This window comes from Spongiactinospora rosea, from assembly GCF_003315795.1.
GTDB lineage: Bacteria > Actinomycetota > Actinomycetes > Streptosporangiales > Streptosporangiaceae > Spongiactinospora > Spongiactinospora rosea.
In genome coordinates this window covers 111,644-167,416 of sequence record NZ_QMEY01000021.1, presented here as the reverse complement: position 1 = coordinate 167,416, position 55,773 = coordinate 111,644, and the positions used below count along the sequence as shown (strand labels likewise).

Annotated in this window: 58 protein-coding genes and 2 pseudogenes (1 of these 60 running past the window's edge); 28 read left to right on the top strand and 32 right to left on the bottom strand. The window is 69.4% G+C overall.

Translation table 11 applies throughout. From position 1 onward, the window contains the following. Together DP939_RS34430 and DP939_RS34425 are read left to right on the top strand one after the other, a co-directional pair. Window positions 1-312: part of an IS630 family transposase coding region (locus tag DP939_RS34430; RefSeq protein ID WP_113985015.1), annotated on the top strand (this coding region is incomplete at its 5' end). The annotated region extends 629 nt beyond the left edge of the window; the window shows 312 of its 941 annotated nt. A 763-nt stretch (window positions 313-1,075) separates the two neighbouring features. Next, the gene (locus tag DP939_RS34425; RefSeq protein ID WP_199565604.1) at window positions 1,076-1,681 is read left to right on the top strand and encodes a plasmid pRiA4b ORF-3 family protein; all 606 of its coding nucleotides are present in this window, start codon (window positions 1,076-1,078) and stop codon (window positions 1,679-1,681) included. Between the two features lie 194 nt (window positions 1,682-1,875). Here DP939_RS34425 and DP939_RS34420 read toward each other — a convergent pair whose 3' ends face one another. From DP939_RS34420 to DP939_RS47225, 8 genes and pseudogenes are all read right to left on the bottom strand, one after another. Next, window positions 1,876-2,922 carry a threonine aldolase family protein gene (locus DP939_RS34420; RefSeq protein ID WP_113985014.1) on the bottom strand — a complete coding sequence of 349 codons (1,047 nt, stop codon included), beginning with the start codon at window positions 2,920-2,922 and terminating at the stop codon, window positions 1,876-1,878. 63 nt (window positions 2,923-2,985) lie between these two features. Further along, entirely contained in the window at window positions 2,986-3,486 is a 501-nt protein-coding gene (locus DP939_RS34415) for a GNAT family N-acetyltransferase (protein WP_113985013.1), read from the bottom strand. Window positions 3,487-3,571: 85 nt separating this feature from the next. Beyond that, the gene (locus DP939_RS34410) at window positions 3,572-4,240 is read right to left on the bottom strand and encodes an IS3 family transposase (RefSeq protein WP_225878679.1); all 669 of its coding nucleotides are present in this window, start codon (window positions 4,238-4,240) and stop codon (window positions 3,572-3,574) included. Then, window positions 4,224-4,457, bottom strand: coding sequence for a hypothetical protein (locus DP939_RS48200; RefSeq protein WP_225878680.1), 234 nt, complete (start codon window positions 4,455-4,457; stop codon window positions 4,224-4,226). Before DP939_RS48200 ends, DP939_RS34410 begins: the two co-directional genes overlap by 17 nt. Next, a complete protein-coding gene (locus DP939_RS34405; protein WP_113985011.1) occupies window positions 4,454-4,747 on the bottom strand; it encodes a transposase in 294 nt (97 codons plus the stop codon). Before DP939_RS34405 ends, DP939_RS48200 begins: the two co-directional genes overlap by 4 nt. Window positions 4,748-4,888: 141 nt before the next feature. Then, window positions 4,889-5,113, bottom strand: a pseudogene (locus DP939_RS49440) (ATP-binding protein); the annotation flags it as partial. A gap of 462 nt (window positions 5,114-5,575) precedes the next feature. After that, window positions 5,576-6,247 (bottom strand): IS630 family transposase, encoded by a 672-nt coding sequence (locus DP939_RS47230; RefSeq protein WP_199565603.1) that lies wholly within the window; start codon window positions 6,245-6,247, stop codon window positions 5,576-5,578. A gap of 15 nt (window positions 6,248-6,262) precedes the next feature. Continuing rightward, window positions 6,263-6,574 (bottom strand): helix-turn-helix domain-containing protein, encoded by a 312-nt coding sequence (locus DP939_RS47225; protein WP_199565602.1) that lies wholly within the window; start codon window positions 6,572-6,574, stop codon window positions 6,263-6,265. 1,140 nt (window positions 6,575-7,714) lie between these two features. Between DP939_RS47225 and DP939_RS47220 the strand changes: the two genes are divergently transcribed. Together DP939_RS47220 and DP939_RS34380 are read left to right on the top strand one after the other, a co-directional pair. Then, window positions 7,715-7,975: a hypothetical protein gene (locus DP939_RS47220; RefSeq protein ID WP_199565601.1), complete on the top strand. Its 261-nt coding sequence runs from the start codon at window positions 7,715-7,717 to the stop codon at window positions 7,973-7,975. A 319-nt stretch (window positions 7,976-8,294) separates the two neighbouring features. Next, complete coding sequence (locus DP939_RS34380) at window positions 8,295-8,621, top strand: hypothetical protein (protein ID WP_147268243.1); 327 nt, start codon at window positions 8,295-8,297, stop codon at window positions 8,619-8,621. On the opposite strand, the gene DP939_RS45630 is transcribed toward DP939_RS34380, so the two are convergent. The 4 genes and pseudogenes from DP939_RS45630 to DP939_RS34365 form a co-directional block, all read right to left on the bottom strand. Next, window positions 8,618-8,797: a hypothetical protein gene (locus DP939_RS45630; protein WP_147268242.1), complete on the bottom strand. Its 180-nt coding sequence runs from the start codon at window positions 8,795-8,797 to the stop codon at window positions 8,618-8,620. The genes DP939_RS34380 and DP939_RS45630 overlap by 4 nt on opposite strands. Window positions 8,798-9,265: 468 nt before the next feature. Next, window positions 9,266-10,033 (bottom strand): annotated as a pseudogene (locus tag DP939_RS49435) (IS5 family transposase); the annotation flags it as partial. Window positions 10,034-10,128: 95 nt separating this feature from the next. After that, on the bottom strand, window positions 10,129-11,079 hold the full coding sequence (locus DP939_RS34370; protein WP_113985008.1) for a D-alanine--D-alanine ligase family protein: 951 nt from the start codon (window positions 11,077-11,079) through the stop codon (window positions 10,129-10,131). Between the two features lie 260 nt (window positions 11,080-11,339). Continuing rightward, complete coding sequence (locus tag DP939_RS34365) at window positions 11,340-12,572, bottom strand: aminotransferase-like domain-containing protein (RefSeq protein ID WP_113985007.1); 1,233 nt, start codon at window positions 12,570-12,572, stop codon at window positions 11,340-11,342. 359 nt (window positions 12,573-12,931) lie between these two features. Here DP939_RS34365 and DP939_RS34360 point away from each other — a divergent pair, with 359 nt between their 5' ends. After that, complete coding sequence (locus tag DP939_RS34360; protein WP_225878676.1) at window positions 12,932-13,480, top strand: GNAT family N-acetyltransferase; 549 nt, start codon at window positions 12,932-12,934, stop codon at window positions 13,478-13,480. A gap of 215 nt (window positions 13,481-13,695) precedes the next feature. Here the strand turns inward: DP939_RS34360 and trxA are convergent, their stop codons facing one another. The 8 genes from trxA to DP939_RS34320 form a co-directional block, all read right to left on the bottom strand. After that, entirely contained in the window at window positions 13,696-14,019 is a 324-nt protein-coding gene (gene trxA, locus DP939_RS34355; RefSeq protein ID WP_113985005.1) for a thioredoxin, read from the bottom strand. A 14-nt stretch (window positions 14,020-14,033) separates the two neighbouring features. Further along, on the bottom strand, window positions 14,034-14,966 hold the full coding sequence (gene trxB, locus DP939_RS34350; RefSeq protein ID WP_113985004.1) for a thioredoxin-disulfide reductase: 933 nt from the start codon (window positions 14,964-14,966) through the stop codon (window positions 14,034-14,036). 195 nt (window positions 14,967-15,161) lie between these two features. After that, on the bottom strand, window positions 15,162-16,073 hold the full coding sequence (locus DP939_RS34345) for an anti-sigma factor family protein (RefSeq protein WP_113985003.1): 912 nt from the start codon (window positions 16,071-16,073) through the stop codon (window positions 15,162-15,164). Next, window positions 16,063-16,707, bottom strand: coding sequence for an RNA polymerase sigma factor SigM (gene sigM / locus DP939_RS34340; RefSeq protein ID WP_113985002.1), 645 nt, complete (start codon window positions 16,705-16,707; stop codon window positions 16,063-16,065). Before sigM ends, DP939_RS34345 begins: the two co-directional genes overlap by 11 nt. A gap of 13 nt (window positions 16,708-16,720) precedes the next feature. Further along, window positions 16,721-18,298, bottom strand: a complete 1,578-nt coding sequence (locus tag DP939_RS34335) for a protein kinase family protein (RefSeq protein ID WP_113985001.1) — start codon at window positions 18,296-18,298, stop codon at window positions 16,721-16,723. Window positions 18,299-18,675: 377 nt separating this feature from the next. After that, window positions 18,676-20,277 (bottom strand): murein biosynthesis integral membrane protein MurJ, encoded by a 1,602-nt coding sequence (murJ, locus tag DP939_RS34330; protein WP_113985000.1) that lies wholly within the window; start codon window positions 20,275-20,277, stop codon window positions 18,676-18,678. 25 nt (window positions 20,278-20,302) lie between these two features. Beyond that, entirely contained in the window at window positions 20,303-22,570 is a 2,268-nt protein-coding gene (locus tag DP939_RS34325; RefSeq protein WP_113984999.1) for a DUF6049 family protein, read from the bottom strand. A gap of 105 nt (window positions 22,571-22,675) precedes the next feature. Continuing rightward, the gene (locus tag DP939_RS34320) at window positions 22,676-23,218 is read right to left on the bottom strand and encodes a YbaK/EbsC family protein (protein ID WP_113984998.1); all 543 of its coding nucleotides are present in this window, start codon (window positions 23,216-23,218) and stop codon (window positions 22,676-22,678) included. A 143-nt stretch (window positions 23,219-23,361) separates the two neighbouring features. Between DP939_RS34320 and DP939_RS34315 the strand changes: the two genes are divergently transcribed. Beyond that, a complete protein-coding gene (locus DP939_RS34315) occupies window positions 23,362-24,798 on the top strand; it encodes a CCA tRNA nucleotidyltransferase (protein ID WP_113984997.1) in 1,437 nt (478 codons plus the stop codon). Window positions 24,799-24,818: 20 nt separating this feature from the next. On the opposite strand, the gene DP939_RS34310 is transcribed toward DP939_RS34315, so the two are convergent. Next, window positions 24,819-26,123: an MFS transporter gene (locus tag DP939_RS34310; RefSeq protein ID WP_113985030.1), complete on the bottom strand. Its 1,305-nt coding sequence runs from the start codon at window positions 26,121-26,123 to the stop codon at window positions 24,819-24,821. 103 nt (window positions 26,124-26,226) lie between these two features. Here DP939_RS34310 and idi point away from each other — a divergent pair, with 103 nt between their 5' ends. Continuing rightward, window positions 26,227-26,808 carry an isopentenyl-diphosphate Delta-isomerase gene (gene idi, locus DP939_RS34305; RefSeq protein WP_113984996.1) on the top strand — a complete coding sequence of 194 codons (582 nt, stop codon included), beginning with the start codon at window positions 26,227-26,229 and terminating at the stop codon, window positions 26,806-26,808. 106 nt (window positions 26,809-26,914) lie between these two features. Here idi and DP939_RS34300 read toward each other — a convergent pair whose 3' ends face one another. Further along, window positions 26,915-27,994 (bottom strand): inositol-3-phosphate synthase, encoded by a 1,080-nt coding sequence (locus DP939_RS34300; protein WP_113984995.1) that lies wholly within the window; start codon window positions 27,992-27,994, stop codon window positions 26,915-26,917. Window positions 27,995-28,011: 17 nt separating this feature from the next. Continuing rightward, window positions 28,012-28,731, bottom strand: coding sequence for a PadR family transcriptional regulator (locus DP939_RS34295; RefSeq protein ID WP_113985029.1), 720 nt, complete (start codon window positions 28,729-28,731; stop codon window positions 28,012-28,014). Window positions 28,732-28,879: 148 nt separating this feature from the next. Here DP939_RS34295 and DP939_RS34290 point away from each other — a divergent pair, with 148 nt between their 5' ends. The 4 genes from DP939_RS34290 to DP939_RS34275 all read left to right on the top strand — a co-directional run bounded on the left by DP939_RS34290 (window position 28,880) and on the right by DP939_RS34275 (window position 34,921). Further along, entirely contained in the window at window positions 28,880-29,260 is a 381-nt protein-coding gene (locus DP939_RS34290) for a DUF5318 family protein (RefSeq protein WP_113984994.1), read from the top strand. A 540-nt stretch (window positions 29,261-29,800) separates the two neighbouring features. Beyond that, complete coding sequence (locus tag DP939_RS34285; RefSeq protein ID WP_113984993.1) at window positions 29,801-32,260, top strand: transglycosylase domain-containing protein; 2,460 nt, start codon at window positions 29,801-29,803, stop codon at window positions 32,258-32,260. Then, entirely contained in the window at window positions 32,257-33,714 is a 1,458-nt protein-coding gene (locus tag DP939_RS34280) for a glycosyltransferase family 87 protein (protein WP_113984992.1), read from the top strand. Before DP939_RS34285 ends, DP939_RS34280 begins: the two co-directional genes overlap by 4 nt. A gap of 1 nt (window position 33,715) precedes the next feature. Beyond that, window positions 33,716-34,921 carry a mannosyltransferase family protein gene (locus DP939_RS34275; protein ID WP_225878675.1) on the top strand — a complete coding sequence of 402 codons (1,206 nt, stop codon included), beginning with the start codon at window positions 33,716-33,718 and terminating at the stop codon, window positions 34,919-34,921. A 146-nt stretch (window positions 34,922-35,067) separates the two neighbouring features. Here DP939_RS34275 and DP939_RS34270 read toward each other — a convergent pair whose 3' ends face one another. Further along, window positions 35,068-35,823 (bottom strand): deoxyribonuclease IV, encoded by a 756-nt coding sequence (locus DP939_RS34270; protein ID WP_199565599.1) that lies wholly within the window; start codon window positions 35,821-35,823, stop codon window positions 35,068-35,070. 118 nt (window positions 35,824-35,941) lie between these two features. On the opposite strand from DP939_RS34270, the gene DP939_RS34265 reads away from it, so the two are divergent. Continuing rightward, entirely contained in the window at window positions 35,942-36,121 is a 180-nt protein-coding gene (locus DP939_RS34265; RefSeq protein WP_113984991.1) for a hypothetical protein, read from the top strand. A gap of 26 nt (window positions 36,122-36,147) precedes the next feature. Here the strand turns inward: DP939_RS34265 and DP939_RS34260 are convergent, their stop codons facing one another. Continuing rightward, window positions 36,148-36,459 (bottom strand): hypothetical protein, encoded by a 312-nt coding sequence (locus DP939_RS34260; protein WP_113984990.1) that lies wholly within the window; start codon window positions 36,457-36,459, stop codon window positions 36,148-36,150. A 281-nt stretch (window positions 36,460-36,740) separates the two neighbouring features. Between DP939_RS34260 and rpsF the strand changes: the two genes are divergently transcribed. The 8 genes from rpsF (at window position 36,741) to DP939_RS34220 (ending at window position 41,987) form a co-directional block, all read left to right on the top strand. After that, complete coding sequence (gene rpsF, locus DP939_RS34255; RefSeq protein WP_113984989.1) at window positions 36,741-37,031, top strand: 30S ribosomal protein S6; 291 nt, start codon at window positions 36,741-36,743, stop codon at window positions 37,029-37,031. A gap of 107 nt (window positions 37,032-37,138) precedes the next feature. Further along, window positions 37,139-37,699 carry a single-stranded DNA-binding protein gene (locus DP939_RS34250; RefSeq protein WP_113984988.1) on the top strand — a complete coding sequence of 187 codons (561 nt, stop codon included), beginning with the start codon at window positions 37,139-37,141 and terminating at the stop codon, window positions 37,697-37,699. Window positions 37,700-37,775: 76 nt separating this feature from the next. Further along, window positions 37,776-38,012, top strand: coding sequence for a 30S ribosomal protein S18 (gene rpsR / locus DP939_RS34245; protein WP_061256131.1), 237 nt, complete (start codon window positions 37,776-37,778; stop codon window positions 38,010-38,012). A 14-nt stretch (window positions 38,013-38,026) separates the two neighbouring features. Continuing rightward, entirely contained in the window at window positions 38,027-38,473 is a 447-nt protein-coding gene (rplI, locus tag DP939_RS34240; RefSeq protein ID WP_113984987.1) for a 50S ribosomal protein L9, read from the top strand. Window positions 38,474-38,601: 128 nt separating this feature from the next. Next, window positions 38,602-39,426: an SAM hydrolase/SAM-dependent halogenase family protein gene (locus DP939_RS34235; RefSeq protein WP_225878674.1), complete on the top strand. Its 825-nt coding sequence runs from the start codon at window positions 38,602-38,604 to the stop codon at window positions 39,424-39,426. Between the two features lie 112 nt (window positions 39,427-39,538). Continuing rightward, window positions 39,539-40,423 (top strand): ABC transporter substrate-binding protein, encoded by an 885-nt coding sequence (locus DP939_RS34230; RefSeq protein ID WP_113984985.1) that lies wholly within the window; start codon window positions 39,539-39,541, stop codon window positions 40,421-40,423. After that, complete coding sequence (locus tag DP939_RS34225) at window positions 40,420-41,256, top strand: amino acid ABC transporter permease (protein WP_113984984.1); 837 nt, start codon at window positions 40,420-40,422, stop codon at window positions 41,254-41,256. Before DP939_RS34230 ends, DP939_RS34225 begins: the two co-directional genes overlap by 4 nt. Then, on the top strand, window positions 41,253-41,987 hold the full coding sequence (locus tag DP939_RS34220; protein WP_113984983.1) for an amino acid ABC transporter ATP-binding protein: 735 nt from the start codon (window positions 41,253-41,255) through the stop codon (window positions 41,985-41,987). Before DP939_RS34225 ends, DP939_RS34220 begins: the two co-directional genes overlap by 4 nt. Before the next feature lie 97 nt (window positions 41,988-42,084). Here DP939_RS34220 and DP939_RS34215 read toward each other — a convergent pair whose 3' ends face one another. The 3 genes from DP939_RS34215 to DP939_RS34205 are packed head-to-tail and all read right to left on the bottom strand — an operon-like array spanning window position 42,085 to window position 45,418. Beyond that, window positions 42,085-43,062 carry a carbohydrate kinase family protein gene (locus DP939_RS34215; protein ID WP_113984982.1) on the bottom strand — a complete coding sequence of 326 codons (978 nt, stop codon included), beginning with the start codon at window positions 43,060-43,062 and terminating at the stop codon, window positions 42,085-42,087. Then, complete coding sequence (locus DP939_RS34210) at window positions 43,038-44,360, bottom strand: family 4 glycosyl hydrolase (RefSeq protein WP_113984981.1); 1,323 nt, start codon at window positions 44,358-44,360, stop codon at window positions 43,038-43,040. The genes DP939_RS34215 and DP939_RS34210 overlap by 25 nt, the downstream gene beginning before the upstream one ends. Beyond that, a complete protein-coding gene (locus DP939_RS34205; RefSeq protein WP_199565598.1) occupies window positions 44,357-45,418 on the bottom strand; it encodes an amidohydrolase family protein in 1,062 nt (353 codons plus the stop codon). The genes DP939_RS34210 and DP939_RS34205 overlap by 4 nt, the downstream gene beginning before the upstream one ends. Window positions 45,419-45,541: 123 nt before the next feature. Here DP939_RS34205 and DP939_RS34200 point away from each other — a divergent pair, with 123 nt between their 5' ends. Genes DP939_RS34200 through DP939_RS34170 form a run of 7 tightly spaced genes read left to right on the top strand, consistent with a single transcriptional unit; the run spans window position 45,542 to window position 51,395 of the window. Next, complete coding sequence (locus tag DP939_RS34200; RefSeq protein ID WP_158578855.1) at window positions 45,542-46,315, top strand: GntR family transcriptional regulator; 774 nt, start codon at window positions 45,542-45,544, stop codon at window positions 46,313-46,315. A gap of 51 nt (window positions 46,316-46,366) precedes the next feature. Next, window positions 46,367-47,668, top strand: coding sequence for an ABC transporter substrate-binding protein (locus DP939_RS34195; RefSeq protein ID WP_113984978.1), 1,302 nt, complete (start codon window positions 46,367-46,369; stop codon window positions 47,666-47,668). Then, window positions 47,665-48,585, top strand: coding sequence for a carbohydrate ABC transporter permease (locus DP939_RS34190; protein WP_113984977.1), 921 nt, complete (start codon window positions 47,665-47,667; stop codon window positions 48,583-48,585). The genes DP939_RS34195 and DP939_RS34190 overlap by 4 nt, the downstream gene beginning before the upstream one ends. Then, window positions 48,585-49,457, top strand: a complete 873-nt coding sequence (locus DP939_RS34185) for a carbohydrate ABC transporter permease (RefSeq protein WP_113984976.1) — start codon at window positions 48,585-48,587, stop codon at window positions 49,455-49,457. Before DP939_RS34190 ends, DP939_RS34185 begins: the two co-directional genes overlap by 1 nt. A gap of 25 nt (window positions 49,458-49,482) precedes the next feature. Continuing rightward, entirely contained in the window at window positions 49,483-50,364 is an 882-nt protein-coding gene (locus DP939_RS34180) for a sugar phosphate isomerase family (RefSeq protein WP_113984975.1), read from the top strand. Continuing rightward, a complete protein-coding gene (locus DP939_RS34175; protein ID WP_113984974.1) occupies window positions 50,357-51,013 on the top strand; it encodes an L-ribulose-5-phosphate 4-epimerase in 657 nt (218 codons plus the stop codon). Before DP939_RS34180 ends, DP939_RS34175 begins: the two co-directional genes overlap by 8 nt. Window positions 51,014-51,053: 40 nt before the next feature. After that, the gene (locus DP939_RS34170; protein WP_113984973.1) at window positions 51,054-51,395 is read left to right on the top strand and encodes a VOC family protein; all 342 of its coding nucleotides are present in this window, start codon (window positions 51,054-51,056) and stop codon (window positions 51,393-51,395) included. A gap of 21 nt (window positions 51,396-51,416) precedes the next feature. Here DP939_RS34170 and DP939_RS34165 read toward each other — a convergent pair whose 3' ends face one another. Continuing rightward, the gene (locus DP939_RS34165; RefSeq protein WP_113984972.1) at window positions 51,417-52,112 is read right to left on the bottom strand and encodes a TetR/AcrR family transcriptional regulator; all 696 of its coding nucleotides are present in this window, start codon (window positions 52,110-52,112) and stop codon (window positions 51,417-51,419) included. A 125-nt stretch (window positions 52,113-52,237) separates the two neighbouring features. Between DP939_RS34165 and DP939_RS34160 the strand changes: the two genes are divergently transcribed. Beyond that, complete coding sequence (locus DP939_RS34160; protein ID WP_199565597.1) at window positions 52,238-53,461, top strand: MFS transporter; 1,224 nt, start codon at window positions 52,238-52,240, stop codon at window positions 53,459-53,461. On the opposite strand, the gene DP939_RS34155 is transcribed toward DP939_RS34160, so the two are convergent. The 3 genes from DP939_RS34155 to DP939_RS34145 form a co-directional block, all read right to left on the bottom strand. Next, a complete protein-coding gene (locus DP939_RS34155; protein WP_113984971.1) occupies window positions 53,448-54,440 on the bottom strand; it encodes a hypothetical protein in 993 nt (330 codons plus the stop codon). The two genes, DP939_RS34160 and DP939_RS34155, sit on opposite strands and share 14 nt — an antisense overlap. Continuing rightward, window positions 54,437-54,985: an RNA polymerase sigma factor gene (locus DP939_RS34150; RefSeq protein WP_113984970.1), complete on the bottom strand. Its 549-nt coding sequence runs from the start codon at window positions 54,983-54,985 to the stop codon at window positions 54,437-54,439. The genes DP939_RS34155 and DP939_RS34150 overlap by 4 nt, the downstream gene beginning before the upstream one ends. A 122-nt stretch (window positions 54,986-55,107) precedes the next feature. Beyond that, window positions 55,108-55,722: a GNAT family N-acetyltransferase gene (locus tag DP939_RS34145; RefSeq protein WP_113984969.1), complete on the bottom strand. Its 615-nt coding sequence runs from the start codon at window positions 55,720-55,722 to the stop codon at window positions 55,108-55,110. Between the last annotated feature and the right edge of the window lie 51 nt (window positions 55,723-55,773).

Sequence of the window (55,773 nt, the reverse complement as noted above, 5' to 3'; positions counted from 1 at the left end):
CTGGTCTGCGACAACTACGGCACGCACAAGACCCCGGCGATCAGGGCGTGGCTGGCCGGTCATCCCCGTTTCCACATGCACTTCACTCCGACCGGGTCCTCATGGATCAACCAGGTGGAGCGGTGGTTCGGCTTCCTGACCGATCAGATGATCAGGCGCGGAGTGCACAAGAGCGTCCAAGCTCTGGAGAAGGACATCCGCGCCTGGATCGACCAGTGGAACGACAACCCGCGCCCGTTCGTGTGGAAGAAGACCGCCGAGGAGATCCTCGAATCCCTCGCTAAATATCTGCGACGGATTTCTGGCGCATGACACTAGTGCGATCACCGACGGTCGGTTGGATGTAGTCGAAGCCGGTGTTTTGGCGACGGTCCGAGGCAGGCGGCGTGGCCCAGGGCGTGCCTTCCGGCGCTGTCGGGAATGCGGCCGAGCCTCTTGACGTCCATGTGAACGAGCTCGCTGGGATGGTCGCGTTCCTAGTGGCGGCTCATTTGGTCGGTGGGTGGTCCAGCCAGGTTAGGCGGTTCAGGATGCGGTGCGAGGTTGGGGATGGGCCTGGTACAGGCCGGTCCAAGCTTCGCGTGGCGTATAGCCCGGTATGCCTCGCTTCCGGGACGGCTGGAGTGGTCGTGCAGGACTGCCTCGCCTGCTCGCGTCATCGGCGGATCCGTTTGCGGGAGTGGGCCGGGGTAGACGATGGCCGTGGGGGTCAAGCGGGCAACGAGGCCTCTGGGCGGTGCAGATTCGATACCTACACCACAGCGAGGTCTCTTGTTTGATCAAGTCCTACTGTCGACGACGTTCGTGGTCAGTACACCTAGCGCCAGCGAAACGAGCGCTCGTGAGGTTCCTCGGGTGGCCACTTGGCCTTGGTGTGCTCGTTGTGGGACAGCGTCATGGGTCGTGCGGCGGTGGTCAGGCATGTCGATCGCTCTGGCCACTCGCTGGTATGGACGACAGGCATCCTGACGTATCGAGATATGTTGGGGCGGGTGGACTTGGCGATCTCCAGGAACGCAAGATCGGTTCTGCCGTTGCCTGTATGGCCTGGTAAGCCATCCGGCAAGATGCTCTCATGGTCACCCAACGCGCCTCAGACGGCGCGATGATCCATCGGATCAAGGTCACCCTGGATGGGATCCGGCCGCCGATCTGGCGGCGGTTGGAGGTTCCCTCGGCTATTACGCTGCGGGACCTGCATGAGGTCGTCCAGGCCGCGTTCGGCTGGGAGGACTACCACATGTGGGTCTTCGACAGCCCGCTGGGGCGACACGGCATCACTGACCCCGAGCTGAAGATAGCCGACGCATCGGCCGTACTGCTCCATGAGGCCATACCCGCAGTTGGAGACCGGCTTCAGTACACCTATGACTTCGGCGACAACTGGAAGCACACCATCCAGGTTCAAGCTGTCGCCCCGGCCGCATCCGATATCGCCTACCCGCGCTGCCTCGCCGGACGACGCGCCTGCCCGCCCGAGGACTGTGGCGGTGCTTGGGGCTATGGCTACCTGCTGGAGATCCTTGCTGATCCCGACCATGATGAGCACAGGGAAAGACTGCGGTGGCTTGGGATCGCATCGGACGGTGACTTCGATTCCGAAGCCTTCGACTTGGCCGCCACGAACGATGCTCTCTCTGTGTGGCGGCCATCCTCGATGACCTCCCAAGAGGGAGCATAATTCCCCTGGCTTATGGCCGTTGCGAGGGTGGAGGCGCCAGAGAATGGTGGGTGCGCCCCCAGCCCTCTTCTGCTTCCTGCCGGAGCGGGTTCTTTCCCAGTACGCAGTGGGACGGCTCGACGTCTGTCGCGGGTCGTTAGGGGAGTAGACGGCTGGCGGGCGTCCGTTGTTTCACGTGGAACATAGGGTCCGGGTCAGGCGCTCGCGGCTTTGCGGATGGCCGCCAGGAAGTCATCCACGTGGTCGGGGGTCGTGTCGAAGGCGGTCATCCAGCGAACGACGCCTTCGGAGGCGTCCCAGACATGGAAGGCGAACTGTTCCTGTAGTGACGTGATCGCATACTCAGGCAGCGCTGCGAAGACCGCATTGGACTGCACCGGGTAGCGGAGGCTGATCCCTGGGACATCGGCTATGCCATCGGCCAGGCGGCGGGACATCGCGTTCGCGTGGGCGGCGTTCGTCTGCCATAGGCCGTTGGAGAGCAGGGCGGAAAGCTGTGCCGAGATGAAACGGGTCTTTGATGCCAGCTGCAGAGACTGTCGTCGGAGGAAGGCTATCCCGGCAGCGAGCGACGGCCGAAGTACCACCACTGCTTCGGCCGCCAGGGCTCCGTTCTTGGTTCCCCCGAAGCTCACCATGTCCACGCCGACGTCAGTGGTGATCGCTCGAAGCGAGCAACCGAGATAGGCGGCGGCGTTGGCCAGCCTGGCACCGTCCATATGAAGCAGGAGGCCGTTGCCATGCGCGACTTCCGCGAGGGCGGCGATCTCATCGAGGGTGTAGCAGGTGCCAAGCTCGCTCACCTGTGAGATCGACACCACCCGCGGCTGTGGCTCATGTGCCATCCCGACGACGCCGAGGCGGGCCTTGATGTCGCCGGCAACGAGCCTGCCGTCCTCGGTAGGAACGGTGAGCAGTTTGACTCCCAGCAGGCGTTCGCTCGCCCCGGTTTCGTGGGTGACGATGTGCGCGGTGTTGGGACAGATGATGGCGTCATAGCGCCCCACCATCTCGGCCAGCCCCACCATGTTCGCCCCGGCCCCGTTGAGTACGGGAAACCCGACCGCATCGGCTCCGAACGCGTCCTTGACCTGTTCCTCAAAGTCGTGGGTCCACCGGTCGTCCCCATAGGCAGGGGCATCGCCCACATTCGCCTCGGAGATCGCCGCCAGTACGTCGGGGTGAACGCCAGCGTGGTTGTCGCTGGCGAAGCTCTTGGGATAAACAGATCCGGTCGCCACGTCGCCAGGCTACGGTGACGAGATCACGACACGGCACGCGGGGGGGTCCACGCGTGAGGTGGCTTAAAGCTTCCGGTGCATGATGTGCAGTCCGACGTAGCCGTGAGCCGGATGGTGGAAGCCTGCTGGGAGGGTGGTCATCACTTCGAAGCCGAGTGACCTCCACAGCGCCACTGCTCGGGTGTTGGTCTCCACGACGGCGTTGAACTGCATTGCTCGGAAGTTGTCCTTGCGGGCCTGTTTCAGGACGTGTTCGCCGAGTGCTCGGCCGACTCCCTGGCCGGAGCGGGCTGGATCGACCATGAAGCTTGCGCTGGAGATGTGCGCAGCGCCGCCGCGGTGGTTGCGGACGCTGTTGGCGGTGCCCAGGATGGTTCCGCCCGCGTCTATGGCGACGAAGGTACGACCTGGGGGCTTCGGGAACCACATCTGCTTGGCCTGGGACTCGGTGGTGTCTCGATCCCACGAGAATGTTTCACCGGCTCGCACGATGCCCTCCATGAACGCCCACATCCTGGGCCAGTCGTGGAGCGTCGCCTCTCTAATCAGCATGGCCGCCAGCATGGGTTAACGAGATGGGGGCCGCAACTGGGTTTTGGCGCTGTGGGGTGGCCAAGCTGAGGGGCCACGGTGATTCCGGACAGCCGTGTTATGGGCGTAGCCTATGCGGCTGTCCGGGTTGAAAGGGACTCCTGGAGTACCTCCAGGGGTGGCCGGTAGAGTGCAGCCGCCGGCGGTTGTAGAACCCCTCGATGTAGCGGATGACCTGCCGTCTCGCCTTGGCACGGCTGGTGAAGACGAAGCGGTGCAGCCACTCGTTCTTGATCGCGCTGAAGAACGACTCGGCCATCGCGTTGTCGTAGCAGACTCCGGTGCGGCCGACCGAGCGGCGGATCCGCCGGTCTGCCAGGAAACGGCCGAACTCCTCACTGGTGTAGTTCGAGCCGCGGTCGGTATGGAACACCGCATCGGGCTGGAGCAGGCCGGTGCCGGCGGCCATCCGGATCGCGTCCTTGACCAGGCCGGTGCGGTAGTGGTCGGCCATCGCCCAGCCCAGCACCGCCTTGCTATGGCAGTCGATCACCGTGGCCAGGTAGAGGAAGCCCTCCCAGGTGCGGATGTAGGTGATGTCGCCGACCAGCTTGACCCCGGGACGGGTGGCGGTGAAGTCGCGGCCGACCAGGTCGGGGATGCCGCGGAAGTCGCCCTGCACGGTGGTGACCGGCCGGAACGCCCGCACCTGGGCCGGCATGAGGCCCTGCTCGCGCATCAACGCGCGCACCAGCTCGGCCGAGCAGTGCTCACCGCGGCGGGCCAGGGTGGCGTGTACCCGCCGGTAGCCGTAAGTCTCGTGTGCCGGTGAAGATCTCGACGACCAGGGCGGCGAGCATGGTCCGGCGTTGTGCGGTGGCCGAGGCCGGCCGCCCGCGCCATTCGTAGTAGCCCGAGCGGGACACACCCAGCCAGGCACACATCCGCGCGATCGCATGGTGCGCCTTCTCCGCATCGATCAGCTCGTACTTGGCGAGCGTCATCGATGATCGGCCGCGAAGAAGGCGGCTGCTTTTTTCAAGAACGCCAGCTTCTCCCGCAGCTCGGCGTTCTCCCGCTCCAGCTCCCGGATCCGGGCCCGCTCCGGCCCTGAGACCGCCTGCTGCCCGTCCTGCCCGCTCGCCGTCCGGTGCCGGTTCACCCAGTTGCCCAGAGTGCTCGCGTTGATACCGAACTCGCGTGCCACCGACACGACCGTCCGCTCGCCCTCCAGCACCATGCGGATGGCTTCTTCCTTGAACTCCGGCGAGAACTGCCTGCGACGCCTCGTCACGTACCTACCTCTTCCAGACTTCTGTCAGCTTATGTAGCCGACTGTCCGGAATCTGCTGGGCACCTCAATGTTTCACGTGAAACATCGCGCGGGAACTCGGAGCTGGCAGGGGAACGTCCTTCATCCATCTTGGTCTGTGCGTCAGGTGTCAGCGGCGCCCGAACGCCCTGCCCCCTTATCGACGTCTAAAAGTTGACCCCCTGATGGTCTTGCCGGCTTTGGCTGTGGAACGCGGCCCAGGGCGCGGGTCTTCAGGCGGTCGCTGTCTCCCTTCGGGCTGATCACTTCGGCGTGATGGAGCAGACGGTCGATCACCGCGGCGGCCACGACATCGTCGCCGGACACCTCACCCCAGCGCCCAAACGGCTTGTTGGAGGTCTCAGGGGCTCGGCGAGTAGGTCATAGGCAGGGATGGAGGTCGGGATGGGGGCGGGCTGGTAGTACGGGTTGCGTCGCAGGGCGTTGTTGGCGTGAGGATGTGTTGAGCGGCGCGGCTTCAGCCTCGACCCGCTGCGGGATTGGGCCGGCTTGTGCCGAGGGTGGGGTTGCATGGCATGGCCCGTCGGGTGGATGAACTGCGGCCGGGGTGGATGGCATCGCTCAGATCGGATCTCTCGCAGGTCGGCTGTTCTGGCTGGGGGAGAGTCCCGCCGCTACGCGAGACGTGATCCGCGCACTATCACTGACGCTCAGGTGGGGGAGGCGGTGGTGGTTGGACTTAGCCTGGCTGGGCTAGCTTCGTGTGTGGGACGGTGGGGACCGCTTAGGACAGGGAGTGGGGATGTTTCACGTGGAACATTGAGGCGCGGAGTTCCGGCTAGTGGCACATCACGCAACCTTGGTGGGATAACGGGTCCACGACCGGATCGGCGAACTGGCCGCGAAGCTGACCTTCGAGGCCGCGTGCTGGTTGTGCCAGCGGACGTTGGCGGCGATGGCGGCGTTCTGTTCCTCATGGCTGCGGTGGTCGGTGCCGTTGAGCGCGAAGTACCGCAGGGCGGCGAACTCGGACTCGATCCAGTTGAGCCAGGAGCCGTAGGTCGGCAGGTAGACCAGCTCGACCTCGTTGGAGCGGGCCCAGGTGCGGACCTCGGCGTGTTTGTGCGGCGAGTAGTTGTCGCAGATCACATACAGCCGCTCACCGGGCCATCTGGCCCGCAGCGCCTTAAGGAAGGTCAGGAACTCTTTCCACCGTTTGCGGCGGCGGATCCGGTGGTAGAGCCTGCCGGTGGCCAGGTCCATGGCGCCGAGCAGGTGGCGGACGCCGTCGTCGCGGTGACAGGTCGCCCGCAGCCGCCGCGGACGCCGGTGGGGCCGCCAGGTGCGGCCTTTGTGGGGCTGGAGGTTGAGCGGGCCGAGCTCGTCTGCGCAGATGACTCGCCCGCTCTCTGGTGGGGTGTCGTACAGGGCCAGGACCTTTTGCATCTTGGCGATGAAGGCGGGGTCGTCGCTGCTCTTCCAGGTCGTGGTCGCCTGCCAGGACACCCCGCCCGCCTTCAAGATCCGCGCCAGGTGCTACCGGCTGATCGAGCTCACCAGCCTGGCCCGCTCCAGGTGGGCGGCGAGCTTGGCCAGGCTCCAAGTGGAGAAGGTGGTGATGCCCCACTCGGCGGGGGTCGTCCGGGCGATCAGGCAGATACGCTGCCGTACCCATTCACTGATCCTCTTCGGACGGCCCCCGCTCCATTTTGGGTCCAGCGCGTCGAACCCCCGCTCGTTGAAGGCGTGCACGACCTGGCGTACGTAGTCGTCGCTGACCTGCATCAACGTCTTGAGCGCCGAGGCCGGTCGGCCTTGCGCGGACATCAGCACCACGATCGCGCGCACGCAGCTTCACCGGGTTCCTGGCCGTCCGGGTGATCTTCTGCAGGCGCCGTCCCTCCTCCATGGATAAGGCGCGGACGAACACCTCGGGCCTACGTGCCACGGTCACCTCCCAGAACTAACGGTAGGGGTCGCCTAGGGCAGGGAGTGAGGATGTTTCACGTGGAACATTGAGGCGCGGAGTTCCGGCTAGGAGTGTCCTGAAGATTTGATGGGTGAGTCGGTATGGGTCGGCTCACCCTTTCGTCATGGAGTGATCGGGGCGAGAGCCCAGATATGGAGGGTGTGGGTAAGTCCGAGGGTGATCAGGCGGCGGGGGGTTGCGAGCGGCGGCGCGGTAGTGGAGCTGGCGGTCGTTGGCAGCGGTGCCGCGGTAGCGCAGGCGGCGGTTGCCTCGGGGGACCAGCCAGGCCACAGCCCGTTTGGTCATCGGACGCTGGCGTCGGTAGTTGTCCTGCCAGGCGGGATCGGTGGCGGCCTGCTGGTCATGGTGCAGGCGGATGGTCAGCAAGCGGCCGGTGGCGGTGGTGTGCCGATCACGTAAGAGGCAGGCGGCGCTAAGAAGCCCTAACAAATGGGGTATGGCGTGGGCGGCTTGGCTGTTGTTGCCAGGTGGTGTGAGGAAGGGCCGGCAGCCACCGTGGGTGGTGCCCGACGGTTATCGAGCCACTGCCGGAGGTGGAATGCCGGTACTGCAATCCGAGGCGCCGCCGTATCGATGACCGCAAGGCGTTGTGTGGGATTGTTCGTGCTCTACACGGCGATCTTGTGAGAGTTCCTGCCTCAGGAACGGGGGTTCGGCTCGGGTATGACGTGTCGGCGGCGGCTGCGTGACTGGCATCGGGCCGGTGTCTGGCAGAGCCTGCACGAGGTGCTCCTGGCAGAAGTTGCACGCTGCTGGCCGGCTGGGTTGGTCCAAGGCGGTGATCGGCGGTTCCCAGGTGCGGGTGCTCAAGGGCGGCCCACAAGCGGTCCGGGTCCGGTCGATCGAGGTAGGACCGGCTGCAAGCACCATACGATCATCGAGGGGAACAGTATCCCGCCGATGCTCGGCCTCGGCGGTGGCAACCGCAACGACATCGTGCGGCTCATGCCCTTGATCGAGGCGATGCCGCCGGTCGGCGGGCCTCGTCGGCGTCTGGGGTGCTGTACGTCGGCCGGGCTTATGATCGCGATCGCTACCGCCTGCTGGTGCGGGTGAAGCGAGTCGAGCCGGTCATCGCCCGCCGGATACGGTGCGCGGCTGGGGGCCGGGCGTGCATCGCTGGGTGGTTGGAGCAGACGATCGCCTTGCTGCACTGGTTTCGTCGATTAGGCATCCGCTGGGAGATCCGCGACGACATCCACGAGGCCTTCATGATCTGGGCCGCCGCCATCGTCAGCTGGCGGCGCCTCAACCGCTAAGCCCATTCTGCTAGGACTTCTAAGGCGGTGAAGGTGGCGCGGCGTTGCCGGTAGCGGCCGCCCGGTGCTGCGGGGGATGGTGTGCCCGGCGGGGCAGGTGACCGTGCCGACGCCGGTGTCGATGGCGGAGTCGTCCAGGGCGAACCCGCCCGGGAGGGCGGGCTTGAGCGCGGGTGGTTTGATCAGCAGCCGGTGCTCGGCGGCGGCGTAGGCGGCATCGGTCAGGACCTGCAGCGGTCCGCGCTCGTGGGTGGGCAGGGCGGGAGCGACGGCGCTCTTGTGGTGGGCGGCTCCGGTGCCGGGGTGCAACGCGACGGTGGTGAACAGGCCGGTCTCCGGCTCGACCCGCCAGGTGGGCCTTGTAGCCGTTCTCCCGCTGCCGGTCACTCTTGTGAATGTGGTGGACCTCGGGGTCGACGGTGGAGATGATTCGATCTGGTGCGGTGTGGCGGGCGATGCGCCATCGGCCGTCGGTGCCGTCCGAGCTGTCCTCGGGTTCGACGTCCTGTCCGGTGATCAGCGTCGGCAGGCCGACGGCGTGCTCGGCTGCCTCGTCCAGGTCTTGGCCGTTCAGGCGGTCCAACAGGGCGAGCATGTCGGTGACCAGCCCGCTGGCCAGGGCGTTTTGGCCTCCCTGTCGTCCTAGGCGATCTTTGGCTTGCCTGGGGCGGCGTAGTTATGGGCGTGACAGTGGGCTGTCACCAGCGCGCTCGCAGCAATCAGCTGGGTGATGGCGTTCTGGGTGGCGACCGTGTCAGCCGGCATCGCCGGGTCCAGCGGCCGTCGCGTTCGGTCGGTCGGTAGCCCGGTCTGCTCCACCATGGTGCGGGCGATGCTGAAGATCCGGTCCGGGGCTGGTGAGTGAGCCAGTCGGCGCCGGAAAGTAGGTCAGCAGCGACGGGGTGAACCCCCGGTCATACGGGCCCAGCTCGCTGGTGGCCTTTCAGCGCAGATCGAACCGCAGCGCTTCGGCAGCCCTCTTCATCGGAGAATCCGTGCAACGCCCGCAAGACCACCGCGGTGGCCGGCAGGTCCGGTGGTACTGAGGGACGCCTGTTGACCGGCGCGTACATGTCTGCGAACGCCTGCGGCGGGAGCAACGCCTGCCGGTGTTCGGCCAGGAACGCGAACATGCTCCCGGCCGGGATCCTCTCTCGGCACAATACCCATACCTGCGGCCCGGCCGGAGCCCTCCGACGGCCCATCACGACCGGAGCCTGAAGCCGGAAACTCCGTCTGGCCAGACCGGCAAGATCTCCAGGACGTGGTCCGGTCCGGTCGTACGTGTGACCAGATCACGATGTCGGCGATCTGGATCGTGGCCCGGTAGCGGGTGTGCGGCTTGTCGAACCGGGTGGCCGGGGCGCGGTGCTGCTTGCGCCGGTTGATCAGGCGTTCGGTCTGGTTGCGGGCCGGTAGCGGGCGCGGTCGAAGGCGGGTGGCCGTCCGCCGCATCGGCCTTTGGCCCGGCGGTGGGCGGCTTGGTCGTGTGGCTGGGCGATGGTGGCCCAAATGTGGCGGCGGCGTAGCAGTGCCCGGTTGGCGGCCGAGCTGTAGGCCTTGTCGCCGGTCAGGCCGCGGGGCCGGGTACGCGGCTGGCCGGTGCCGCCGGGCGGGGGATGCGGATGCGGGTGAGCAGGACCGGTAATTGCTGGGTATCGGCGTCTTGGCACGGGGTCAGGTTGCGGCCCCGCCCGTCGGCGATGGAGTGGATCTTTGTGGCCGGCCCGCTTCGCGAGTGCGCGAGCGCTTGGGCCCGGGGCGCCTGGTGTGGCGGGCGTCCGCTTTTCGCGCGCCCGCCGCGTGCGGATTAGATCTGGGCGTGGTGGTCCAGGGTGCCGGCCGCGTCGGCGCGGATCTGAAGGTGTTGCTCGATCCGAGCCCAGGTGCCGTCGACCTCCCAGCGGGCGAACCGCTTGTAGAGGGTCTGCCAGGGGCCGTAGCGTTCGGGCACGTCCCGCCAGGGGCGCCGGTTCGTACCCGCCACATGATCCCGTTCAGGAGCTGATGGTGGCCGCTGCGTTGGGGAGGTGTCGGTGGTAGCAGCGGCGGGATCATGTTCCGTTCATCGTCGGTCAGTTCAAAGCGCCTGCCGATGGTTGGGGAAAGGTCGGATCGGAGGTCAGATCAAGCCTCGATCCGAGAAGCACGTCCTAGTGGCGGGAGGCGGCTGATTCGAGGAGGGTGCGGCAGAGGGTGCCGAGGTCTTGGCCGGAGGCTTCGACGGATAGGGGGAAGAGGGAGGTTTCGGTCATGCCGGGGGCCACGTTGACTTCGAGGAAGTGGGGGTGGCCGTCGGCGTCGACGATGAGGTCGGTGCGGGAGAGGTCGCGGAGGCGGAGGGCGGTGTGGGCGGTGACGGCCATTTCGGCGCAGGCGGCGGTGGCGGCGGGGGAGAGGCGGGCCGGGGCGAAGAACTCGGTGTGGCCGGCGGTGTAGCGGGCGGCGTAGTCGTAAACGCCGGCGTCCGGGACGATCTCTACCGGAGGGAGGGCCTTGGGGCCGTCGCCGTGGTCGACGACTGAGATGGCGATCTCTACGCCGGAGACGTAGCGCTCGATGAGGGCGGTGTCGCCGTAGGCGAAGCAGCCGACCATGGCGGCGGGGAGTTCTTCGGCCGTGCGGACCAGGGAGGCTCCGAGGGCGGAGCCGCCGCGGGCGGGCTTGACGAAGAGGGGGAGGCCCAGGCGGTCGATGATGCGTTCCAGCATGGCGGTGGCGCCGAGGTCGTGGAAGGTCTCCTTGGGGAGGGTCACCGAGTCGGGGGTGTTGATGCCGGTGGCCTTGACGATCGCCTTGGCGCTGGGCTTGTCGAAGGCGATGCGGCAGGCTTCGGGGCCGGCGCCGACGTAGGGGACATTGAGGAGTTCAAGGACCGAGCGGATCGCGCCGTCTTCGCCGGAGCCGCCGTGCAGGGTCACGAAGGCGGCGTCGGGCGGGTCGGCGAGTACGGAGGGAATGAGCGAGGCGTCGGTGTCGCGGGTCTCGACGTCGATGCCGCCGGCTCGCAGGACCTCGCTGACCCTGCGTCCGGACTTGAGGGAGACCTCGCGCTCGTACGACAGCCCGCCGGCGAGAACCAGCACATGGCCGAGGTCGCTCATAGGTCCCTCCAGCGTGGAGTCTCGAACCGAGGCTCCGGAGAAAGCGTCGCGGCACGGGAGGTGCCGCACGGGCAGGTGATGCGCGCGCCGGCGTCGCGAACCGGCCGGCGGATGCAGGACAGGTTAGCCCAACGCCTGCGGCCAGGTGGAGGGGGGAGGTGCGTCTGTGGTCAAGTCAGGCCAAAGTGGGTGGATCAGAAGTCTGGGGTCGAACGGCGTACGGCCGGCCACCCGGGTGGCCGGCCGTACGGATGTGGATGTCAGGCCAGGTCGGGGCCCGGGGTTTGGACTCCGGCGCGGCCGGGGGTGGTGCCGGTGCCGAAGGTCTCGTGTACGAGCATCTCCTGCTCGATCACGCCGGCCAGGCGGCGGACGCCCTCCCTGATACGGTCCGGTTCCGGATAGCAGTAGGACAGCCGCATGTGGGCGGCGCCCTGACCGTCGGCGTAGAAGCCGGTGCCGGGTACGAACGCGACCCGCTCGGCGACCGCCCGGGGCAGGATCGCCTTGGAGTCGAGTCCTTGGGGCAGGGTCATCCAGACGAAGAACCCGCCCGCCGGGCGGGTCCAGCTGCATCCGTCGGGCATGAGCTGCTCAAGGGCGCTCAGCATGGTGTCGCGGCGTTCGCGGTACAGCTCGCGGAAGGACTTGATCTGCTCGCGCCACGGCTGGGTGGCGAGGTACTGTCCGACCGCGAGTTGCGTGAACGAGGAGTGCGAGAGCACCGCGGACTCCATCGCGAGCACCAGTTTGTCCCGTACGGCGTGCGGCGCGAGCGCCCACCCCACCCGGAACCCCGGTGCCAGCGTCTTGGAGAACGACCCCAGGTAGATCACCCCGTCCGCGTCGTCGGCGCGCAGCGCCCGCAGCGGGTCGCCGTCGAAGCCGAGCAGGCCGTACGGGTTGTCCTCGATCACGAGCACGCCCGCGCGGTTGCAGACGTCGAGCACTTCGCGCCGCCGGGCCAGGCTGAGGGTGACGCCGGCCGGGTTCTGGAAGTTCGGGACCGTGTAGAGGAACTTGATCCGCCGTCCCTGGCGGGTCAGCGTCTCGATCGTCTCGGCCAGCGCGGCCGGGTCGAGGCCGTCCTCGTCCATGGCGACATGGACGACGTCGGCCTGGTAGGCGGCGAAGGTGCCGAGGGCGCCCACGTAGGACGGGCCCTCGGCGAGCACCACGTCGCCGGGGTCGATGAAGATCCGGGTGATCAGATCCAGTGCTTGCTGTGAACCGACGGTGACCACTACGTCGCTCGGATCCGCCTCGATGCCCTCAAGCCGCATGACCTCGCACATCTGCTCGCGCAGGTGCGGGTCTCCCTGGCCGGAGCCGTACTGCAGCGCGGTCGGCCCGCGCCGGGCCACGAGGTCGGCGATCAGCTCGCCGATCAGGTCGAGGGGAAGAGCCGTGACGTACGGCATGCCGCCGGCGAGCGAGACCACCTCGGGCCTCGACGCGACGGCGAAGAGAGCTCGGATCTCAGAGGCGACCATCCCGGTAGCTCGTGCTGCGTACCGATCGACGTAGGCGTCGATGCGCGACCCTTGGGGCGCGCTGGTCTGACCGTGATCCGTATCCTCTGTCACGGTCCACCTCCTCGGTCGAAGTGCCGGAGAAAACCAGAGTACGTCACCTTTTGTGACGGCCTTCCAGGGGGAGTCGTATCGCCGACCTGCGATCGATGATCCACGTGATGCAACCCCCACTGAGCTACCATGCCAGTCGGGGACGCCGTATTGATGCGGTTTTCCACCAAGACTCGCGTCAGGATAGGGGCCACCAGTTGTCGCGTCGCCTCGTCAACGTCACGTTGGACAACCTTGACGATCTTCCACACCGGTGCCGTCGATGCGTGTTCTGGGAGCTCGACCCGGTCAGCGGCGAGCGGGCGATCGAGGTCGGCGGCGCGGGGCTGGAGAAGGAGGCCTGGATCTCGGCGACGCTGCTGGAGTGGGGGAGCTGCGGCAAGATCGCCTATGTGGACGGGGTGCCGGCCGGGTTCGTGCTGTACGCGCCGCCGCTCTACGTGCCGCGTTCGGTGGCGTTCCCGACGTCGCCGGTCAGCTCCGATGCCGTGCTGCTGATGACCGCCCAGATCATCGCCGAGTTCTCGGGGGGCGGGCTGGGCCGGATGCTGGTCCAGGGGGTGGCCAAGGACCTGACCCGGCGGGGGGTCAAGGCCATCGAGGCGTTCGGTGACCTGAAGTGGGAGGAGCCGGGGTGCGTACTGCCCGCCGACTACCTCCTGGCGGTGGGGTTCAAGACGGTTCGTCCGCATTTGCGGTTTCCACGGCTCCGCCTGGAACTGAAGACGGCGGTCTCGTGGCGCGAGGACGTCGAGGTGGCGCTGGAGCGGCTGCTGGGGTCCATGAGCCCAGAGCGGGCTCTGCGGCCCGTCTGACGCTTCTCAGGGGCGTTACGGGCGTATATGACGGGCTAGACCGAAAAGCCCGATCGATCCCCATACATGCGGCGGCTCCCTCGCCCGGAGTGGTGAGCTACGGGCGAGGGAGCCGCCGGGTTATGTGGGTGCCGCTCAGAAGAGCGGTGGTACGGCAGGCGCCGCGGCGCCTTGCCGCAGGGGGCCGGTGCCCCAGAGCCCCGTGGGGTTGGGCTCTAGAGGATGCCCTCAAGCTCGCGAAGCAGCATGGCCTTCGGCTTGGCGCCGATGATCTGCTTTACGACCTCTCCACCCTTATAGACGTTCAGTGTGGGGATCTGGAGTACACCGTAATCGCGGGGAACCGTCGGGTTCTCGTCGATGTTGAGCTTGACCACCGTCAGCTTGTCGGCCTGCTCGTTGGCGATCTCCTGGAGGATCGGCGCGACCTGCCGGCAGGGCCCGCACCATTCGGCCCAGAAGTCCACGAGCACGGGCTTGTCGTTCTTGAGAACTTCCGCCTCGAAGGTCGCGTCGGTGACGCTCTTGATGGTGCCCATGATCGAACCTCTCCTTAACTTTCCTGAAGGGTGAGCCAGCGCTCGGCGTCGAGGGACGCCTGGCAGCCGGTGCCCGCGGCGGTGATCGCTTGACGGTAGATGTGGTCGACGACATCGCCACAGGCGAAGACGCCCTCCAGATTGGTGCCAGTGCCCGGGGACTGGACCTTGATGTAGCCCTCGTCGTCGAGCGTGATCTGACCCTTGACCAGCTCGTTGCGGGGGTCGTGGCCGATGGCCACGAACACGCCGGTCGCGGGCAGCTCGGTGGTCTCGCCGGTCTTGAGGTTGCGGACGCGTACGGCGGAGACGCGGTCGTCGCCGACGATCTCCTCGACCTCGGAGTCCCACTGGAAGCGGATCTTCTCGTTGCCGAAGGCGCGGTCCTGCATGATCTTGCTGGCCCGCAGCTCCGAACGCCGGTGGACGATCGTCACCGAACGCGCGAACCTGGTGAGGAAGGTCGCCTCCTCCATGGCCGAGTCGCCGCCGCCGACCACCACGATGTCCTGGTCGCGGAAGAAGAACCCGTCACAGGTGGCGCACCAGGAGACACCGTGCCCGGACAGCCGCTTCTCGTTGGGCAGCCCCAGCTCGCGGTAGCTCGAACCCATCGCCAGGATGACGGCCTTGGCGTGGTAGGTGTCCGTGACGGTCTTGACGACCTTGGGGTTGGCGGCCAGGTCGACCTCGACGACGTCGTCGGCGACCAGCTCGGCGCCGAAGCGCTCGGCCTGCTTGCGCAGGTTGTCCATCAGGTCCGGGCCCATGATGCCGTCGGGATAACCGGGGAAGTTCTCCACGTCGGTGGTGTTCATGAGTGCTCCGCCCGCGGTCACCGAGCCCTCGAAGACCAGGGGGCGTAGGTCGGCACGCGCGGAGTAGATCGCCGCTGTGTAACCGGCCGGCCCCGAACCGATGATGATCACATTACGGACGTCGCTCACACTCTGCGCCTTTCGTCGCTGTTGCCAGTCGCGTCAACAGATCCTAGGCGGCTGAGATTCCCGCCTGGTCATTGGACACCGAAGTGCCCCGCTCACCCATCAAGGTAGGGCCTGGCGACGCGCGGGGACATCACCTGGGGCAGGAATGCGAAAGAGCCCGCCGGGGCGGGCTCTTTCAAGGTCATCGGAGTGGGGTCAGTCCCACGTGCCGCGGGCGGGTTTGCGGAGGTTCTTGCATTCGGGGTCGAGGACGCGTACCTGGACCTGGTTGGACGCGCTGTTCTTCCGGAAGAGCATCAACGAGGCCTCCTGGCCCTCGTAGTAGCCCTGGTCCACCTGGAAGGGGTTCTTGCCGACCTGCTTGGACACGCGCCCGATGCAGCGGACGAGCTTGTCGTTGACCGAGTCGGCGGTGCGCCACACGCGCTCGGCGGCGAAGTAGTCGGCGAGCGGTTCGCGTAGCGCCCGGTTGCTGTAGTTGAACTCACTGTTAGTGATCTTGTAGGCCAGCCGCGGCGCCTGGCTCGGCTCGACGCTGGCCGGTGGCGGCAACGCGACCGGTACCGAGGCCACCGGCTGTGGCCCGCCATCTCCGGAAGCGGTCAGCAGCCCGGTGGACAGCGCCGCTGAACCGGCGATCGCCGCCACAGCAGCAGCCGCCGTGATGGGAATGGCCCATCTGCGGCGTCTGGCCGGCCTTGTCCGCCGCTTGGCCGGGACCACCGTGCCGTCGTCGGCGACGACGCCCAGTCGTACCGGCTCTGGCGCAGGCGCGGGCTCCCGCGAGGGCCCGGCCGCTGTCTCCCATGGGGCGTCGGCCATGAGCCGGTCCCAGTCAGGGGAGTCGGCGACGGCCGCCGCCACCCGTCCGGTACGCCCGGCCTCCGCGGCCAGCGCCTGGTCTATCCGTAGCGCGACCCCCATCGGCATGGCCGGTGTCGGAGTGGCCGCGAGCACTTCTCGCACCGCCGCGAGGTCGGCCAGTCGCTCCCCACAGGGGTCGCACACCGCGAGGTGTGCGCGGACCGGCCGGGCTTCGGCGTCATCAAGGAGACCCTCTGCCAATTCGGCAAGGATCTCCAGGTCGTAGTGCGTGTCACCCGTCACGAAGTTCTACTCCCTTCGCGGATGAGACGCGAGTTAGGTCTGAACGGTTCCGCAGATGCGAAAGAATTGGGGCAAGTTTCGCGCGGCCCCGCGCGCATCGGCTCTTCACCGTACCGCTCGGCACCTGGAGCACCTGCGCGGCGTCCTCCACCGAGTAGCCCATCATGTCCACCAGCACCAGCGCGGCCCGCTGGTCGGTGGGCAGCACCCGCAGGGCGGCCGTGACCTCCATGGAGACCTCGCGCTCGCCCGTGTGGTCGGGCATCGGCGTGTCGCGTTCGGCGGCCTCGATCAGCTCGTCGTCGGCGACCGGGCGGACCGACTTGCGGCGCATCCGGTCGAGACAGGCGTTGACCACGATGCGGTGCAGCCAGGTGGTGACCGCCGCCTCGCCGCGGAAGCTCTGCGCCTTGCGGTAGGCGGACACGAAGGCGTCCTGTACCGCGTCGGCCGCCTCGTCGGGGTCGCCGAGGGTGCGCAGGGCCACTGCCCACATCCGGTCTCGGTGACGCTTGACGATCTCGCTGAAGGCGTGCGGGTCCCCGTTGATGTGGCTGGTCAGAAGCTCGGCATCGGATCGTGCCGGCCGAGCGTCCTGATCCGCCTCTGGTGGGGTCTCGGGTGGGGAATTCACAAGGAGAGTCCTGCTATGCCGATCCGGGGGAGTAGACCACTACGTCATAGATGGTGCCACGAAACCTGCCTTGGTCGGCCGGAAGACGCGTAAACCAGATCAAAACGTATTGGCCGCTTGCGGCCTCGGTGGACTTGAACGTGGTCTTGCCCGAGGCGTTGCTCTGCTTGGCCACCGTCTTGAGCGCGTCCAGGTCGGGGGAGTCGCCCACCCTGATCTCGGCCTTGGCGCCGGACGCCTTGGCGAAGGTGACGGCCACCTCGGAGACCTTGATCGACTTGCCCATGTCGAGCATCAGGCCGACGCCGTCCTTCAGTCGCCCGAAGTCGGCGGTGTTGTAGGTGTCGGTGTGCCACTCGGTGCTGGACTTGCCGTCGATCGCGTTGCGGGTGTACTCGGGGTTCTCTCCGTCGCTGCCCTCGGGGTCGAAGTCCTTGGCGCTGGAGACCTTGACGGGCGTCGGCTCGGCGCTCGGGGTGGCGCTCACCGTGGGCTGGGCCTTCGTCGCGGTCGGCCCGGCGATGTTGCGCCCGAGAGTCCAGGCCCCGATGCCGACGACCGCCATCACGACGAGCACCACCACGGTCATGACCGCCCGGTTGACCATGCCGGGCCGCTGCGGCGGGCGGTGGTGCGGGCCGGGCATGGTGGGCGGCATGGTCGGGGGGCCGTGCGGATGCCGGCGTACCGAGTCCATGGGCCGGGAGGGATGGGCCGCGGTCCGCGGCATGGGCTGCGACATCTCGAATCGGATGTCCTGGTCGCCGCCCACCGGGCCCAGCGGCACCGACGGCGGCAGCGTCGCGATCGGCACCGGGGCGGGACGCGGCACGCTGCCCAGCGCGTCGGCGACGTCGGCCGGGCTGATCAGCGGCTCCTGGCCGCGCAGCGCCGCGGGCAGGGCGGCCCTGACGGTGATGCCGTCGAGGTAGCCGGGGATGCCCGCGGTGACCTGGCGGGGCGTGCAGATCTGGCCGTCGGGTGTGGTGGGCGCGGGCGGCAGCCCGATCGGGCCGTCGCTCGCGCCCGGCCAGTGCCCGGTGAGGCCGGCGTACAGCAGCCGGCCCAGCCCGGCGGCGTCTTCACCCGCGGGGTCGTCGCTGGTCAGGTCGCCGAGCGCGGCGTCGATGCCGACGCCGAGCACCTTCACCGTGCTGCCGGAGGTCCAGATCAGCTTGGACGGGCGCAGGCACAGGTGGGCGAGCCCGGCCTCGTGGGCGTGGGCCAGGGCCTCGGCCGCCTCGGCGACCAGTGCGGCGGCCCGCTCGGGTTCGAGGGGACCGGCGGCCAGCATGTCGGCCAGCGTCTCGCCGGTCACCCACTCGCTGACGACGTACGAGAGCTGCTCTTCTTCGGCGGCGTCGAAGACCTGGGTCAGCCGGGGGTCGGACAGCCGGCTGGCCGCGCGCGCCGCCGTCACGACCTCGCTGGTGCGGGCGTAGGAGTCGCTGAAGGTGTAGACCGCGACCGGCCGGGCCAGTACTTCGTCGATCGCCTTCCACAGGATGGCGCCGTCCTGCTCGGCGACGCGGTCTTCGACGCGGAAGCGCTCCGCCAGCTTGGTGCCGGGCTCTACTGCGGGCGCGCTCATGCGGCGTTCACCAGTCCGTCGGAGGTCGTGGCGCGATGAGCGGGCCACAGGGGGGACCCGGAACGCGCAAGAATCGCGAGAATGAGGCTACGGGGCGACCCCGACGACAAAGCTGCCGACAAAGCGGGCAAATCACCACAGCCGTACCACGCGGGCAAGACAGGCATCAAAGCAGGCATATCGCCATACGTCCTGCCATGCCGGTTGGATGCGCCCACGCCCCTCCTGCTTCCATTCCGCGCTTATCGGGCACCATCGTAGTGCGGTACCCGTTTCTTTCGTGTTCCTTCGGAAACCATCGGCCCCACGTGCCTCAGGCCCCCTGAACAAGACGTGCGAGGGGTGCCGTCGGGTTCACCGGAAACCCGACTTCCTCATCAACGGCCTACCCGTCCTGCGACAAGTCCAACGAGGGAACCCACTTCGGGGATGCGCGCCCGGTGCGCGACCACGAAGTACAGCAGCATGCCGAGCCCACCCCCGGCCGCCAGGATCACCAGCGAACTGAACGTGGTCAGCCCGGCCCACCGCTCGCCCCCCCAAAGGACGGCCAGGGCCAGGCCCGCCGCCGGCAGCGCCACCAAATACATCCTGGTCAGCGCGCCGGCCACCCGCCTGCCGTCCAGGCCGCCGACCTTGCGACTGGCCCGCACCCAGGCGAACCCGGCACCGGTCATGTAGGAGACGGTGTAGGAACAGGCCAGCCCCATGACGATATAGCGGTCGGGCAGCACCAGGTAGGAGACCAGGCTGAGCAGCGCGTTGACCGCCACGTTGCCGGCCGCCAGGAACGCGGGGGTGCGGGTGTCGCCGAAGCTGTAGAACACCCGCAGCAGCAACTGGAAGATCGAGAACGGCACCAGCGCCAGCCCGAAGATCTGGAGCACGTTGCCGATGTAGACCGCGTTCGAGATGGTCATGTTGCCGTGCCCGAAGATCAGCACGGCCACCGCGGGACCGAGCACCATCAGCAGCAGCCCGGCCGGGATGATCATCGAGCAGACCAGCCGCACCCCCGAGGCGAACTCCTCGCGCACCTGGCCGAGCTGCCCGTCGGCGACCGACCGGCTCATCCGGGGCAGCATCGCGGTGATCACCGAGACCGCGATCACCCCGTAGGGCAGCTGGAAGAGCTGGTAGGCGTACGCGTAGGCGGAGTTTCCCGCGCCGGACACCCGGTCGCCCGCGCCGGTGGCGAGCTTGGTGGTCACCCAGAAGCCGAACTGCATGATGCCGACGTACGCGAACGTCCAGGCCGCCGTCCGGCCCATCTCGCCGAGCCCGACCCCCCGCACCCCGAACCTCGGCCGGAACCGGAACCCCGCCCGGTGCAGCGAGATCACCAGCGCGAGGCACTGCACGACGATGCCCGCCGTGGTGCCGATGCCGAGCAGCGCCAGGTCGGAGGGCGTCGCCGCCTCCACGGAGGATCCCGCGCCGCTCACCACCAGGTACACCAGGCCCACCACGATCATGACCAGGTTGTTGAGCACCGGCGCCCACATCGGCGCGGCGAACCGGTCACGGGTGTTGAGGATCGCCCCGGCCAGCGCGCCGATCCCGAAGAACGCGATCTGCGGCAGGATGAACCTGGCCAGCGTGATCGCGGCCTCCCGCTTGGCGCCGGTCCAGTCGTCGGTGTAGAGGTCCACGATCAGCGGGGCGAGCAGCACGGACACCACCGCGGCCACGCCGAGCAGCAGGATGGCGAACGTCATCAGCCGCTGTTCGTAGACGGTGCCGCCGTCCGGGTCGTGGTGCCGGGCGCGGACCACCATCGGCACGATGACGCTGCTCAGCACCCCGCCGATGAGCAGTTCGAACAGGATCAGCGGGATCGTGTAGGCCACGTTGTACGCGTCGCCGAGGGCGGCGGTGCCGATCGCGGCGGCCAGCACCGCCGTACGCAGGAAGCCGGTGACACGCGACGCCATCGTGCCCGCGGCCATGATCGCACCCGCGCGCAACAACCTGCTCATCGGTCGCTTTCCTCCAGGTTCGGTGTCACGCGGGGGGTCCGGGCCGCCGGCCGCCGACCCGCCCCGCTTCCGGGCCTTCCGGCAGCGGGGACGCCGGGGGCCGCGCGACCGGCTTCGTCGCCTCGGCCGTCTGCTCGGAAGGCCGGGGAGCCGGTCGCGAATCCGGCTGAGGAGCCGGTGGAGCGGACCCCTGCGGGGCCCGTCGCCGCCCGGCCCGTCGCCGGCGCATCATCCGCAGCGCCACCGCCGCCAGCATGACCGACAGCGCGCCGCCCACGATCACCAGCGCGATCCCGGTGTAGCCGGTGGTGCGCACGGTCAGCTCGATCGGCGGGCCGTACCGCTTGCCGGACTGCGTGCGGAGCTGCACCCCGACCGTCGTCTCGCCGCTGACGTGCGAGGTCAGCGGCACCTGCACGGTCTGGCTGCCGCGCGGGGAGATCTGGATCGGCTGGGAGAAGTCCTTGATCTCCAGTTGCCGCTGGTTGGTCGACTTGACGTCGATGCGCAGCGCGACCGGCTTGTTCAGGGAGTTGTGGACGCTGATCGGCACCACGCCGTTGTCCCCGGCCAGCGTGCGGGGCTGCTCGGTGCCGGTGATCGCGACCTGCTCGATCTGCTCGGACACGGACTCGTCGATGTGCTCGACGGCGGTGCGCGCGGCGTCGGTCTTGCCGCGCCAGGCCGAGGACGCCAGCCGCAGCAGCGGGCGCTCGAACCCGTGCCGGTCGTTGGCGTCGTCGGTGACGTCGGCGGTGAGCTGGGCCTGGCGTTCGATACGGCGTACCGAGGCCAGGTAGCCCTTGCCCAGCTCCTCGCGGCGGTCTTCGTCGGTGTAGGTGAGCCCGGCGCGCGCCGTCCGCGGGGCGGTCGGCTTGATCGAGGTGATCGACACCGGGCTGAGCCAGGGCAGTTTGGCGGTACGGCCGAGCAGCCCGGTCACGAACGTGGGATCGGGGTGCCACTGCCGGGACGGCGCGGCCACGACGGTCCGGGCGTTCTGCGGGGCCTCGGCGGTGATCATCGCGGTCTCGGCCAGGAACCGCTGCTTGGCCAGCAGCCCGGCGCCGGGCGCGGCGACGTCGGTGGAGAGGATCTCGCTCAGCGTCTGGTCGGCGACCAGCGCGGTGATCGGGCCGTTCACGGACGGGATCGTGGCCGCCGCGTCGGGGGTGGTCGTGGCGGGCGGCGCGGCCGGGAGGTTGCCCTGGTCGAGCAGGACGGTCTTGACCCCGCCCACCGCCAGTTCGTCCAGCGCGTCGAGGTCGAGCGCGCCGGACACCGGCCAGTTGAGGTCGGTGGGCACCGCCCGGCCGAGCATCGACTGCGCGACCTCCCCGCCCGTGGTGAGCGCGCTGCGGGTCACGCCGTCCAGCCCGCGGTGGACCAGCGCGGCCACGTCGGGGTCGGCGTACGGGGTGGCGAACACGCCCGCCTTGGCCAGCGCGGTGCGCATCCCGGCCAGCCAGGGGGCGGCGGCGGGCTCGGCCGCGCGCTGCTTGCGCTCGTCGCCGGTGTCGACCGTGTAGTCGCGGGCCATCGCGTTGACGTCGTCCAGCAGCGCCGGATCGACCAGCCAGCTCACGCCCTTGGCGGTGGCCGAGCCGCGCACCAGCGCGAGCATGTCGGCCAGCCGGCCGCCCTCCGCCAGCCCGCCGCGCAGGTCGTCGTTGAGAAAGGTCTGGTCCACGCTCCGGCGCGGACGCTGGTCCAGCAGCGGCAGCACCACCGCCATACGCGTGCGGGCGACCCGCTGGTCCTTCGGCGCGTACACCAGGAACGTGCGCTGGATCGCCACCGTCTCCTGGCTCGGGCCGAGCACCTCCACCGCCAGCGGATAGACCCCGAACCGCCACATCTCGATGATCGCGGGGGTCACGCTGAACTCCCACGGCTGCTTGGCGCCCGCCGCGAGCACCGGGACCTGGGTGAAGCGCGTGATGGACCCGCGGTCCCGCCAGGTCATCATGCCCTCGGCGTAGGACTCCATCTCACTGCGCCCGGCGAACGGCTGGCCGGAGTAGCGGAGCTGGATCCGCAGGCCGGCCTGCGGGGCGCCGGTGGTGTTGGTGTACGTGCCGGAGATCTTGATCTCCTGGTTCCGGTCACGCGGGGTGTCCGGGGTGATCGACTCGATCACGAGCGGCGGCGCCTGCCGCGCGGAGACAGCGGATGCCGGTGACGCCGTCGAGACCGCCGCTGCTGGTACGGCCAGCAGCGCGGCGGTGACGGCGGTGAGCAGAGCCTTGACGATCACGTGCCTGCCCGGGTCGGTGTACGGCGCACGCCGCAATGCTATGGCCTTTGCGCGGCCGGATCGGGTCGAGACGGACGTTCGGACCGACTCAATGAGCCCTTTTCCACCGTCTCTGGCAGACGCCGGCTCGCCCGAACCCGCTCAGCGCGGCAACGAGTGTGACGCACGGTGCCCATGTGACAGGGACGACCGTCCGCGCGCGGCCAGATCGAGCCGTTTGCCGCCCGCCAGCGTCAGCAGATCGCGGGCGCGCAGCGAGAGCGCGGTACGCCGCTCGCCGGTCGGGGTGTGCACCAGGGTGTCTCCGGGCAGCTCGCGATGGAGGCGTTCGTCGATCAGCAGCGCGAGGTCGTCGGGCAGCAGCAGCGGGCACACCAGCCCGGCGGCGTAGCGGGTGGCGGAGTTGACGATGAACGCCGGGGCGGGCGACACCTTGCGCGCCCCGAGCAGCGTGCCGACCATCGCGGGCCGGGGCGGCGTGGCGACGGACGACAGCACCGCGACGGGATCGAGGCCGACCCGTGTGTCCACCTCGAAGACCGTGACCTCAAGGCAGTGGGCCGCGTCCGCGTGCATGATCTCGGGAAGCTCACCCGCGCACGTCAGGGCTCGCGGAAGGCGTACGATCTCATGATGGACCTGGTGTGCGAGGAGCCAGCGGTGGATCGCGAGGGCGTCCTTCATCTCTGCGCTCCTTGCCTCGTCGCCCGACCCCCTACGGTCCGCAGGTCGACCGTAACCTGGTGATCGCCGACGGTGTATCTCCCGCGGATGACACCAGCAATGGCCCGGGGGAACATCCTCCGTAACCGAAGGACCTACCCAGCTTGTCCGAATCGAATCTGACCGCCGGCCAGCAGCGCGGCCTCGACGCGCTGCTCCGCCGGATCCCGCCCGTGGCCGACGAGCTGGGCGAGCTGTTCGCCGCGCGCGGGCACGAGCTGGCCCTCGTCGGCGGCCCGGTACGCGACGTCTTCCTCGGCCGGGTCGGCAACGACCTCGACCTGACCACCGACGCCAGGCCGGAACAGGTCCTCGAAATCGTCCGTGACTGGGCCGACGCGGTGTGGACGATCGGCATCGACTTCGGCACCGTCGGGGTCCGCAAGGGCGGCAGGCAACTGGAGATCACCACCTACCGCAGCGAGTCCTACGACCCGCAGTCGCGCAAGCCCGAGGTCATGTACGGCGACAGCCTCGACGACGACCTCGCCCGCCGCGACTTCGCGGTCAACGCGATGGCGGTACGCCTGCCCGAGCACACCTTCGCCGACCCGTACGGCGGCCTCGCCGACCTCGCCGCCAAGGTGCTCCGCACGCCGGGCCCGCCCGAGCGGTCCTTCGACGACGACCCGCTGCGGATGCTGCGCGCCGCCCGCTTCGCCTCCCAGCTCGGCTTCGACGTCCACCCGGCCACGTTCGCCGCGATGCGCGGCATGGCCGAGCGGATCGAGATCGTCTCAGCCGAGCGCATCCAGGCCGAGCTGGACAAGCTGATCTGCGGCGCCCACCCGCGCCGCGGCCTTGAGCTGCTGGTCGACTCCGGCCTCGCCGCCCACGTGGTGCCGGAGCTGCCCCGGCTGCGCCTGGAGATCGACGAGCACCACCGGCACAAGGACGTCTACGAGCACACGCTGATCGTGCTGGAGCAGGCCATCGCGCTGGAGGACGACGGCGGCTGCGACCGGGTGCTGCGCTGGGCGGCGCTGCTGCACGACATCGGCAAGCCCAAGACCCGCAGGCACGAGCCGGGCGGGCGGGTGTCCTTCCACCACCACGAGGTGGTCGGCGCGCAGCTCACCAAGAAGCGGCTGACCGCGCTGAAGTTCCCCAAGGACGTCGTGGCCGACGTCTCCCGGCTGGTGGAGCTGCACCTGCGCTTCCACGGGTACGGCACGGGCGAGTGGACCGACAGCGCGGTACGCCGCTACGTACGCGACGGCGGGCACCTGCTGGACCGGCTGCACAAGCTGACCAGGGCCGACTGCACGACCCGCAACAAGCGCAAGGCCCAGGCGCTGGCCCGCACCTACGACCACCTGGAGGAGCGGATCGCCCGGCTGGCCGAGGAGGAGGAGCTGGCCAAGATCCGCCCGGAACTGGACGGCAACGAGATCCAGCGGGTGCTCGGCATCGAGCCGGGGCCGATGGTGGGCAGGGCGTACAAGTTCCTGCTGGAGATGCGGCTGGACCAGGGCATGATCGGCAAGGAGGCGGCCACCGCGGCGCTGCTGGAGTGGGCCAAGGAGCAGGGCCCCTCCTGACCCGCCGGCCCGCGGCTCGTTCAGGCGCTCTGCGTGACCTTCCGCCTGGGGCTGTCCTCGCTCGGCGTGACCATCCGGTAGACCAGCGCGCCGAGCACGTAGCCCGCCGCGATGAGGCCGAGCACCAGGTAGGACTTGCCGTTCGCCGGGAGCAGGGCCGCGGCGATGGCGGCGGCCAGCACGTACATGCCGTTGAAGAGCATGTCGTAGAGCGAGAAGACGCGGCCCAGGTAGGCGTCGGCGATGTCGCGCTGCACGACGGTGTCGGCGCAGATCTTGACGCTCTGCCCGGCGATGCCGAGCACGAACCCGGCGACCGGCATGCCCCACTCCTGGAAGGGGGCGACCAGCGCGAACCCGAGGACGCCCGCGGCGGTGAGCACCATCGGCACCCAGGCGGTGATGCCGAACCGCTCGGTGGCCCACGGCGTGATCAGCGCGGCCCCGAAGTAGCCGACGCCGGACGCGCCGAGGACGAGCGCCACCCCGGCGAGCGCCTTGTCGGGGTCGTCGACGGTGAAGTGGTAGCGGTACAGCATGATCAGCATCGCGGTGCACATGCCGTACACGAACCGGTGCGTGGACATCGCGCCGAGCGCGGCGGCGGCGGCGCGGTGGTGCGCCACATGGCGCAGGCCGTCGATCAGGCCGCGCACCACGTTGCGCAGCGCCTCGCGGGTCTGCGGGCGGTCGGGGTCGTACGCCGGGCCGAGCAGCTGCCTGGCCATGGTGGTCGCGATCCCCGCGGCCAGCGCGAACGCCACCCCCGAGATCACCAGCAGCAGCGCGGTGCCCTGGTGCCCGGACCCGAAGGCCAGCCGCAGCAGGTAGCCCGCGCCCGCGCCGACGAAGGTCACCACCGTGCCGGACGTCGGGGTGACGGCGTTGGCCATCATCAGCTTGTCCCTGGAGACCACATGCGGGAGCGAGGCCCCGAGCGCGGCCAGGAAGAAGCGGTTGACCGCGAGCACGCCGAGGGCGACGACGTAGAACCACGCGTCGGGCGCGCCCGCGGCGACCAGCGTGGCGGCCAGGAGCAGCAGGGCGCAGCGGATGATCGGGCCGATCACCAGGATCTGCCGCCGGGACCACCGGTCGATGAAGACCCCGGCGAACGGGCCGAGCACCGAATACGGCAGGAGCAGAACGGCGAGGCCCGTGGCGATCTGCACCGCGTTGGTCTGCTGCTCAGGGCTGAAGAACGCGTAGCCGGCGACTCCGAACTGGAAGATCCCGTCGGAGAACTGCGACACCAGGCGGGTGGCGAAGAGGCGCCTGAAGTCCCGTTCTACTAGGACGGCCCGCAGATCGGAGGCGAAAGACACCACGCCAGCCTACGTCGCCGGGGGGCGGCCCACATCCGGGACAACCCCGTACTCCCCCTAGGGGGCGGGGTCCCGCAGGTGGTCACGTACTCTCAAACGCGTGATGACCGATGAACTGGTTGTGTTGGTGGATCGCGAGGGCAACGCGACCGGTATCGCGCCGAAGGCGTCGGTACATGGCCCGGACACACCGCTCCACCTGGCCTTTTCCAGCTACGTCTTCGATCGCGCCGGGCGGGTGCTGCTGTCGAGGAGGGCCGCCCACAAGGTCACCTGGCCGGACGCCTGGACCAACAGCTGCTGCGGCCACCCGATGCCGGGCGAGCCGCTGGACGCGGCGGTCGTCCGCCGGCTGTCCTACGAGCTGGGGCTCCACGTCGAGCGGGTGGACCTGATGCTGCCCGCCTTCTCCTACCGGGCGGTGATGGACAACGGCATCGTCGAGCACGAGCTGTGCCCGGTCTACCGGGTGATCGTGGCGACCGAGGCGGTGCCCAACCCCGAGGAGGTCGGGGAGGTGGAGTGGATGCCGTGGCCGCGGTTCGCCGACGACGTCATGAGCGGGCGGGTCGTGATCTCGCCCTGGTGCCGGGAGCAGGTGCCGCTGCTGACCGCCCTCGGTGACGACCCGCTGGCCTGGGCCCCGGCCGACCCGGCCGCGCTCCCGGCGGCGGCCCGGCCCTGACGACCTGAAAAAGCCGAGAGCCCTCCGCGGAGGGCTCTCGGAGGAACGGCTGTCAGCGTCCGAACAGTGGTCAGCGCTCGAACAGTGGTCAGCTCTGGAGCAGTGGTCAGCGCTCGACTTCGCCGCGGATGAACTTCTCCACGGCCTCGCGGGCGACGTCGTCGGAGTACTGCTCGGGCGGCGACTTCATGAAGTAGGACGCCGGCGACAGCAGCGGGCCGCCGATGCCGCGGTCCAGGCCGATCTTGGCGGCGCGGATCGCGTCGATGATGATGCCCGCGGAGTTGGGGGAGTCCCAGACCTCCAGCTTGTACTCCAGGTTGAGCGGAGTGTCGCCGAACGACCTGCCCTCCAGCCTGACGTACGCCCACTTGCGGTCGTCCAGCCACGGCACGTGGTCGGACGGGCCGATGTGGACGTCACCCTTGCCCATCTCGCGCGGGATCTGCGAGGTCACCGAACGCGTCTTGGAGATCTTCTTGGACTGGAGGCGCTTGCGCTCCAGCATGTTCATGAAGTCCATGTTGCCGCCGAAGTTGAGCTGGTACGTGCGCAGCAGCTCGACCCCGCGGTCCTCGAAGAGCTTGGCCATCACCCGGTGCGTGATCGTCGCGCCGACCTGGGACTTGATGTCGTCGCCGATGATCGGCACGCCCGCCTCGGTGAACTTGGCGGCCCACTCGGGGTCAGAGGCGATGAACACCGGCAGCGCGTTGACGAACGCCACCTTGGCGTCGATCGCGCACTGCGCATAGAAGCGGTCGGCCTCCTCGGAGCCCACCGGAAGGTAGGACACCAGGACGTCGACCTTGTTGTCGCGCAGCACCTTGACCACGTCGACGGGCTTCTCGTCGGACTCCTCGATGATCTCGCGGTAGAACTCGCCGAGACCGTCGTACGTGGGCCCGCGCTGCACGGTGACGCCGGTGGGCGGCACATCACAGATCTTCACCGTGTTGTTCTCGCTGGCCACGATGGCCTCGGACAGGTCGCGTCCGACCTTCTTGGCATCAACGTCGAAGGCGGCGACGAACTCGACGTCGCCGACGTGGTAGTCGCCGAACCGCACATGCATAAGGCCCGGTACCCGGCTGGCCGGGTCGGCGTCCTTGTAGTAATGCACGCCTTGCACCAGCGACGCGGCGCAGTTGCCGACTCCGACAATCGCTACGCGCACCGAACCCATGGCACTCGCTCCCTTACTCAATGATCTGTATCCGTGGCCCTGACCGGGCCTTCATCGGCGTCAGTCCCCGCGTTGGCCGCTGGGCCGCCCGTGGTCTCCCGTCCGGTCTCGTGTCCGGTTTCGTGGTGTACGGCCCGCCCGGCGGTGCTCGACTCCGGCCCGCCGCGGCGCTCGGTTGCGATCAGCTCGTTGAGCCAGCGCACCTCGCGCTCGACGGACTCCAACCCGTGTCGCTGGAGCTCCAGCGTGTAGGCGTCCAGCCGCTCGCGCGTGCGGGCGAGCGCACTGCGTACGCCCTCCAGCCGCTCCTCCAGCCGGCTCCTGCGGCCTTCGAGGATGCGCAGGCGCACCTCGGCCTGCGTGTGCCGGAAGAACGCGAAGTGGACCCCGAAGCTCTCGTCCTCCCACGAGGACGGCCCGGACTGCGTCAGCAGGTCCTGGAGCCGCTCCTTGCCCTCCGCCGTCAGCTTGTAAACGATCTTGGAGCGGCGGCCGGCGAGCGGCGCGACCGGCTCGGCCGGGGTGGGCTCCTCCTCCGCGATCAGCCCGTCGTTGAGCAGGGAGCGCAGGCAGGGATAGAGCGAGCCGTAGGAGAACGCACGGAACATGCCGAGCAGCGTGTTAAGGCGTTTCCGCAGCTCATAGCCGTGTAGTGGGGTCTCGTGCAGCGACCCGAGAACGGCGAGCTCCAAGACGTTGCTTCGGCCGCCGACCACGGAACCCACCACCTCTCGCATCGATGTATCGAGCCGATACATCTGAAGGATACGTCGCCGCGGCATACCCTGCAACGACCAGGGGGTGCCCAAGGGGCGACCAGGGGTGACCTTCACTTCTGCCCCAAGAGGTTGGGAGCAATCGGAAAAAAGCCGTAGTCTGGCGCACATGTGGTCACAGCGAGCGGTCGTTGACTACGGCCTTGCGAAGCGAGCGACAGTACGCTCGTTACGCACGGGCCGGACGTCTTTCGACGACGTCTGTGACGCGCATCCCTATCTCCTCCGGGCCGCACGGTTCCATGGGGAGGCGACCGACCGGCTCTGTCCAGTGTGCGAACGGCAGAACGTCACCAACGTGACCTACGTCTACGGTGACGAACTGGGCCGCCTGGTAGGCCGGGTAAAGAGCACGTCAGACCTTGCCGAGATGGCACACGAATACCGCGAATTCCGCGTGTACGTGGTAGAGGTCTGCCAAGGTTGTGCTTGGAATCATCTGGCAGTCTCGTTCGTCCTCGGAAATGGTGATCCTCCGACCGATTCCTGAGCCGAGCCTGATCCGAGAACGCCGGGTGACGTCCCACCGCCTTTCGCTGGCCGTCGCCACACCCACATCGCCGATGACTGAACGAGGACGCGCGTGAGTTACAGCAGCTATGGCCCGGAGCCGACCGGAGGGCCCGCCCCCCACGGGGCCCCGTCGCCGTCGGCTCGCCAGGGACGTCGCCACCGTACCGCCCAGGCGAGCGCGTCCGCACCGCGTGACGCCTCCGCGCCTCGGCCGCAGTCGCGCGAGCCGGGCGGTCAAGACGGTTTTCAGGAGCGCGGTTTTCAGGAGCGCGGTGCTCAGGAGCCGGGGGGGCGACGTCGCCAGGCGCCGCCGCCCGGCCGTACCGGGCAGCAGCCGGCCCAGCGGGCGGGCCGCAGGGCCGAGGCCGAGTTCGAGGACACCCAGGCGATGATGGCGGCCGCGGCCGGCCAGGGCGGGCCACCGCAGCCCCCCCGCAGGCCCGGCGGGCCGGGCGGCCCCGGCGGTCCGGGGGGTCCTGGCGGTCAGGGTGGGCCTCCTGGTCATGAGGACACCCGCGTGTCGCGTACCGGGCGCAACCGCTCGGTGGGCCCGGACCGGCCGGAAGGGCCGCGCGGGCCCGGCCGGGGCGGTCGCGGGCGCGGTGGCGGAGGCGGCCGGGGCGGCGACGACGACGGACGCGGACGGCGGCGCTCCTCCGACGACGACGAGCCGGTCAAGAAGAGCTGGAAGCGGTTCATCCCGAGCTGGAAGATCCTGATGGCCGGCAGCGCGGTGATCGCGGCCGGCGTCTTCGGCATGATCGCGATCGCGTACGCCAACACCACGCTGCCCACCGAGAAGGACTACCAGGAGTCCGCGGTGGCCCAGGGCAGTGTCTTCCAGTACGCCGGCGGGAAGCAGTTCGCCAAGATCGGCACCAAGCGCACGATCGTCAAGATCGCCGATGTCCCCAAGCACGTCCAGGACGCGGTGATCGCGGCGGAGAACGACAGCTTCCGCCAGGACGTCGGGATCAGCATCCCCAGCATCGCCCGCTCGGTGTGGATGACCGTGACCGGGCAGCAGCTCCAGGGCGGTTCGACGATCACCCAGCAGATGGCCCGCAACTACTTCGAGGGCCTGAGCAGGGAGGTCGCGATCAAGCGGAAGATCAAGGAGATCTTCGTCGCGATCAAGCTGGACCGCGAGTGGGACAAGGACAAGATCCTTGAGTACTACCTGAACACGATCCCCTTCGGCCGCAACACCTACGGCATCGAGGCCGCCGCCCGCGACTTCTTCCGCAAGGGCGTCAAGGACCTCACCATCGCCGAGGGCATGTACCTGGCCGGCCGCATCCAGCGGCCCGGTGACTTCGACAGGTACGAGTCGCAGGGCAAGTACGCGGCCACGATGGAGCGGTTCGAGTATGTGCGCGGCCAGATTTCCAAGGTCGATCCCGCGTACGCCTCCCAGGTGGCGAGCCTGAAGTTCCCCAAGCCCAAGAAGCGGCGCATCGCGGAGGAGTACGCGGGCTCGGAGGGCTACATGCTCAACATCGTGCAGCGGGAGCTGGAGAAGGACTACGGCATCACCAAGGAGGAGCTGCAGAGCGGCGGCTACATCGTCAAGACGTCGTTCGACCCGGCCGTGATGGCCGCGGCCAAGCGCGCCGTCGAGTCGCGGACCCAGGTGTTCGACGCCACCGTCCACACCAGCCTCGCCGCGGTCGACCCGAGGAACGGCCGGGTGGCCGGCTTCTACAGCGGGCGTGACTTCCTGCGCGACTACAACAACCGCGCGTTCGACGCCGCCAAGCAGGCGGCGTCCGCGTTCAAGCCCTACGTGCTCGCCGCCTGGCTGAACAGCGACCGTTCGCTGAGCAGCCTGATCAGCGGCAAGTCGCCCTACCAGGCGAAGGGGACCAGCCGGATCGCCAACGCCGGCGGTACGTCCTTCGGCACGATCGACCTGGTGAAGGCCACCGCCCAGTCGGTGAACACGGTTTTCGTGCAGATGGGCGAGAAGGTCGGCCTGGACGCCGTCGCGGAGATCGCCAAGAAGGCCGGGGTCGGCGAGCGGGCCAAGGCCACGCTCAAGGAGAACTCCGTGGACTGGGCGATCAAGAACCACGGCTACGCCACCACCATCGGCAGCGCCACGGTCACCGCCGTGGAGCAGGCCAACGGCTACGGCATCTTCGCCAACGGCGGCAAGCACTTCGACTGGCACACCGTGGTGGAGGTCAAGCAGCGCGACCGCGACACGGGCGGCAACCGCCTGGTGTTCAAGGAGCGGCTCAACAGCGTCGATGTCATCTCCCCCGACGCCGCGGCCGACGCCACGTACGCGATGACCCAGGTCGTCAGGGGCGGCACGGGCGGCGCGGCCAACCTGGGCGCGCGTCCGGTCGCCGGTAAGACGGGTACGAACAACGAGTCCAAGGACGCGTGGTTCGTCGGGTTCGCCCCGCAGCTCTCCGCCGCCGTCGGGATGTACCGGGAGGTGCCGGCCGACGCCAAGACGGGCAAGAGGCTGCCGTACAACCCCAAGACCGGCAGGCCGCTGAAGCGGAAGAAGAACTACGTGATGGTGGAGGAGCCGCTGCCCGGCGCGATCGGCGGTGGCGGCGTCCCCACGCAGATCTGGCACGACTTCATGGCCGAGGCCCTGAAGAACGCCGATATCGAGCAGTTCCCGCCGCGGGCCGACGCCGGAACGCCGGACAACATGGCCCCGGTGCCCCCGCCGTCCCCGACGCCCGACCCCGACGAGCCCATGGAGCCGGACGACCCGAACGGCGAGGACGGCTGGCCGGTGGAAGAGGACCCGACGCAGCAGGACCCGCCGCAGGAGGACGGTTACCCCGACGACTCGGGCTGCGCCGAGAACGACCTGTTCTGCGACGCCAACGCGCAGCCGGAGGGTTCGGGCACTGCCCGCAACGGTGACGGATCGGGCGATCGGGAGCGGTCGCCGAGCGGGCAGATGATGCCGAGCACTGGGCCGAGCGGTCGCTCCGGCGGCGACCGATGAGCGTCGAGGACGAGCGCGAGCCGGAGCCCGCCCCCGAGCCCGAGACCGCTCCTGAGCGTGAGTCCGGGCCGGTGGACGGGCCGGTGGACGGGCCGGTAGATGGGGCGGGGCTGAAGGACGCCGGGGCGGTCACCGTGATCGGGGCGCGGACGCTCCCGTACCTCCCGCTCGCGATGTTCGCCACGCTGGGCGCGCTGCTCGCGTACCTCTGGAAGTGGCCGTGCCGCTTCGGCGGCGCCTGGAACGACGGCACCCTCCAGTTCACGAACTTCTGCTACACCGACATCTACCCTCTCTACTTCGGCCGCGGCCTGGCCGACGGCAAGGTCCCCTACTTCGCCGAGGTGAAGGACTTCGCGGACCACGTCGAGTACCCGGTCGTGCTCGGCTGGGTGATGGACCTGGTGTCGCGGATCACCTCGCTGGTGACCGACGGGGCAGCGCGGGCCGCGACGTTCTACGACCTCACCGTGCTGCTGATGGCCGCCTGCCTGGTGGGCGGCGTGCTGATGATGGCCAGGCTGGCCGGGCCGGAGCGCCGCTGGGACGCGCTGTGGTACGCCGTCGCGCCCGGCGTGATCCTCGGCGCCTACATCAACTGGGACCTCGCCGCGGGCGTGCTGTCCCTCGGCGCGCTGCTGGCCTGGTCACAGCGCCGGCAGGTGCTCGCCGGGGTGCTGCTCGGGCTGGCCATCGCCACCAAGTTCTACCCGCTGATGTTCATCGGCGCGCTGTTCCTGCTGACGCTGCGGACGTTCGAGTGGCGGCCGTTCCTGCGCACGATGGCCGCGACGGTGGGCGCGTGGCTGGTCGTCAACGTACCGGTGATGATCTTCGCCTTCGAGGGCTGGAAGCGCTTCTACGTCTTCAGCCAGGAGCGCGGCGCGGACTGGGGTTCGCTGTGGTTCTTCTTCCAGCAGCGCGGCTGGCCGGTCCTGGGCGACCCCGAACGCCTGAGCGTCATGGGCATCGCCTCGCTGGCGCTGATCTGCCTGCTGATCGCCGTGGTGGCCCTGGCCGCCCCGACCAGGCCCCGGCTGGCGCAGTTGTGCTTCCTCGCGCTGGCCGCGTTCATGCTGACGAACAAGGTGTGGTCGCCGCAGTTCGTGCTGTGGCTGGTGCCGTTCGCCGTGCTGGCCCGGCCCAACTGGAAGCCGCTGGCCCTCTGGCAGATCGCCGAGGTCTGGTACTTCTTCGCCATCTGGCTCTACCTCGTCGGTCTCCAGGAGGGTAACGCCCATCTGGGCATCACCGCCGACACCTACTTCACCGCCGTGTGGGGCCGCGCGCTGACCATCGTGATCATGATGGCCTTCGTGGTGCGCGACATCATGCGCCCCGAGCACGACCTGGTGCGGCGGGGCGGCGTGGACGACCCCTCCGGCGGCGTGTTCGACGGCGCTCCCGACAGGTTCCGGCTGACGAGCACCGGAATCGGCCTGCGGACCGCGTAGCGTGTCGCTGGCCGGCTCAGCCCCACCCACCGTCGAGCCCTCGGAGACGCCGCCCCCTGGGCCGGGAGAGACGTCCTTCTACCAGGGCCTCACGCTGTGGATCGGCTCGCGGCTGGGCATCGTCCTGCTGGCCGTGATGGCCGGCGGGATGCTGTTCGCCGGGGAGACCAAGCCGCTGCTGGAGCGGTGGCGGGCCTGGGACGCCCACCTGCTGATCGTCATCGCCGAGTACGGCTACGACGGCGAGCCCGGCAAACCCAACGACGCCGGACTTCCCGCCTTTTTTCCCGGCATGCCGCTCATGTTGCGGCTGGTCCATCTGGTGATGTCCGACTGGACCCTGGCCGGCATCCTGATCTCGCTGGTCGCGGGGGGCGTGGCGGCGGTCGCGCTGGTACGGCTGGGCGACCACGAGGGAGCCGAGGGGACCGGCTGGCGGGCCCTGCTCATGCTGTTGCTCTGCCCGACAGCGGTGTTCCTGTTCGCCGGGTACAGCGAGGCGCTGTTCCTGGGCTTCGGCATCCCGGCGTGGCTGGCCGCGCGGCGCGGGAACTGGCCGGCCGCCGGGCTGCTCGGCGCGGGCGCGTCGTGCGTCCGGATCACCGGGCTGTTCCTGGCGCTGGCGCTGATCGTGGAGTACTTCACCGGGCCGTGGCGGGCCACGCGGGGCGGCTCGGCGTTCCGGGAGAGCATCGCCTGGCTGCTCGCGCCGTTCGTGCCGCTCGCACTGTACTCGGCCTACCAGTACGGCAGGACCGGCGACTGGCTGGCCTGGAACCACGCCCAGGAGGCGGGCTGGGGGCGCAGCCTGGTCATGCCGTGGGAGTCGTGGATCACGACGTGGGGCTCGGCGGCGGGGGACGGGCAGTTCGCCTGGGCGTTCCGGATGGAGATCGCCGGTGCGGTGATCGGCGTGCTGTTCACGCTCTGGCTGCTGATCGGGCGCAGGTGGAGCGAACTCACGTACGTGGGCCTCCAGGTGGGCGCGCTGGTGTGCTCGGCGTACTACCTGTCCATCCCGCGCTCGGCGCTGCTGTGGTGGCCGCTGTGGCTGGCACTGGGCAGAGCCGCGACGCCGAGGAAGGACCCTGGGGACGGATGGGCCGAGCCGCTGCGGCCGGGCCTGCTCGCCTTCTACGCGCTGGTCGCGGGGCCGCTGATGGTGCTCAACACGATCACCTTCCTGAAGGGCGGCTGGGCGGGCTGACCTGCGGGTACGCGGGCTTACCCAGTTTTGCGCCACGGTAATCCAGAAAAGTTATCCACAGGCTGTGGACTAATCCACCTGTGGATCAAAGGCTGTGGATACCGCGATCAAGGCTGTGGATCAAGGCTGTGGATCAAGGCTGGGGATCAGAGGTTCTTGCGCAGGAAGGCGATGTCCTCGGCCTGCCCGGCGCCCGGGGTCTCCACCACGATGGGCGCGCCCGCCGCGCGGCAGACCGCCAGCAGGGCCTCCGGGTCGATCTGGCCCGCGCCCAGGTTGGCGTGCCGGTCGGCGCCCGAGCCGAACGCGTCGCGCGAGTCGTTGCAGTGGATCAGGTCGATCCTGCCGGTGATCGCCTTGACCCGCTCCACCACGCCCAGCAGCTCCTCACCGCCCGCGTGCGCGTGGCAGGTGTCCAGGCAGAACCCGACGTCGAAGCCGTCGAGCGCCTCCCACAGGCGGGCGATCCGGTCGAGTTTGCGGGCCATCGCGTTGTCGCCGCCCGCGGTGTTCTCGATCAGCACCGGGATCGGGCAGTCCATCCGCTCGAAGACCTTGCGCCAGTTGTCGAACCCGTCCTGGGGATCGTCGCTCTTGTTCATGTGGCCGCCGTGCACGATCAGGCCCTTGGCCCCGATGTCGGCCGCCGCCTGGAGGTGCTGGGCCAGCAGCTTGCGGCTGGGGATGCGGATGCGGTTGTTGCGGCTCGCCACATTGATCACGTAAGGCGCGTGGACGTAGACGTCGAGCCCGGAACCGGCCAGGTCGGCGGCCGTCTCCGGCACCTGCGGGGCCTTGTAGCCCTGCGGGTCGCCGAGGAAGAACTGCACCACCTCGGCGTCGATCGCCGCGGCCGCGGCGGCAGGGTCCTCCTGATCGACATGCGCACCGATTCGCACCATGAAGCCGAGCGTAGCCGACACCTGTGATCGGCCGTCCCGTGTTTCCCGACGGGGTTTCGCGGTGGTGCGGCGGGGCAGTCGCCAGCGGGAGTTCCCCCCACCCCCAAGGAGACCAAAGGTGGCGCTCTACCGGAGAGGCATCAGCCTGATCGGGCTCATCTACATCCTGGTCGGCCTGTACGTCGCATGGGTCTACGACTACATCACGCCCACGTTCCTGCGGGAGCTGGCCGAGGCGCTACTGGCGATCTTCCTGTGGTTCCTCGTGCTGCTCGGGGTCGATCTGAAGATCGGCTAGCCGCTGCTCTCGCGACCCGTGACCGGTCAGGGGACGAAGCCGCCGTGGTAGATGCCGAGCGAGACGCCCACGAACGACGCCACGATGCCGATGATGTTGACCGACCGCTCGGCCGTGGTGGCGGAGACGTACTGGGAGTACAGGCCGCCGCCGAAGCCGAGCGCGCCCGCCCAGGACGCGAGGATGTGCGCGTCGGCGATGAAGCCCGAGACGAAGGCCACCAGCCCGCAGACCAGTGTCGCCACGCTCATCGCGTTCTCGATCGGATGACTGACCCCGTCGGTGTTCAGTGTGAGCCGGAACGGCCTGCTCTTCGACGGGCTGAGCAGATGGGGCATTTGAGGCCACCCCCTCTAGGCAATGCTTTGGTATCGAGCGTTCCCGCGCGCGGGGCGCCGCAATCCCCCGGCCGGGCTGCGGAAACACGGCGATCGTGCGCCGGGCACATCGTCGCTGCTGGTAGCCTGGTACGGCGGCGTCGTGCCGGGCGTGCTGTCATCAGCACCGCCACCGGCCCGCCGGAGGCGCGTTGGAAAGCGTCCCCGGCGCGAGACGTCAGCGTCCTCCTGTCACGGCACCGTGTCGTGACCGCAACAGTCCGAAGGAGGCTCGAAGCCGCATGCGTCGATACGAAATGATGGTCATCCTCGACCCGTCGCTGGACGAGCGTACCGTGACCCCGTCCCTCGACCAGTTCCTCGCCGTGGTCCGCAACGACGGTGGCACCGTGGAGAAGGTCGATGTCTGGGGCCGCCGCCGCCTGTCCTACGACATCAACAAGAAGCCCGAGGGCATCTACGCGGTGATCGACCTGACCGCCGAGCCCGCCACGGTCAAGGAGCTCGACCGCCAGATGAACCTCAACGAGGGCATCCTGCGGACGAAGGTCCTGCGTCCGGACGCGCACTAGGCTCTCCCGGCCCCCTGGCGGTTCACCGGTTTTTGTCGGTCCCCCGCCGTACGCTGGGGCTTAATACGAAGCGAAGCCGCGCAGCAGCAGGAAGGCAAACGCGAGCCATGGCAGGCGACACCCAGATCACCATCGTCGGCAACCTGGTCGACGACCCGGAACTGCGCTTCACCCCCACGGGGACGGCTGTGGCCAAGTTCCGCATCGCGTCCACCCCACGCTTCCTCGACAAGCAGACCAACGAGTGGAAGGACGGCGAGGCGCTCTTCCTGACCTGCAACACCTGGCGGCAGGCCGCGGAGAACGTCGCGGAGAGCCTCCAGCGCGGTATGCGGGTCATCGTCCAGGGCCGGCTGCGCCAGCGGTCCTATGAGACGAAGGAAGGCGAGAAGCGCACCGTCTACGAGGTCGAGGTCGACGAGGTCGGCCCGTCTCTGCGCAACGCGACCGCCAAGGTCAACCGCACCTCCCGGCAGGGCGGCGGCTTCGGCGGCGGCCCCGCCGAGGACCCGTGGGCCACGGCCAGCCCCGGACAGCCCGGTGGCGGCGGTGGTGGCGGCTTCGGCGGCGGCAACCAGGGCGGTGGCGGCGGTTACGGCGGCAACCAAGGTGGCGGCTACGGCGGCAACCAGGGTGGCGGCGACTTCACCGACGAGCCCCCCTTCTAGCCCTCGGCACCCCCTTTACCAACCAATCCGATGACCATTCCCGCCCTCGCGGCGGGGCTCTGAGAGGAGCACCACGATGGCCAAGCCGGCATTGCGCAAGCCGAAGAAGAAGGTTTGCCTGTTCTGCCACGACAAGATCTCCTACGTCGACTACAAGGACACGGCGCTGCTGCGGAAGTTCATCTCCGACCGTGGCAAGATCCGTGCCCGCCGGGTGACGGGCAACTGCACCCAGCACCAGCGCGACGTGGCGACCGCGATCAAGAACGCCCGTGAGATGGCCCTGCTGCCCTACACGAGCACCGCTCGCTAAGGAGGTCCAGACCGATGAAGCTCATTCTCACCAGCGAGGTTTCCGGCCTCGGCGCTCCCGGTGACGTCGTCACGGTCAAGGACGGCTACGGGCGCAACTACCTGCTGCCGCGCGGCTACGCGATCAAGTGGACCCGCGGTGGCGAGAAGCAGATCGCGACGATCAAGAAGGCGCGGTCCACGCGGGAGATCCGCGACCTGGGCACCGCCCAGGAGGTCGCCGCCCAGCTCAAGTCGCTGCGGGTGACGCTGAAGACGCGGGCCGGCGAGGCCGGCCGCCTGTTCGGCTCGATCACCACCGGTGACGTCGCCGAGGCCGTCAAGGCCGCGGGCGGCCCCGACCTCGACCGCCGGCGCATCGAGATCACCAACACGATCAAGAGCACCGGCTCGCACCGGGTGTCCGTGCGGCTGCACCCCGAGGTGTCCGCCGCCCTCGACATCGAGGTGGTCGCCGCCTGACGGCGGTGCCCTCCCGGCGGTGCCCTCCCGGCCGTGTCATTAGGCCGGGTCACATCATTAGGCCAAGGCCCTTCCCCGGCGCGGGGGAGGGCCTTGGCGCTTTGCGGCCGCCTCGTATGCTCGCCCTTGTGTTCGTCAGTCTCTCCACCGACTTCGGGGCGGCATCCACGGCGACCTGCGCCGGGGTCGTCCACTCTCTCGCGCCCGGGGCGACCGTGCTGGTGCTCAGCGACGAGATCACCAAGTACCAGATCGTCGAGGGCGCGATGCTGCTCCGGCGCGCGCTGCCGTACCTGCCGGTGGGGGTGCACGTCGGCATCGTGGACCCGGGGGTCGGCACCCCACGGCGGCCGATCGCGGTGGAGACCGCCCGCGGCGACGTGCTGGTGGGGCCGGACAACGGGCTGCTCGTCCCGGTGTGCGAGCCGCTGGGCGGCATCGAGGCGGTGTACCGGCTGGACAATCCCGACTACCGGCTGCCCGGCGTGTCCAGCACCTTCCACGGCAGGGACATCTTCGCGCCCGCCGCGGCGCACATCGCGCTCGGCGTCGAACTCCGCTCGCTGGGCGCCGAAGTGCCCCCCGGCGAGCTGGTCCGGCTGGACATCCCCGAGCCGCGGGTCACGCCGGGGGAGCTGGTCGTGCCGGTGCTCTACATCGACGAGTTCGGCAGCCTGATCCTCGGCGGCGAGCGGGGGCACCTGGACGAGGCGTTCGGGCTCGGCGACGAGTACGGCGCGCGGCTGGAGGTCGGCTGGACCGACGACTCCGGCGAGACCCGGACGGTGACCATGCCGTTCCAGCACACGTTCGGCGCGGTGCCACGGGGACACCTGCTCTGCTACGAGGACTCCTCGGGGTGGCTCGGCCTGGCCGTGAACCAGGGGTCGGCGACCGCGGAGCTGGGGCTGCGGCCTGGGGACATGGTCACGGTTCGGGAGAGCCGCGGGTGATCGGTGGTTTACCGATCGGGATAGCGGGTTTGATGTACCCGGGCCGCCTGGATGCCGGGGGTTGTGTCTAGACTCTTGGACGTTCGCACAGGACAATCCCCCGGAGGCCGTCATGGTCCGTCGTTCCCCCATGCCGTACGCGCTCGGCGCGCTGACGACGGCTGCGGTGGCGTGTGCCGTGGCGTGCGCGCCGGTCGACAAGACCCCCGCGGCCACGGGTTCCGGCGGGGCGAGCCCGTCGGCGTCCTGCACCAAGGACGCGCTCGCCCTGAAGACGCCGGGCAAGCTGACCGTGGGCACCGACAAGCCCGCCTACGACCCGTGGTTCAAAGACGACGACCCGGCCAACGGGCAGGGCTTCGAGAGCGCGGTGACGTACGCGGTGGCCGAGGGCCTGGGGTTCGCCAAGAACGAGGTCGAGTGGGTGACCATCCCCTTCGACTCGGCGTTCGCGCCGGGCGCGAAGAAGTTCGACTTCGACGTCAACCAGGTGTCGATCACGCCGCAGCGGGCGAAGGTGGTCGACTTCAGCAAGGGCTACTACACGGTCAAGCAGGCCGTGGTGGCGGTGGAAGGCTCCAAGATCGCCGGGGCCAAGGACATCGCGGCGCTGAAGGACGCGGTCATCGGGGTCCAGGTGGGGACGACGTCGCTGCAGGCCGTACAGGACGTCATCCAGCCGGCCGCCGAGCCCAAGGTCTACAGCCAGCAGGTGGACGCGGTGAACGCGCTGAAGAACAAGCAGGTCGAGGCCATCGTGGTGGACCTGCCCACGGCGTTCTACGTGACGGCGGCACAGGTGGAGAACAGCAAGATCGTCGGCCAGTTCGGCACGGGCGGCGCGGCTCCTGAGGAGTTCGGGCTGGTCTTCGAGAAGGGCAGCCCACTGGTCGGGTGCGTGGACCAGGCGATCGGCGGGCTCCGCGAGTCGGGCGCGCTGGACAAGATCGAAAAGCAGTGGCTGGGCTCCGCGGTGGGCGCTCCCGACCTGTCATGACCTGGGTGAAGAGTCCCCGGCAGATCGAGCGTGAGCGGCAGCGGCGGCGGCGTGCCCTGCGGTCGGGGTCGATCGCGACCGCGTCGACGTTCGTGTTCCTGGTGCTGGTCGCGCTGGTGGTCACCAACGCGCCCGGCTGGGAACGCGTGCGGGAGACGTTCTTCGATGGCGAGGTGTTCGCCGCCGCGCTGCCCGACGTGCTCGCCGGGTTCTGGAACAACGTCAAGATCTTCCTGATCGCCGAGCCGCTGATCCTGCTGGCCGGGCTGCTGATCGCGATGGTACGCCAGCTCAGCGCCCCCATCTTCTTCCCGCTGCGCGCGCTGGCCGTGATCTACGTGGACGTGTTCAGGGGCGTGCCGACGCTGCTGGTCATCCTGCTGATCGGGTTCGGCCTCCCGGCGCTGGAGCTACAGGGCGTGCCGAAGGACGAGACCACGCTCGCCGTCATCGCGCTCACCCTCTCCTACAGCGCCTACGTCGCCGAGGTCTTCCGGGCGGGCATCGAGACCGTCCACCCGAGCCAGCAGGCCGCGGCCCGCTCGCTCGGGCTGTCCCACGGCCAGGCGATGCGGTACGTCGTACTCCCGCAGGCCGTACGCCGGGTGGTGCCCCCGCTGCTCAACGACTTCGTGTCCCTGCAGAAGGACACCGGCCTCGCCTCCACGATCGGCGTCATCGAGGCCATCCGGCAGGCGCAGATCTACGCGGGCCGCGACTTCAACTACACGCCCTACCTGGTGGCCGCCCTGATGTTCATCCTGCTCACCATCCCGATGGCCCGCTTCACCGACTACCTGGCGGCGCGCGCCAGAAGGCGGCGGGGCGCATGAGCGCGCTGCTCGACGTCGAGAACGTCTGGAAGCACTTCGGCGACCACAGCGTCCTGCGCGGCGTCGACCTGACGGTCGAGTCGCACCAGGTGGTGTGCCTGATCGGCGCGTCGGGGTCGGGCAAGTCGACGCTGCTGCGCTGCGTCAACCTGCTGGAGACGGTGGACGACGGCGCCATCCACCTCGACGGCGAGGAGATCACCGCCGTCCGCGCCGACCCGGACGACGTGCGCAAGCGGATCGGGATGGTCTTCCAGGCGTTCAACCTGTTCCCGCACATGACGGTCCTGGACAACATCTGCCTCGCCCCGCGAAAGGTCCACCGGGTGAGCCGGGCCAAGGCGGAGGCCCGCGCCCGCGAACTCCTGGCCCGCTTCGGCCTCGCCGGCAAGGCGGACGCCTACCCGGACCGGCTGTCCGGCGGTCAGCAGCAGCGGGTGGCCATCATCCGCGCGCTGGCCCCGGGGCCACGCCTGATGCTCCTGGACGAGGTCACCTCCGCGCTGGACCCGACGCTGGTGAGCGAGGTGCTCAACATCATCAGGGAGCTGAAGGAAGGGGGCATGACCATGGTCCTGGCGACGCACGAGATGGCGTTCGCGCGGGAGATCGCGGACACGGTGGGCTTCCTGCACAACGGCGTCCTCCTCGAACACGGCCCCCCAGAGGTCATCTTCACCGAGCCCGCCCACCCCGAGACCAGGGCCTTCCTCAGCAGAACCCTCCCCTGATCTCGCTCTTTTCCCCTGGCACGAAGGCACACCGTCGCGGCCGAGGTCGCCCCGCCCCGACCTCGGCCGCGGCGGCATGCCGCCCGCCGCGCGGGGCTCAGCAGCGGAGACGGTCGAGGGCCGTGGTGACGGTTTCGGCGGTGATGTCGGGGTTGATGGTGTGGGGACAGGTGACCTTGAGCATGGCGACCACCGCGCCGTACCGGGCGGCGTCCGCGAGGGTGCGGCCCTGGACGAGGGCCGCGAGGACGCCGGCGAGGTAGGCGTCGCCCGCGCCCGCCGTACTTGCGACGCGTGCGGGACGGGCCGGGGAGTGGGTGAGTCTGCCGGTGTCCCAGGCCCATGAGCCGGAGGTTCCGGCGGTGATGACCATGTTGAGGCCGGGGTGCCGATCGATGGCCGCCGTGACGATGGCGGCGGGGTCGGAGTGCCGCGACCGGACGAGCGCGCGTGCCTCGTCGATGTTGACGGCCAGCAGGTCCGTACGCGGCAGCAGTGCTTCCGCCTCCCCGGCCTCCCCGCTGACGAACGACGTGACGCGGAAGAAGCCGTGCTCGGTGGCGAGGTCGAGCAGCGCGGACCGCGCGGGCAGCGGTACCTCGGGCAGCGCCAGCGCCACCCCCTTGCCCCGGTGGCGGCGGAAGAGCGGCGACACCCCCCGTATGTCGGCGAGGCCGACGCTCGCGCTCGCGGAGTTCCTGGCGGTGAGGTTCCCGCCCTCGCCGGACGGATACACGAAGCACGCGGCGAACAACGTCGGGCGGCTCGCGTCGATCCGCACGTGCGTGGCGTCGAGCCCGACCGCGCGGAGTTCGGCGAGCAGCGCGGACCCCCGTTCGTCCGCGCCGACCGCGCCGACCGGCACGACCGGGAGATCCGGTCGGAGCAGCGTGCGCAGGTAGTGGCAGACGATGTGCAGCTTGCCGTAGTCCCGGCTGTCGAGCAGGTCGGCGGCCCGGCTCTCCTCGCGCCTGATCGCGTGGTCGGAGTCCAGGGCGAAGACGACGCCCGAGCCGATCCCGCCGGTGCCGATCACCACCTCGCAGGCGGTCAGCCGCCGAAGTCCGGCAACCACGGTCGCTCCGCTTCGATCAGTTCGTCGGTCATCGCGCGGATCTGGTCCAGGCCGAGCAGGGAGCCGGTGAGCCGGTCCAGGGAGACCGCGGCGTACACCAGGTCCCTGGACCGCTGCCGGTAGGCGTCGACCACGCACCCCTGCAACCCGATGGACGCGAGGTTGATCCCGGCGCACGCGGACGGCAGCCGCCCGATGTGGGTGGGCTGGACACCGGAGCCGTCGACCAGGCAGGGGACCTCCACGCAGCATCCGTCCGGCAGATTGGTGATCAGACCGGTGTTGGGCACGTTCCCGTAGACCGTGCGCGGGGTGTCGGTGACGATGGAGTCGGCGATCCACGCCGCGTACTCCTCGCCGGCCTCGGGCTCTCCGGCGGCGAGCCGTTCGGCCAGCAGCTCCTGGTCGGTGTCGGTCTGGGCCCGGGTGATCTCCAGATAGTCCCAGCGCCGCGGCAGATAGGCGGTCACGTCGCCCGGTGTGCGCCGGAAGTGCGGGTAGTACTCGGACGCGTGGTGGCTGGACTCGGTCGGGAAGTGGCCGGTGAGGTTCAGGATCTCGGTGCGTACGGCCTCGCGTCCGCCCGCGTACCACTCGTCGATCGGCTCGGCGGGCTCGCGGTCGCCGCGGCGGTAGGCGTTGACCGCGGCGGCCAGTTCGGCCCGTACGTCCACGCCGCGGTGCCGGAACTCCAGCATCCACGCCTGGTGGTTGATCCCGGCCGCGCGGAAGCTGTAGTCGCCGGGGCGGTAGCCCAGGATCGCGGCCAGTTCGTCGGCGGTGTGCCGCACCGAGTGGCAGAGCCCGGCCGTCCTCGCCCCCGCGGCGGACGCGAACCAGCAGTTGACCGACATCGGGTTGGCGTAGTTGAGCAGCAGCGCGTCAGGGCAGTGTTCGGCCATGACGCGGACCACGTCATCGAGGGCGCGCATCGACCGCAGGCCGCGGAAGACGCCGCCGGGACCGAGCGTGTCGCCGACGGTCTGGTCGATTCCGTACCGGCGCGGGATCTCCATGTCGTGCGCGTACGCCTCGCGCCCACCCGCCTGGAAGCAGGTGACGACGAAGTCCGCGCCGGACAGCGCCTTGCGGAGGTCCGTCGTCGGCTCGACCCGGGCCGGAACCCTCCGGGCCTGGACCAACCGGCGGATCAGGCGGTCCGCGCGGGTCAGCGCCGCCGGGTCGATGTCCATCAGCGCGTAGGCGGCGTCCTGCAAACTGGGAAAGGCGAGGAAGTCGTTCATCAGGCGCAGCGGGAACTCGTACCCGCCCGCGCCGACCAGTGCGATCTTCGTCATGCGCGTACCTCCAGGTGAGGTAAGAGTCCGAGTGCGTTGCCCGCGTACACCTGGGCCAGCACCTCGTCCGGCAGGTCCAGGCCGGAGATGGTCCACCGGCCCAGCGGCGGCGGGTCCTCCGGCGAGTGCGGGAAGCACTCGTCGGCCGTCTCCAGGAACCTGAAGTGGATCGGGTAGCTCTCGCCGGTGGGCGGGATCTCGTCGGCGCCGAAGAGCACGCGGTCCGGGTGGGCGAGGAGGAGATCCCTGGTGGCCCGCGCCTGGCGGCCGAGTTGCGCGATGCGGGCGGCGATGTCGATGTGCAGGTTCGGGTAGGTGTCGAGCATCCGCCGCACCCAGCCGAGGTTCTCGGCGTAGTTGCCGCCGTGCACGCCCACGAACGTGGTACGCGGATGCGCCGCGACCACCGTCTCCATCGCGTCGATCAGCCGTTGGAAGGGTGGGAAGGCGTCGCTCGCGTACGACCAGTCGGGCCGGTCGGTGAGCAGTTCCAGGTACTCGTTGCGTCCGTCGACCGGCTGGAAGAAGGCGACCGGATCGGCGACGTGCCACCAGACCGGGACGCCCAGCTCCCCGGCGGCCGACCACAGGTCGCCGAGCCGGGGGTCGTCGGGCAGGACGAGTTCGTCCCGGTGGTCGCGGACCCGCAGGCCGAGGTCCTTCCACACCTTCAGCCCGGCCGCGCCCGCGCGGACCGAAGCGGCGAGGTCTTTGACCAGATCGTGTCCAGGCGTGGCGAGCGCTGACCAGTTCACGTGACAGAAGGTGGCCACCCTGCGGGGGAAGGCGCGGTCGAAGCGGTCGAGGTTCGCGTCCAGCTCCGCGCCCCACCGCCCGTCCAGGTTCACGAAGGCGCGCACGTTGTACGCGTCCATCTCCTCCAGCCACGTGGCGACGTCCGGTATCGCCCATTCGCCGTCCCGGCCGGCCCAGCCGGACAGCCAGCGGCCGAGGTGCGCGTGCGCGTCGATGGCGGGACATCGGGCGCGCTCCACCCGATGCTCCGGCAGGACGACCTGCGATCGGGGCCGGAACTCGGCCAGCGGAAGATCCGTCACGACACGTTTCCTTTCAGCCTCGCCCGGCCTTTGGGGAGATCCTGAGTCTCGCTGTATAGACATGTCAATAACCTGTCTGGCCATCTATTGACAGGTATGGTCGGCGCTCGGCAGCATGGCGGCGTGGAGAACGACGGAAACACCACGCTGGAGGACGTCCCGTCCACGTCCGCCGGGCCGCGCTGGGAACAGATCGCGGCGATCCTGGCGGACGAGCTGCGGGGCGCCGAGGCGGGCTCCCGCCTCCAGTCGGAGGCCGCCCAGTGCCGCCGCTTCGCGGTCAGCCGGATGACCCTCCGGCAGGCGCTGGCCGACTTGCAGAGCCGCGGCCTGGTCGAGGCGCGGGCCGGTCGCGGCTGGTTCGTGGCCGCGCCGGGCCGTACGGGAGCGCCGGACGGCGCGCCCATCGCCGAGCCACCGGGCAAGCTGATGAGCTTCAGCGAGATGGCCCGGTCGAAAGGGCACGTCCCCGACTCCGAGGTGCTCGCCCAGGAGATCCGGCCGGCGACCTTCGAGGAGGCCGAGCAACTCGGCCTGGTCCCCGGCGCGGATCTGTTCTCGCTGCGCCGGCTGCGCAGGCTCAACGGCCTGCCGGTGGCCGTCGATCACAGCCTGGTCCCCGGCGACCTGCTGCCGCTCGCGCTGGCCGCCGACTTCTCCACCGCTTCGCTGCACGACGCGTTCCGCGCCGCGGGCGCCCCGCCGACCAGCGCCGACCTGGAGATCGAGGCGATCGTCGCGGACACCGAGCACGCCACCCTGCTGGACGTCGAGGAGGGCTCTCCGCTCCTCGCGGTCCGGCAGCTGTTCTTGGACGCCGAGCGGCGGCCGATCGAGCGAGGGGTCATCCGGTATCGCGCCGATCGCTACCGCTACCGGGCGACGGTACGGGCCTAGCGCCGCCGGAGCCCGCCCTTCCCCCCACCGGTCGCCCCCCAGGAGGCAGCCATGGCTCCCAGGAAGACCGTACGCGGCGTCGTCGCGTGCCTGCTGCTCGCCGGACCGCTGCTCACCGGCTGCGCCGGGGGCGGCGGGCGGGGACCCGCCGACCCGAAGGCCCCGGTCACGCTGGTCTGGTGGACCGGGCAGGCCGACGAACCACAGCGGGTGCTGCAGAACCTCGCGCGGGAGTTCTCCAGGCTGCACCCGAACGTCACGATCGAGGTGTCGTCCGGCGCGCCGACCACGACCGAGCTGTTGCAGAAGCTGACCGCCGCGTTCGCCACGTCGAAGTATCCGGACATCTCCTACACCTACGGAAGCTGGACCGGCCGGCTGGCCGCCAGCGGCCGGACGCTCGACTTCACCCAATGGGTCAAGGACCCGTCGGTGAACTGGACGGAGTTCTCCAGCAGCGCACGGAGCGCGTGCACCCCCGGCGGCAAGGTGATCGGTTTCCCCTCCCTGGTGGACGATCTCGCCCTGGTCTACAACAAGAGGCTGTTCGACCGGAACGGCATCCCGTACCCGACGCCGGAGTGGACCTGGGACGACTTCCGGGCCGCGGCCAAGAAGATCACCGACCCGGCCACCCAGACCTGGGGCACGGCCTATCACGTGAGCGGCGGCGAGGACACCACCTGGCGGCTGTGGCCGCAACTGTGGCAACTCGGCGGCAAGATCGCCGAACCCGGTGGAAAGGCCGCGTTCAACTCACCGGCCGGGGTGCGGGCGCTCGAATTCTGGCGCGCGATGGCGGTGGACGACAAGAGCGTGTTCATCGACCAGACCGACGAGAAGAGCGACCCGATGTTCGCGGGCGGGCACGTGGGGATGCTCATCACCGGCCCGTGGTCGCTCTACACCTTCGTGGAGGCCAAGACGCCGTACGGCGTGCAGATCCTGCCCGGATACGACGGAGACCACCAGACGGTCTCCGGCCCTGACGTGTGGACCGCGTTCGACCATCAGGATGCCGATCGCGCCTACTGGAGTTTTCAGCTGCTGAAGTGGCTGACCTCGCCGGAGATCGACCCCCGGTGGACGATGGCCACGGGGAATCTCCCGCTGCGCGCGTCGGAGCGCGGCACGCCGGAGTACGAGCGGTTCGTGCGGCGGTTTCCCGGGGTCGATGTGATGGTGCGCAACCTGGTCAACGACGAACAGGCGCGGCCGACCGACGAATGGTACGTGACGTTGTCGCGCAACGTCGGGGAGGCGATCGCCGCCGTCCTTCAGGGCACCATCGGCGTACGCGAGGCGCTCGACACCGCCGCCCGTAAGTCCGACGCGAGTCTGGCGGACAATTGACCCGCGGCGAACGGCCGAGGCCGGCCGTCTCGATCCGCGGGAACGCCACGATTCGCAGAAACGCCACGGCCTGGCTGTTCGCCGGCCCGGCGACACTGATCATCGTGGGGTTGTCGGTGTTCCCCGCCGTGTGGTCGCTGCTCCTCTCACAACAGCGCTGGGACGGCATCACCGCCCCCAGATACGTGGGATTTCGCAACTACACCGCGCTGGCGGCCGACCCGGAGCTGTACGACGCGGTGGGGCACACGGTGTTCTTCACCGCGATATTCGTGCCCGCCTCCCTGGTCCTCGGCGTCCTGCTGGCCGTGGCGCTGAACCGGCGGATCCGGTTCCTGGCCTTCTACCGCACCTGCGTATTCGTGCCGTTCGTCACGTCGGCCGCCGCGACCGGAATTCTGGCGAATTTCGTCTTCGAGCCGCGTACCGGCATCGTGAACGGCGGGCTGCGGATGTTCGGCATTCCCGCGCAGGGATTTCTGGAGGACCCCGGGCAGGCGATGTTCGTGCTCTGCCTGGTCGCGTTGTGGGGGGCGCTGGGTTTCACGGTGGTCGTTTATCTGGCCGCCCTCCAGGACATTCCGGCCGCGCTCTACGAGGCGGCCCAGATCGACGGCGCCTCGCGCTGGCAGATGTTCCGGCGGGTGACGCTCCCGCAACTGCTCCCGGTCACGATCTTCACGGCGGTGTGGCAGACCATCACCGCCCTCCAGCTCTTCGACGTGGTGTTCACCACAACGCGCGGCGGCCCGGTGGGGGCGACGCGGACGATCGTCTACTTCATCTACCACCAGGCTTTCGAACGCGCCGAATACGGCTACGGCTCGGCCGCGGCGCTGTCGCTCTTCGTGGTGAGCGTGATCATCACGATAGGGATGATGGTGTACGCCCGGTTCAAGCGGATCGAGGCGTTCTGATGTTGACCACGCCGGTCCTGCGAGAGACCGCGCCCCCGGCGCCGGTCCGCCGCCGGCGGCTGCGCCGGCCGTTCGATCCGTGGCACCTGCTGCTCATGCCGGTCGCGCTGGTCTTCGCCTTCCCGCTGGTCCAGATGATCCTGACGTCGTTCATGTCGGCGGCGGAGATCAACTCCTATCCGCCGCGCTACCTCCCCAGGTCGCCGCAGATCAGCGGGTACGTCGGGCTGTTCACCAACGCCCCGGCCCTGCGGTGGCTGGGCAACTCGGTGATCGTCGCGGGCGTGGCGGTGCTGTCCCACCTGGTCCTGTGCTCGGCGGCCGGGTACGGCTTCGCGCGGCTGAGGTTCGCCGGGCGGCGGATCGGATTCCTGGCCATCCTGGCGACGATCATGATTCCCACCCAGCTGCTGATGATCCCGACCTACGTGATGTTCAGCAGGTTCGGCCTGGTGGACACGCTCGCCGCCGCCATCGTGCCATGGCTGTCGTCGGCCTTCGGGATCTTCCTGATGCGGCAGTTCTTCCTGTCGCTCCCCGTGGAACTCGAGGACGCCGCCAGGATCGACGGGTGCTCGACGTTCGGGGTGTTCCGGCGGATCGTCCTGCCGCTCGCCCGCCCGGCGCTGGCCACCCTGACGATCTTCACGCTGCTGGGCTCATGGAACGACCTGTTGTGGCCGCTGGTCGCCATCAGCGACGAGCGGTGGTACACGATCCAGCTCGGGCTCGCCAACTTCCAAGGCCCGCGCCGCACCGACTGGCCGATGCTGATGAGCGGGAACGTCGTGGCGACCCTCCCGCTGGTCATCGGCTTCGTCCTCGTGCAGCGCCGGTTCATCGCGACCATGACGATGGCCGGCATCAAATGACCCTTTCCAGCCGAGAGCAGGCCAAGTGAACAAGAAGGATCTGTATACCTGGTGCAGCGTCCCGGTCGATGACCTGGCCGGCCACCCGGACCGCAGGATTCCGCTGCGGTTGTGCGCGGGGCCCGCGGAGATGGCGAACCTGATGGCCACGGAACTGCTCGACGGCGTGCGCGCCGCGGCCGTGCGGGACCGCATGTTCCGGGTGATCATCCCGTGCGGCCCGGTCGAATGGCTGGGGCCGTTCACCCGGATGGTGAACAGGGCGTCGGTGAGCCTGAGCCACGTCGAGGTGTTCCACATGGACGAATGCCTGGACTGGCAGGGCAGGACGCTGCCGCGTACCCACCCGTACTCGTTCCGCGGCTACATGCAGCGGCACTTCTACGACCCCGTCCGGCCCGAGCTGGCGGTGCCGGACGCCCACCGGCACTGGCTCGAACCGGAGACCATCGAGGCCGTTCTTGAGGCGATCGAGTCCGGGCCGATCGACTTGATGTACGGCGGCTGGGGCCAGGACGGGCACGTGGCCTACAACCAGGCCAGGCGGAACACGCTGAGTGAGATCACCGTGGACGAGCTGCGCACGTCTTCCGTGCGCGTCCAGGAGAACAACGTCGACACGGTCCTCGCGCTCGGGCAGCGCAAGCTCGGCGGGGCCTACCAGTTCGTGCCGCCGATGTCGGTGACCCTCGGCCTGCGGGAGGTGCTCTCCGCCCGCAGGATCCGGCTGTACAGCGACACGGGAGCCTGGAAGCAGACGGCGCTGCGGGTGGCGCTGTTCAGCGGGCAGACCGTGGAATATCCGATCACCCTGTTGCAGGAGCACGACGACGCCCTGCTCACCGCGACCAGGGAGACCGCCGACCACCCGATCAGCCGGCACCCGGAATGGTCCTTCGATGTTTGACGACGTGCGGACCATCGTGGCCGAGCTGCACGGCGAGCTGACCGGGCACGGACTCGTGGCGTGGACCTCGGGGAACGTGTCGGCGCGCGTGCCGGGAAAGGACCTGCTGGTCATCAAGCCCAGCGGGGTGCGTTACTCCGACCTGACCGCCGGCGCGATGGTGGTGTGCGACCTGCACGGCGAGGTGGTCGAGGGGGAGTGGTCGCCGTCCAGCGACACGGCGGCGCACGCGTACGTCTACCGGCACATGCCGGAGATCGGCGGCATCGTCCACACCCACTCGCCGTACGCGTCGGCGTGGGCGGCCTGCGGCGAGCCGATCCCGTGCGTCCTGACCGCGATGGCCGACGAGTTCGGCGGCGAGATCCCGGTCGGGCCGTTCGCGCTCATCGGCGGCGACGACATCGGCCGCGGGGTCGTGGCCACCCTGCGCGGTTCGCGTTCGCCCGCGGTGCTGATGCGCAACCACGGCGTCTTCGCCGTCGGGCGGACCCCGGCGGCGGCGGTGAAGGCCGCGGTCATGTGCGAGGACGTCGCGCGGACGACCCACCTCGCCCGTCAGCTCGGCACGCCGCGCCCGATCCCCGGCGAGGACGTGCACCGCCTGCACGACCGCTACCGGCGGGCCTACGGCCAGCCCCCGGCCTGAGCGTGGAGCGGGGGAACGCGAGGGTTTGTAGGGTTGGCGAATGGCGGTTGATCTGTTCGCGGGGATCGCGGTGGCCGACTACGCGGCCGCGCTGGAGTGGTACGAACGGCTGCTGGGGGGTCCGCCGGCGTTCTTGCCGAACGACAGCGAGGCCGTGTGGGAGTTGGCGGAGCATCGGTACATGTACGTCGAGGAGCTGCCCGAGCGCGCCGGGCATGCCATGGTCACGCTCTTCGTGGACGATCTCGACGCCCGGGTGGCGGGGATCACCGAGCGGGGGATCGAGCCGGTGAATCGGGAGACCTATTCCAACGGGGTGCGCAAGGTCACCTACCGCGACCCCGAAGGGAACGAGATCGGATTCGGCGGTGCTCCGGTCTGAGGGCCGCAGAGAAGGACGTCGTCAAGCCGGAAGGCGGGCGGCGATTCCGGCGACCAGGATGTCCACGGCGAAGTCGAACAGGGTGTCCGGGGAGTCGGGTTCGAGGGTGGCGGTGCGGCTCAGGTAGGGCAGATCCTCCGGTGAGCCCCGCAGCCAGGGGGGTGGCAGCCGGTCCAGGTCGTCCGGGGTGACGTGGGCGGGGGGGCGGTCGTGCAGGGAGTCCTGGAGTTCGACGAAGCCGGCGACCAGTCTGATGGTCTCCATGCAGGCCCGGTAGGCGTCCTGGAGCGGGAGCCCGATCTGGGCGAACAGGCCGATCAGCGCGTCCACGTTGCGGAGCATGACCGGGTGGCGGGCCATGGTGATGTTCTCGCTGTACGCGAGCGTGGTCATGCCGGGATGGCGGCGGTAGTGGGCCCGCAGCTCCCGGCAGAACGCCCGCAGGTCCTCCCGCCACCGCGCCGGGTCGAGCGGAGGGGAGTGCCAGCCGGACTCGAAGATCTCGGCGGCCACCGTGATCAGGTCGCGCCGGTCTTCGACGTAGTTGTACAGGGCGCGGGGCGAGACGCCCAGTTCGGTGGCGAGCGAGCGCATGGTCAGCTCGGCCGGGCCGTACCGGCCGAGGAAGTCGAGCGCGGCGCGCCCCACGGACTCGCGGGTGAGGGTGGCCCGGCCCTTGCGGTGGGTCGGTCGTCGCCGGGTGTGGCTGCTGCTCATGGCTTTGTGAGGTTATCAATCCCCGTTCGGCCCGACAGTACGCGTAGAACTTCACACGTGTTGACTTTAGCGTAGGGCGTGCGGCACGGTAGCCATCAGCCACGTGCCGCCTGCCTGGAGTCGCCATGTCCCTGTCCGGTCTCGCCATGGACCTCAGCCCGTTGCGGGAGAGCCGCGACTTCCGCCTGATCTACGCCGGGTTCCTCGGCGCACTGGTCGGCACGCTGATGACCAGCGTCGCCGTCGCCGTGCAGGTCTATGACATGACCGCCTCGCCGGGCCAGATCGGGCTGGTCAGCCTGGCCAGGGCGCTGCCGATGGTGGTGGGGCTGCTGGCCGGGGGCGTGCTCGCCGACCGGTTCGATCGGCGACGGCTGATGCTGCTCACCCGGCTGCCGCTGGTGTTCGTGGCCGCCGCGATGGCGGGCAACGCGCTGCTGCCCGAGCCTCGGCTCTGGGTGATCTACGTGGCGACCGGGCTGACCGGGCTGTTCGCCGGGCTCGGCGGTCCGGCGATGCTGGCGGCGATTCCGGCGCTGGCCGGTACCGCCAAGCTGGCCGCGGCGGGGGCGCTGACGGCGGCCTCGGCGCAGCTCGCCGCCCTGGTCGGGCCCGCGCTCGGCGGCGCGCTCATCGCCGGGCCCGGCCTGGCCGCCTGCTACGTCGTGGACGCCGCCGGATTCCTGATCTTCTCCGTCGTACTGTGCTTCGTCAGGCCACTGCCGCCCGTCAAGAGCAGCACGACGAGCGCGAAGCCCCGGGAAGGGGTGCTCGGCGCGCTGCGCTTCATCCGCGGCCGGCGGCTCATCCTGGGCCTGTTCCTCATCGACGCCGCAGCGGTGATCTTCACGATGCCGCAGGCGCTCTACCCGGTGCTGGCCGACCAGCAGTTCGGCAGCCCGGCCGTGACCGGCCTGTTGTACGCCGCGCCCGCCCTCGGGGCCGTCGTGGGCGCGCTGACCAGCGGGTGGACCGGACGCGCGGGCGGTCACGCGCTGATCGCCGCCGTACTGCTGTGGGGCCTGGCGCTGACCGGCTTCGGCCTGACCACGTTCCTGCCGGTGGCGCTGTTCCTGCTCGCGCTGGCCGGGCTGGGGGACCTGATCTCCGAGACCCTGCGCTCGGCCCTCCTTCAGCGGGACACGCCCGATGACCTGCGCGGACGCGTCAGCAGCATCTGGATGGTGCAGGCGACGGTCTCGCCCGCGCTGGGCAACGCCGCCGTCGGATTCCTGGCGGAGGTCACCGGGGCCCGCCAGGCGGTGGTCATCGGCGGCCTGGTCTGCGTGGCGGCCACGCTCGTGGTGGCCGCCACGTTCCCGGCGCTGCGGCGCGCTACTCAGGGATGATGGCGTCGCGCGGGCCGCCGTAGACGGGGTTCTTGTCGTACCGCCGTTCGGTGACCAGCAGCCGGATCAGTCCCGGCGTCCGGACGGACTCCTCCGCCTCCCAGACGACCCACTCGTCGCCGACCGGCTCGTCCTGGACGCGCAGTTCGCCGAAACCGCCGGGGTTGCCGGGCGGGATGGCCATGATCAGGTACTCGGTCTTCAGCCCGCGCCTGCGCAGTTCGGGCAGGACCTCGCCCACGGTCTTCTCGTCCACCCGGAACCCCGCGAGCGAACGGCCCTTGGTCGTCGCCACCCGGTAGGGCGGGTCGGTCTCGACACGGCCGATCGAGTCGTCCGGGACCAGGACGCACGGTGACACCGGCCCGCTCATCAAGATGGTGCTGGTCGATCGCTCACCGATCGTCCACACGAAGGTCTGGCCGGGCTCGAAGAGCTTGGTGTCGATCCGCATCTGCCAGCCCTCGCGGCGTTCGTCGCCGGGGATCTCCTGCGGAACGGAGTACAGGCCGGGGGGAATCCGCTCCACGTGCTCACCGCGCGGCTCGCGGCACTTCTTGCCGGGCGGTGTGTAGTCGACGGTGGCCGGGACGTTGAGCGAACGCAACTGCCGCCGCAGGCCCTCGGCGTCCCCGAACTCGTGGACCGTGACGTACACGACCCCGTCGGAGTCCTTGGAGACGGCGTAGGACGGGTTCAGGCCGGTGCCGTCGCGCAGGAGGCTCGGGCCGATCACGACGGCCGCGGCGAGTCCGGTGACGGCGGCCAGGCCGATGGCGACCCGCCGGAGCCGGAAACCCCGCGCACGCCGCATATGCCGCGCACGCCGCGTACCGGTCACCGGGCCATCGGCGGAACCGGTGATCGACGTCAGCAGGGCCAGCGCCCCGGGGGCGGCCGGGTCGCCGCCGGGCTCTCCGGGACGTACGCGGGCCAGTGCGGACAGCGCTTCCATCTCGTTCTCGTGGTCGTTCTTCACAGCGACCTCTCCACTGGCAGCAGCCGGTTCTGGGGTAGGGGCTCGACGCCCGCCTCGGCGAGCGCGCGGGAGAAGCGCCTGCGCGCGCGGTGCAACCTGATCCGTACGGCGTTGCGGGACAGGCCAAGGGCCGTGGCGATCTCCTCGCGGCCCAGTCCCTCCCAGGCGATCAGCGCCAGCAGTTCGCGATCGTCGTCGGACAGGCTCTGGAAGGCGCCGGTGATGGCGTTCAGCTCGATCCCGGTCTCGGGCGAGCCGGAGTACAGGTCGGCCAGTTCGGCGTCCAGCTCGACATTGCGCGCCTGGCGGCGTACCTCGCCGCGGCGGTGGTTGGCGAGGACCCTGCGCGCCACGCCGTACAGCCACGGCAGCGCGCCCTCGCCGGTGGGCATGTCGCCCAGCCTCCGCCAGGCGATGGCGAAGGTCTCGGCCACCACGTCCGCCGCGTCCTGCGGGGTGTCGCAGCGGCGCGCGGCGTAGGCCGTGATCCGGCCGTACGTCTCACGGTAGACGGCCTCGAACCCGGCCGTGAGATCGTCATCCATGGGCGGTTCCCATGCCCGGCCTCCTCGTCGGTACAAGATGTCGGTACAAAATTCCGACACCCTGCTTATGTGCCGACAGAAGGCATCATTTCCGGCCGCGCGCAAGAAACCTGCCGCGGGGCCTACGCCCCGGTGAGCCGGGCCCGCAGGCCCGCCTTCACCTCCGGCCACTCGGCGGCGATCACGGAGAACATGGCCGAGTCGCGCAGCATGCCCACCTCACCGGCGGCCCACGACGGCGACCACTGGCGCAGCACGCCCTCGAACCGCGCGCCGAGGCGCTGGATCGCCCGGCGGGAGCGCTCGTTCCGCGCGTCGGTCTTGAGGTCGACGCGGGCGAGGTCCAGCGTCTCGAAGGCGTACGTGAGCAGGAGGAGCTTGGCCTCCAGGTTGATGCCGGTGCCCTGGGCCGATCCGGAGAGCCAGGTCCAGCCGATCTCCAGCGCGCTCAGGTCGGCACGTCCGGGCCAGTATCGCGGCGTGCAGTACGAGGTGCAGCCCACCGCCATCCCGTCCGAGACGCGGACCTGCGCGAACGGCGTGACCCCTTCCGCCGAACGGGCGAGGTGCATGAGCAGCCAGTCATCGACCTCGCCGGCCCGCGGGACCATCGTGAACCCGTAGGACGAGCGGTCCTCTTCCGCGGCCTTCGCCAGGTCGGGGGCGTGGCCCGTGGTCAGCGGCTCAAGCCGGACGAGCGAGCCGTGCAGCACGGGGACGTCGAGGGACGGGCTCACGCGGACCGTACTCCTTTCACAGGGCGGGACGCCGGGATCATACCGTGCCCC

What these genes read in the sequence shown, in the direction of transcription:
- DP939_RS34250 (WP_113984988.1), top strand. Translation starts at nt 37,139, where the DNA reads ATGGCAGGCGACACCCAGATCACCATCGTCGGCAACCTGGTCGACGAC.
- DP939_RS45630 (WP_147268242.1), bottom strand. Translation starts at nt 8,797, where the DNA reads ATGGTGGAGCAGACCGGGCTACCGACCGACCGAACGCGACGGCCGCTG.
- DP939_RS34170 (WP_113984973.1), top strand. Translation starts at nt 51,054, where the DNA reads ATGGCGGTTGATCTGTTCGCGGGGATCGCGGTGGCCGACTACGCGGCC.
- rplI (WP_113984987.1), top strand. Translation starts at nt 38,027, where the DNA reads ATGAAGCTCATTCTCACCAGCGAGGTTTCCGGCCTCGGCGCTCCCGGT.
- DP939_RS34260 (WP_113984990.1), bottom strand. Translation starts at nt 36,459, where the DNA reads ATGCCCCATCTGCTCAGCCCGTCGAAGAGCAGGCCGTTCCGGCTCACA.
- DP939_RS34210 (WP_113984981.1), bottom strand. Translation starts at nt 44,360, where the DNA reads ATGACGAAGATCGCACTGGTCGGCGCGGGCGGGTACGAGTTCCCGCTG.
- DP939_RS48200 (WP_225878680.1), bottom strand. Translation starts at nt 4,457, where the DNA reads ATGACGCTCGCCAAGTACGAGCTGATCGATGCGGAGAAGGCGCACCAT.
- DP939_RS34295 (WP_113985029.1), bottom strand. Translation starts at nt 28,731, where the DNA reads ATGCGAGAGGTGGTGGGTTCCGTGGTCGGCGGCCGAAGCAACGTCTTG.
- DP939_RS34225 (WP_113984984.1), top strand. Translation starts at nt 40,420, where the DNA reads ATGACCTGGGTGAAGAGTCCCCGGCAGATCGAGCGTGAGCGGCAGCGG.
- DP939_RS34185 (WP_113984976.1), top strand. Translation starts at nt 48,585, where the DNA reads ATGTTGACCACGCCGGTCCTGCGAGAGACCGCGCCCCCGGCGCCGGTC.
- DP939_RS34300 (WP_113984995.1), bottom strand. Translation starts at nt 27,994, where the DNA reads ATGGGTTCGGTGCGCGTAGCGATTGTCGGAGTCGGCAACTGCGCCGCG.
- trxA (WP_113985005.1), bottom strand. Translation starts at nt 14,019, where the DNA reads ATGGGCACCATCAAGAGCGTCACCGACGCGACCTTCGAGGCGGAAGTT.
- DP939_RS34150 (WP_113984970.1), bottom strand. Translation starts at nt 54,985, where the DNA reads ATGGATGACGATCTCACGGCCGGGTTCGAGGCCGTCTACCGTGAGACG.
- DP939_RS34160 (WP_199565597.1), top strand. Translation starts at nt 52,238, where the DNA reads ATGTCCCTGTCCGGTCTCGCCATGGACCTCAGCCCGTTGCGGGAGAGC.
- DP939_RS34290 (WP_113984994.1), top strand. Translation starts at nt 28,880, where the DNA reads ATGTGGTCACAGCGAGCGGTCGTTGACTACGGCCTTGCGAAGCGAGCG.
- DP939_RS34165 (WP_113984972.1), bottom strand. Translation starts at nt 52,112, where the DNA reads ATGAGCAGCAGCCACACCCGGCGACGACCGACCCACCGCAAGGGCCGG.
- rpsF (WP_113984989.1), top strand. Translation starts at nt 36,741, where the DNA reads ATGCGTCGATACGAAATGATGGTCATCCTCGACCCGTCGCTGGACGAG.
- DP939_RS34335 (WP_113985001.1), bottom strand. Translation starts at nt 18,298, where the DNA reads ATGAGCGCGCCCGCAGTAGAGCCCGGCACCAAGCTGGCGGAGCGCTTC.
- DP939_RS34270 (WP_199565599.1), bottom strand. Translation starts at nt 35,823, where the DNA reads ATGGTGCGAATCGGTGCGCATGTCGATCAGGAGGACCCTGCCGCCGCG.
- DP939_RS34175 (WP_113984974.1), top strand. Translation starts at nt 50,357, where the DNA reads ATGTTTGACGACGTGCGGACCATCGTGGCCGAGCTGCACGGCGAGCTG.
- DP939_RS34425 (WP_199565604.1), top strand. Translation starts at nt 1,076, where the DNA reads ATGGTCACCCAACGCGCCTCAGACGGCGCGATGATCCATCGGATCAAG.
- DP939_RS34220 (WP_113984983.1), top strand. Translation starts at nt 41,253, where the DNA reads ATGAGCGCGCTGCTCGACGTCGAGAACGTCTGGAAGCACTTCGGCGAC.
- DP939_RS34195 (WP_113984978.1), top strand. Translation starts at nt 46,367, where the DNA reads ATGGCTCCCAGGAAGACCGTACGCGGCGTCGTCGCGTGCCTGCTGCTC.
- DP939_RS34320 (WP_113984998.1), bottom strand. Translation starts at nt 23,218, where the DNA reads ATGAAGGACGCCCTCGCGATCCACCGCTGGCTCCTCGCACACCAGGTC.
- DP939_RS34280 (WP_113984992.1), top strand. Translation starts at nt 32,257, where the DNA reads ATGAGCGTCGAGGACGAGCGCGAGCCGGAGCCCGCCCCCGAGCCCGAG.
- murJ (WP_113985000.1), bottom strand. Translation starts at nt 20,277, where the DNA reads ATGAGCAGGTTGTTGCGCGCGGGTGCGATCATGGCCGCGGGCACGATG.
- idi (WP_113984996.1), top strand. Translation starts at nt 26,227, where the DNA reads ATGACCGATGAACTGGTTGTGTTGGTGGATCGCGAGGGCAACGCGACC.
- DP939_RS34370 (WP_113985008.1), bottom strand. Translation starts at nt 11,079, where the DNA reads ATGAGCGACCTCGGCCATGTGCTGGTTCTCGCCGGCGGGCTGTCGTAC.
- DP939_RS34365 (WP_113985007.1), bottom strand. Translation starts at nt 12,572, where the DNA reads ATGGTCGCCTCTGAGATCCGAGCTCTCTTCGCCGTCGCGTCGAGGCCC.
- DP939_RS34230 (WP_113984985.1), top strand. Translation starts at nt 39,539, where the DNA reads ATGGTCCGTCGTTCCCCCATGCCGTACGCGCTCGGCGCGCTGACGACG.
- rpsR (WP_061256131.1), top strand. Translation starts at nt 37,776, where the DNA reads ATGGCCAAGCCGGCATTGCGCAAGCCGAAGAAGAAGGTTTGCCTGTTC.
- DP939_RS34415 (WP_113985013.1), bottom strand. Translation starts at nt 3,486, where the DNA reads ATGCTGGCGGCCATGCTGATTAGAGAGGCGACGCTCCACGACTGGCCC.